General features: G+C 34.6%; 53 protein-coding genes, 1 tRNA gene and 2 pseudogenes (1 of these 56 only partly in view). 28 read left to right on the top strand and 28 right to left on the bottom strand.

The genetic code is table 11. The annotated features are described in order from the left end of the window. Positions 1-986: the start of a Tex family protein gene (locus EKM05_RS00460; RefSeq protein ID WP_126552840.1), read on the bottom strand. It extends 1,138 nt beyond the left edge of the window; 986 of the gene's 2,124 nt are visible here — the first part of the coding sequence; the start codon lies at positions 984-986; the stop codon falls past the left edge of the window. A 64-nt stretch (positions 987-1,050) separates the two neighbouring features. On the opposite strand from EKM05_RS00460, the gene EKM05_RS00455 reads away from it, so the two are divergent. Then, positions 1,051-1,329, top strand: a complete 279-nt coding sequence (locus EKM05_RS00455) for a DUF1294 domain-containing protein (RefSeq protein ID WP_126552838.1) — start codon at positions 1,051-1,053, stop codon at positions 1,327-1,329. Here EKM05_RS00455 and rpiB read toward each other — a convergent pair. Both rpiB and EKM05_RS00445 read right to left on the bottom strand, forming a co-directional pair. Beyond that, entirely contained in the window at positions 1,326-1,754 is a 429-nt protein-coding gene (gene rpiB / locus EKM05_RS00450; protein WP_126454933.1) for a ribose 5-phosphate isomerase B, read from the bottom strand. The two genes, EKM05_RS00455 and rpiB, sit on opposite strands and share 4 nt — an antisense overlap. Positions 1,755-2,472: 718 nt before the next feature. Then, positions 2,473-2,706: a DUF2007 domain-containing protein gene (locus EKM05_RS00445; RefSeq protein ID WP_126454931.1), complete on the bottom strand. Its 234-nt coding sequence runs from the start codon at positions 2,704-2,706 to the stop codon at positions 2,473-2,475. A gap of 108 nt (positions 2,707-2,814) precedes the next feature. Here EKM05_RS00445 and rnr point away from each other — a divergent pair, with 108 nt between their 5' ends. Genes rnr through EKM05_RS00430 form a run of 3 tightly spaced genes read left to right on the top strand, consistent with a single transcriptional unit; the run spans position 2,815 to position 6,472 of the window. After that, a complete protein-coding gene (rnr, locus tag EKM05_RS00440) occupies positions 2,815-5,004 on the top strand; it encodes a ribonuclease R (RefSeq protein ID WP_126552836.1) in 2,190 nt (729 codons plus the stop codon). A gap of 5 nt (positions 5,005-5,009) precedes the next feature. Beyond that, positions 5,010-5,753, top strand: coding sequence for a head GIN domain-containing protein (locus EKM05_RS00435; protein ID WP_126552834.1), 744 nt, complete (start codon positions 5,010-5,012; stop codon positions 5,751-5,753). A gap of 41 nt (positions 5,754-5,794) precedes the next feature. Then, positions 5,795-6,472, top strand: a complete 678-nt coding sequence (locus EKM05_RS00430; RefSeq protein ID WP_126452318.1) for a LysE family translocator — start codon at positions 5,795-5,797, stop codon at positions 6,470-6,472. A 305-nt stretch (positions 6,473-6,777) separates the two neighbouring features. Here EKM05_RS00430 and EKM05_RS00425 read toward each other — a convergent pair. Together EKM05_RS00425 and folB are read right to left on the bottom strand one after the other, a co-directional pair. Continuing rightward, a tRNA-Cys gene (locus tag EKM05_RS00425) sits at positions 6,778-6,848 on the bottom strand. A gap of 82 nt (positions 6,849-6,930) precedes the next feature. Next, positions 6,931-7,290 (bottom strand): dihydroneopterin aldolase, encoded by a 360-nt coding sequence (gene folB / locus EKM05_RS00420; RefSeq protein WP_126452316.1) that lies wholly within the window; start codon positions 7,288-7,290, stop codon positions 6,931-6,933. A gap of 125 nt (positions 7,291-7,415) precedes the next feature. Between folB and EKM05_RS00415 the strand changes: the two genes are divergently transcribed. The 4 genes from EKM05_RS00415 to EKM05_RS00400 all read left to right on the top strand — a co-directional run bounded on the left by EKM05_RS00415 (position 7,416) and on the right by EKM05_RS00400 (position 10,798). Further along, positions 7,416-9,518: a glutamine--tRNA ligase/YqeY domain fusion protein gene (locus tag EKM05_RS00415; protein WP_126552832.1), complete on the top strand. Its 2,103-nt coding sequence runs from the start codon at positions 7,416-7,418 to the stop codon at positions 9,516-9,518. A 305-nt stretch (positions 9,519-9,823) separates the two neighbouring features. Continuing rightward, positions 9,824-10,153, top strand: a complete 330-nt coding sequence (locus EKM05_RS00410) for a YtxH domain-containing protein (protein ID WP_126457756.1) — start codon at positions 9,824-9,826, stop codon at positions 10,151-10,153. Positions 10,154-10,192: 39 nt separating this feature from the next. After that, positions 10,193-10,543, top strand: a complete 351-nt coding sequence (locus EKM05_RS00405; RefSeq protein ID WP_126452310.1) for a competence protein — start codon at positions 10,193-10,195, stop codon at positions 10,541-10,543. 3 nt (positions 10,544-10,546) lie between these two features. After that, positions 10,547-10,798, top strand: a complete 252-nt coding sequence (locus EKM05_RS00400; RefSeq protein WP_126457755.1) for a DUF6327 family protein — start codon at positions 10,547-10,549, stop codon at positions 10,796-10,798. 31 nt (positions 10,799-10,829) lie between these two features. Here the strand turns inward: EKM05_RS00400 and EKM05_RS00395 are convergent, their stop codons facing one another. After that, on the bottom strand, positions 10,830-11,816 hold the full coding sequence (locus EKM05_RS00395) for an SPFH domain-containing protein (RefSeq protein WP_126552830.1): 987 nt from the start codon (positions 11,814-11,816) through the stop codon (positions 10,830-10,832). Positions 11,817-12,096: 280 nt separating this feature from the next. Here EKM05_RS00395 and EKM05_RS14520 point away from each other — a divergent pair, with 280 nt between their 5' ends. After that, on the top strand, positions 12,097-12,276 hold the full coding sequence (locus EKM05_RS14520) for a hypothetical protein (protein ID WP_231507448.1): 180 nt from the start codon (positions 12,097-12,099) through the stop codon (positions 12,274-12,276). Positions 12,277-12,603: 327 nt separating this feature from the next. Here the strand turns inward: EKM05_RS14520 and gltX are convergent, their stop codons facing one another. Then, on the bottom strand, positions 12,604-14,115 hold the full coding sequence (gene gltX, locus EKM05_RS00385; RefSeq protein WP_126552828.1) for a glutamate--tRNA ligase: 1,512 nt from the start codon (positions 14,113-14,115) through the stop codon (positions 12,604-12,606). A gap of 308 nt (positions 14,116-14,423) precedes the next feature. Here gltX and EKM05_RS00380 point away from each other — a divergent pair, with 308 nt between their 5' ends. The 6 genes and pseudogenes from EKM05_RS00380 to EKM05_RS00355 all read left to right on the top strand — a co-directional run bounded on the left by EKM05_RS00380 (position 14,424) and on the right by EKM05_RS00355 (position 24,658). After that, entirely contained in the window at positions 14,424-17,726 is a 3,303-nt protein-coding gene (locus tag EKM05_RS00380) for a hypothetical protein (protein ID WP_126552826.1), read from the top strand. After that, positions 17,723-18,130 carry an rRNA maturation RNase YbeY gene (ybeY, locus tag EKM05_RS00375; RefSeq protein ID WP_126457751.1) on the top strand — a complete coding sequence of 136 codons (408 nt, stop codon included), beginning with the start codon at positions 17,723-17,725 and terminating at the stop codon, positions 18,128-18,130. The genes EKM05_RS00380 and ybeY overlap by 4 nt, the downstream gene beginning before the upstream one ends. Before the next feature lie 152 nt (positions 18,131-18,282). After that, a complete protein-coding gene (gene mnmG / locus EKM05_RS00370; RefSeq protein ID WP_126552824.1) occupies positions 18,283-20,154 on the top strand; it encodes a tRNA uridine-5-carboxymethylaminomethyl(34) synthesis enzyme MnmG in 1,872 nt (623 codons plus the stop codon). A 220-nt stretch (positions 20,155-20,374) separates the two neighbouring features. Continuing rightward, on the top strand, positions 20,375-21,223 hold the full coding sequence (locus EKM05_RS00365) for a bifunctional 2-polyprenyl-6-hydroxyphenol methylase/3-demethylubiquinol 3-O-methyltransferase UbiG (protein WP_126552821.1): 849 nt from the start codon (positions 20,375-20,377) through the stop codon (positions 21,221-21,223). A 316-nt stretch (positions 21,224-21,539) separates the two neighbouring features. Beyond that, a complete protein-coding gene (locus EKM05_RS00360) occupies positions 21,540-22,106 on the top strand; it encodes an OmpH family outer membrane protein (RefSeq protein ID WP_126553165.1) in 567 nt (188 codons plus the stop codon). Between the two features lie 284 nt (positions 22,107-22,390). After that, positions 22,391-24,658 (top strand): annotated as a pseudogene (locus EKM05_RS00355) (helix-turn-helix domain-containing protein). A 57-nt stretch (positions 24,659-24,715) separates the two neighbouring features. Here EKM05_RS00355 and EKM05_RS00350 read toward each other — a convergent pair. Then, positions 24,716-25,660 carry an SPOR domain-containing protein gene (locus EKM05_RS00350; protein WP_126457747.1) on the bottom strand — a complete coding sequence of 315 codons (945 nt, stop codon included), beginning with the start codon at positions 25,658-25,660 and terminating at the stop codon, positions 24,716-24,718. Positions 25,661-25,762: 102 nt separating this feature from the next. Here EKM05_RS00350 and dprA point away from each other — a divergent pair, with 102 nt between their 5' ends. After that, the gene (gene dprA / locus EKM05_RS00345; protein WP_126552819.1) at positions 25,763-26,863 is read left to right on the top strand and encodes a DNA-processing protein DprA; all 1,101 of its coding nucleotides are present in this window, start codon (positions 25,763-25,765) and stop codon (positions 26,861-26,863) included. 47 nt (positions 26,864-26,910) lie between these two features. On the opposite strand, the pseudogene EKM05_RS00340 reads toward dprA, so the two are convergent. The 4 genes and pseudogenes from EKM05_RS00340 to trpS form a co-directional block, all read right to left on the bottom strand. Then, positions 26,911-27,048: pseudogene (locus tag EKM05_RS00340) on the bottom strand (tryptophan--tRNA ligase); the annotation flags it as partial. A 264-nt stretch (positions 27,049-27,312) separates the two neighbouring features. Further along, complete coding sequence (locus EKM05_RS00335; RefSeq protein ID WP_126552817.1) at positions 27,313-27,714, bottom strand: hypothetical protein; 402 nt, start codon at positions 27,712-27,714, stop codon at positions 27,313-27,315. Positions 27,715-27,730: 16 nt separating this feature from the next. After that, a complete protein-coding gene (locus tag EKM05_RS00330) occupies positions 27,731-29,194 on the bottom strand; it encodes a hypothetical protein (protein WP_126552815.1) in 1,464 nt (487 codons plus the stop codon). Between the two features lie 326 nt (positions 29,195-29,520). Next, complete coding sequence (gene trpS, locus EKM05_RS00325; protein ID WP_126552813.1) at positions 29,521-30,495, bottom strand: tryptophan--tRNA ligase; 975 nt, start codon at positions 30,493-30,495, stop codon at positions 29,521-29,523. A 260-nt stretch (positions 30,496-30,755) separates the two neighbouring features. On the opposite strand from trpS, the gene EKM05_RS00320 reads away from it, so the two are divergent. Next, a complete protein-coding gene (locus EKM05_RS00320; RefSeq protein WP_126457744.1) occupies positions 30,756-31,499 on the top strand; it encodes a 1-acyl-sn-glycerol-3-phosphate acyltransferase in 744 nt (247 codons plus the stop codon). 3 nt (positions 31,500-31,502) lie between these two features. Here EKM05_RS00320 and EKM05_RS14330 read toward each other — a convergent pair whose 3' ends face one another. From EKM05_RS14330 to EKM05_RS00290, 6 genes are all read right to left on the bottom strand, one after another. Continuing rightward, positions 31,503-31,703 (bottom strand): hypothetical protein, encoded by a 201-nt coding sequence (locus tag EKM05_RS14330; RefSeq protein ID WP_126552811.1) that lies wholly within the window; start codon positions 31,701-31,703, stop codon positions 31,503-31,505. A gap of 91 nt (positions 31,704-31,794) precedes the next feature. Beyond that, positions 31,795-32,211, bottom strand: a complete 417-nt coding sequence (locus EKM05_RS00310; protein WP_126457743.1) for a membrane lipoprotein lipid attachment site-containing protein — start codon at positions 32,209-32,211, stop codon at positions 31,795-31,797. Between the two features lie 143 nt (positions 32,212-32,354). Beyond that, positions 32,355-33,362, bottom strand: coding sequence for a recombinase RecA (gene recA, locus EKM05_RS00305; RefSeq protein ID WP_126452335.1), 1,008 nt, complete (start codon positions 33,360-33,362; stop codon positions 32,355-32,357). A 202-nt stretch (positions 33,363-33,564) separates the two neighbouring features. Then, the gene (locus tag EKM05_RS00300) at positions 33,565-34,074 is read right to left on the bottom strand and encodes an acyl-CoA thioesterase (protein WP_126452284.1); all 510 of its coding nucleotides are present in this window, start codon (positions 34,072-34,074) and stop codon (positions 33,565-33,567) included. Positions 34,075-34,119: 45 nt separating this feature from the next. Further along, complete coding sequence (locus tag EKM05_RS00295; RefSeq protein WP_126457742.1) at positions 34,120-34,503, bottom strand: DoxX family membrane protein; 384 nt, start codon at positions 34,501-34,503, stop codon at positions 34,120-34,122. Positions 34,504-34,507: 4 nt separating this feature from the next. After that, positions 34,508-35,656, bottom strand: coding sequence for a DNA polymerase III subunit delta' (locus EKM05_RS00290; RefSeq protein ID WP_126552809.1), 1,149 nt, complete (start codon positions 35,654-35,656; stop codon positions 34,508-34,510). A 282-nt stretch (positions 35,657-35,938) separates the two neighbouring features. On the opposite strand from EKM05_RS00290, the gene pgk reads away from it, so the two are divergent. The 4 genes from pgk to EKM05_RS00270 all read left to right on the top strand — a co-directional run bounded on the left by pgk (position 35,939) and on the right by EKM05_RS00270 (position 40,789). Continuing rightward, positions 35,939-37,126 carry a phosphoglycerate kinase gene (gene pgk, locus EKM05_RS00285; RefSeq protein WP_126552807.1) on the top strand — a complete coding sequence of 396 codons (1,188 nt, stop codon included), beginning with the start codon at positions 35,939-35,941 and terminating at the stop codon, positions 37,124-37,126. Positions 37,127-37,424: 298 nt separating this feature from the next. Then, complete coding sequence (locus EKM05_RS00280) at positions 37,425-39,257, top strand: LysM peptidoglycan-binding domain-containing protein (RefSeq protein WP_126552805.1); 1,833 nt, start codon at positions 37,425-37,427, stop codon at positions 39,255-39,257. A gap of 48 nt (positions 39,258-39,305) precedes the next feature. Next, entirely contained in the window at positions 39,306-40,286 is a 981-nt protein-coding gene (locus EKM05_RS00275; RefSeq protein ID WP_126457738.1) for a DUF4837 family protein, read from the top strand. A 47-nt stretch (positions 40,287-40,333) separates the two neighbouring features. After that, positions 40,334-40,789: a GNAT family N-acetyltransferase gene (locus EKM05_RS00270; protein WP_126457737.1), complete on the top strand. Its 456-nt coding sequence runs from the start codon at positions 40,334-40,336 to the stop codon at positions 40,787-40,789. Here the strand turns inward: EKM05_RS00270 and EKM05_RS00265 are convergent. The 3 genes from EKM05_RS00265 to rnpA form a co-directional block, all read right to left on the bottom strand. After that, the gene (locus EKM05_RS00265) at positions 40,778-41,584 is read right to left on the bottom strand and encodes an OmpA family protein (protein WP_126552803.1); all 807 of its coding nucleotides are present in this window, start codon (positions 41,582-41,584) and stop codon (positions 40,778-40,780) included. The two genes, EKM05_RS00270 and EKM05_RS00265, sit on opposite strands and share 12 nt — an antisense overlap. After that, a complete protein-coding gene (locus EKM05_RS00260; RefSeq protein WP_126457735.1) occupies positions 41,581-43,212 on the bottom strand; it encodes a S41 family peptidase in 1,632 nt (543 codons plus the stop codon). Before EKM05_RS00260 ends, EKM05_RS00265 begins: the two co-directional genes overlap by 4 nt. Positions 43,213-43,320: 108 nt before the next feature. After that, positions 43,321-43,755 carry a ribonuclease P protein component gene (gene rnpA / locus EKM05_RS00255; protein ID WP_126457734.1) on the bottom strand — a complete coding sequence of 145 codons (435 nt, stop codon included), beginning with the start codon at positions 43,753-43,755 and terminating at the stop codon, positions 43,321-43,323. Positions 43,756-43,882: 127 nt separating this feature from the next. On the opposite strand from rnpA, the gene EKM05_RS00250 reads away from it, so the two are divergent. The 3 genes from EKM05_RS00250 to EKM05_RS00240 all read left to right on the top strand — a co-directional run bounded on the left by EKM05_RS00250 (position 43,883) and on the right by EKM05_RS00240 (position 46,362). After that, the gene (locus EKM05_RS00250) at positions 43,883-44,617 is read left to right on the top strand and encodes a 1-acyl-sn-glycerol-3-phosphate acyltransferase (RefSeq protein WP_126457733.1); all 735 of its coding nucleotides are present in this window, start codon (positions 43,883-43,885) and stop codon (positions 44,615-44,617) included. Positions 44,618-44,627: 10 nt separating this feature from the next. Then, a complete protein-coding gene (locus EKM05_RS00245) occupies positions 44,628-45,617 on the top strand; it encodes an acyl-ACP desaturase (protein ID WP_126457732.1) in 990 nt (329 codons plus the stop codon). A gap of 91 nt (positions 45,618-45,708) precedes the next feature. After that, positions 45,709-46,362, top strand: a complete 654-nt coding sequence (locus EKM05_RS00240) for an HD domain-containing protein (protein WP_126515313.1) — start codon at positions 45,709-45,711, stop codon at positions 46,360-46,362. Positions 46,363-46,581: 219 nt separating this feature from the next. Here EKM05_RS00240 and EKM05_RS00235 read toward each other — a convergent pair whose 3' ends face one another. The 7 genes from EKM05_RS00235 to EKM05_RS00205 form a co-directional block, all read right to left on the bottom strand. Beyond that, entirely contained in the window at positions 46,582-46,986 is a 405-nt protein-coding gene (locus tag EKM05_RS00235; RefSeq protein WP_126515314.1) for a hypothetical protein, read from the bottom strand. Positions 46,987-47,132: 146 nt separating this feature from the next. Beyond that, positions 47,133-47,915, bottom strand: coding sequence for an enoyl-CoA hydratase/isomerase family protein (locus EKM05_RS00230; RefSeq protein WP_126457729.1), 783 nt, complete (start codon positions 47,913-47,915; stop codon positions 47,133-47,135). A gap of 10 nt (positions 47,916-47,925) precedes the next feature. Further along, positions 47,926-49,398: a PAS domain-containing sensor histidine kinase gene (locus EKM05_RS00225; protein WP_370274107.1), complete on the bottom strand. Its 1,473-nt coding sequence runs from the start codon at positions 49,396-49,398 to the stop codon at positions 47,926-47,928. Between the two features lie 2 nt (positions 49,399-49,400). Continuing rightward, a complete protein-coding gene (locus tag EKM05_RS00220; RefSeq protein ID WP_126552801.1) occupies positions 49,401-49,955 on the bottom strand; it encodes a CopD family protein in 555 nt (184 codons plus the stop codon). Then, on the bottom strand, positions 49,942-51,297 hold the full coding sequence (locus EKM05_RS00215) for an MATE family efflux transporter (protein WP_126552799.1): 1,356 nt from the start codon (positions 51,295-51,297) through the stop codon (positions 49,942-49,944). The genes EKM05_RS00220 and EKM05_RS00215 overlap by 14 nt, the downstream gene beginning before the upstream one ends. After that, positions 51,298-52,353 (bottom strand): ferrochelatase, encoded by a 1,056-nt coding sequence (gene hemH, locus EKM05_RS00210; protein WP_126457726.1) that lies wholly within the window; start codon positions 52,351-52,353, stop codon positions 51,298-51,300. Positions 52,354-52,452: 99 nt separating this feature from the next. Further along, complete coding sequence (locus tag EKM05_RS00205; protein WP_126457725.1) at positions 52,453-53,328, bottom strand: AraC family transcriptional regulator; 876 nt, start codon at positions 53,326-53,328, stop codon at positions 52,453-52,455. Between the two features lie 228 nt (positions 53,329-53,556). Here EKM05_RS00205 and hemA point away from each other — a divergent pair, with 228 nt between their 5' ends. The 4 genes from hemA to hemE all read left to right on the top strand — a co-directional run bounded on the left by hemA (position 53,557) and on the right by hemE (position 57,536). Further along, complete coding sequence (gene hemA, locus EKM05_RS00200) at positions 53,557-54,813, top strand: glutamyl-tRNA reductase (RefSeq protein ID WP_126452248.1); 1,257 nt, start codon at positions 53,557-53,559, stop codon at positions 54,811-54,813. A 71-nt stretch (positions 54,814-54,884) separates the two neighbouring features. Next, a complete protein-coding gene (gene hemC / locus EKM05_RS00195; RefSeq protein WP_126452246.1) occupies positions 54,885-55,805 on the top strand; it encodes a hydroxymethylbilane synthase in 921 nt (306 codons plus the stop codon). Next, complete coding sequence (locus EKM05_RS00190) at positions 55,805-56,488, top strand: uroporphyrinogen-III synthase (protein ID WP_126457723.1); 684 nt, start codon at positions 55,805-55,807, stop codon at positions 56,486-56,488. The genes hemC and EKM05_RS00190 overlap by 1 nt, the downstream gene beginning before the upstream one ends. 22 nt (positions 56,489-56,510) lie before the next feature. Further along, entirely contained in the window at positions 56,511-57,536 is a 1,026-nt protein-coding gene (gene hemE, locus EKM05_RS00185; RefSeq protein WP_126452242.1) for a uroporphyrinogen decarboxylase, read from the top strand. Positions 57,537-57,671 lie beyond the last annotated feature (135 nt).

Genomic DNA, 57,671 nt, shown 5'->3' with positions numbered 1-57,671 from the left:
ATTTTACATCCGCTTCTAAAACCGGGATCAATCGCCAGAATTCGTTTTTCACCCAACGGCGGCGCCAGTAATAACTGTCCAAGATTGTTCGCAAAAACCTGAATAGAATTGGCATCAGCCTTCACTTTAGCTTCTTGCAAAGTTTCATTTGAAATCGCCGGATTCAGCAATCGTTTGTAACTATCTTCGATAGCTAATTGAACGTGCGGCGTGGTTTTATTTTCACTTTTTAAAACTAACGCATCAATAATAACATACGCTTCATCAATATCAACTTCTACTTTAACCTTAATAAAACCTTCATTTTCGGCACGGAGCATGGCTAATAATCTGTGTGAAGGTGTTTTAGTCAACGGCTCAGACCAATCGAAATATTGATTAAATTTTTGTGCTTTTTCATCTTCTTTCTTTGTTTTTACCACTTTAGTCGTAATAATGGCTTTGCGTTCGTACAATCGTCGGAGTTGCTTTCGAACATAACTATTTTCATTAATCCATTCAGCAATAATATCTCTGGCGCCTTGCAGAGCTGCTGCTTCATTGCTTACTTTGTCGTTCAAATATTTTGTCGAAATAAAATTGACATCATCATTATTTTGCGCCATAATGATTTTGGCTAGTGGTTCCAATCCATTTTCTCTAGCCACATTGGCTTTGGTTTTTTTCTTCTTTTTGAATGGGAGATAAAAATCCTCCAATTCCTGTAAATCGAAACTTTGTTGTGTTTTTTTTTCTAATTCTGGACTGAGCGCATTTTGTTCCTGAATCGATTTTAAAATCGCTTCTTTACGTTTTACAATCACTTCGTATTCTTTTTGAAGCTTTGCAATTTGTTCTATTTGTACCTCATCCAGATTTCCTGTTGTATCTTTTCGATAGCGAGAAATGAAAGGAATAGTACAATCTTCTTGTAATAATTGTACTGTTTTTTGAATGTTTATTGCTGCAGTCGCAACGACTTTTGATATGAATTGTATGTTAGTCATTTTAAATTTAAGATTATAAAATCATGTTGCTAAAATAGTATCTTTGAGTCAAAATTTCTTATTTATGTCTTTTTTATTCTGGTATTTTGCACTCATTAATTTGGTTGCTTTTTCAATAATAGCAGTTGACAAACAGCTAGCAGTAAATCAAAAAAGACGCATTTCAGAACTTAATTTGTTGCTGCCAAGCGTTATTGGCGGTGCACTTGGTTCCGGTTTAGCAATGCTTCTATTTAGACATAAAACCTCAAAAGAAAGCTTCCTTTTGAGGTTTTACGGAATTATAGTAATTCAAATTTTAATCTTTTTTGGACTGTATAATTTTGGAATAATTAAATTCTAGCAAGAAATTTTATCTACTCTATTTTGGTGTCTTCCACCTTCAAATTCAGTACTTAAAAATGCTTCAACCATTTCTACTGCTTGTGGAATTGAAGTGTACCGAGCGGGAATACTAATAATATTAGCATCATTATGTTGACGAGCTAAAACTGCTATTTCTTTCATCCAGCATAAAGCCGCACGAACTTTAGATTGTTTATTGACTGTCATAGAAATTCCGTTGCCACTCCCGCAAATAACAATTCCAAAATCAGCTTTTCCCTCTGCAACATCTGTGGCAACAGGATGACCAAAATCTGGATAATCTACACTTGCTGCTGAATCTGTTCCGTAATTAGTTACTTCATGTCCTTTTGCTTGAAGCATTTCCACAATTGCTTTTTTGTATTCCGGACCTGCATGATCGTTTCCTATGGAGATTTTCATATACTATGTATTAAATAATGTTGTGCAAATTTAAATAAAGTAATCTATTCTGATGAATTAAATAAGTCCTATTTATTTGATAAATTCAATTTAAATATACCTTTAAAATTGAATTTAATATTTTATTTTGTAACTATCAGATCCTTATTTAATTAACAGTTATTAACAATTCCTTTTAATCCATAAATAGTTGTAAATCAATATAAATTTTGTATTATAAATGTTAAAATTTTACATTGTTAATAACGAAATGCAATTGCTTGATATTCAGTTAACTTTAAATTAACGTACTATGTTCATAACTTAAGATAGAATCTTAGAACTATTTTTGGGTAATATCTAAAAAATAAGTAATCCAAAACCTAGTTTTTAAATCCTAATTTAGTTTCGTTAATTTTTAGAATAGTTATTAATATTAAAAAGTGGGTTATCAACAAAATAGTGTTGTGTGAGTTATTTACAAAACCACTAGTTTTTATATTATCAACCATTGTTAATTAAAATATAAAAAGACTTTAAAATTAATACTTTATCTTAAAATAAGTATGTTAATAACTCTTAATAACATCTTTAAACTTGATTTCAACCATTTTTAAAATAAATTTATTGCCACTATTAACATGCTATAATAACAACCAAAAAATAATTTAAATTTAATTTTTCTTTTTATTTAAAATAATAGATGTTGACAACTTTCAAAAAAAGTACTGTTTTAGATTTAAACAATAGTCAGTTTTGTATTCAGGTTATCTAATAATTCCTGAACCTTTTCAAAATCATTAATATGAACTTTAAGTTTAATTCCACCATAAGCAAAACTGCCAAACGGATCGATGGAAACCAACGTTTCATTTTCAAAAAAATAGTTGATTTTTTCCTGTTCTAATAAATGCTTTAGTACCACAATTTCATGTGAATAATTAAAGGTTCTAATTATTTTGAAATCTTCCATTTTTTCAATTTTTATAAAGATACGAAAGTTATTTTTTTAATAAATATAATCCGTAAAATCTGTAATATGATATCTTCTTTGTAATTTTAGACTTTTAAGAACCGATTTATGAGTAAAAGATTAAGAAAGCCGATAAAAAAAGAGAAAGATTTCTCTGAAAAAATAATAAAAATATTATCGCAAAGTGCTAATAAAGCATTCAATTATAAACAGATAGGAGCAAAACTTGAGCTTGATGATACCGAAAGCAGAAATCAAATTATAAAAGATTTGAAGATTCTGGCTTCGCAAAACAAAATCATAGAATCAGAGCCGGGTAAATACTTAGTAAAAGCAGAAAGTAAGGAGTATTACGAGGGTAAAATTGATATGACAAGCCGTAAAACAGCTTATTTTGTTTGTGCTGAAATGGAAGAAGATGTTTTTATCCCGACCAATAACTTGAACCACGCCTTAGATAAAGACATTGTCAAAGTGTATGTATACAACCGCAGAAAAGGAAAAAGACCCGAAGGTGAAGTAATTGAAGTACTTGAAAGAAATAAAACAGATTTTGTGGGTGTAATTGACATTCAAGCTAATTTTGCTTTTGTTTCTACTGCAAATCCAAAAATGTATACCGATATTTTTATTCCAAAGGATAAAATAGGCGAGGCCGAACAAGGTGATGTCGTTTTGGTACACATTGAAGATTGGCCGGCCAGAGCTGATAGTCCTTTTGGTTCCGTAATAAAAGTTTTAGGAAAACCAGGGGAACACGATACAGAAATTCATGCCATTCTTGCAGAATATGGTTTGCCGTCAGAGTTTCCTATTGAAGTAGAAATGTTTGCACAAAAAATTGATACTTCAATAGAAGAAAATGAAATTGCTAAACGTCGCGATATGCGAGATACGTTGACTTTTACGATTGATCCAAAAGATGCGAAGGATTTTGATGATGCACTTTCATTTAAAAAACTAGAAAATGGTAATTACGAAATTGGTATTCACATTGCTGATGTTTCGCATTATTTACAAGAAGGAACAATCCTGGATGATGAAGCGTATCAAAGAGCAACATCTGTTTATTTAGTAGATAGAGTAGTGCCAATGTTACCCGAAGTATTATCAAACTTTGCGTGTTCGTTGCGACCAAATGAAGAAAAATATACGTTTTCGGCTATATTTGAAATTAACGAAACATCCGAGGTTATCAACCAATGGTTTGGTCGAACGGTAATTTACTCTGATCAACGTTTTGCGTATGAAGAAGCGCAGTATATCATAGAGACCAAAGACGATGTGATTCCATCAGAAATTTCGATCACGGCAAGTTCGTATCAAGTTTCGAAAGAAATTGTCGCTGCGACGCTAAAAATGGATGAATTAGCTAAAATTCTTAGAAAAAGAAGAATGGCTGAAGGAGCTATTACTTTTGATAAAGTGGAAGTGAAATTTAATTTAGACGAAGCCGGTGAACCGCAAGGCGTTTATTTTAAAGTTTCGAAAGATGCCAATCATCTGATTGAAGAATTCATGCTTTTAGCCAACAGAAAAGTAGCGGAATACATTGGAAAACAAAAGAAAACGTTTATTTACAGAATTCACGATGAACCCAATGAGGATAAACTTTTTGCGATGCAAGCTGTTATTGCTAAGTTTGGACATAAAATTGATTTTAAACAAGGTTCTATTTCACAAGCTTTAAATAAATTAATGGAAGATGTAAATGGTAAAAAAGAACAAAATTTAATTGATACCCTTGCGATTAGAAGTATGAGTAAAGCCAAATATTCAACGGATAACATAGGACATTATGGTTTAGCTTTTGATTATTATTCGCATTTTACATCACCAATTCGTCGTTATCCGGATGTGATGGTGCATCGTTTGTTGCAACATTATCTGGACGGAGGTAAATCAGTAGATGAAGAAACGTATGAAACAAAATGCGTTCATTCGTCCACAATGGAAGGTTTAGCAACTAATGCTGAACGTGATTCTATTAAGTACATGCAGGTCAAATACATGCAAGATCATCAGGACGAGGAATTTTTGGGTGTAATTTCCGGTGTGACAGAATGGGGAATTTATGTAGAAATTATCGAAAATAAATGTGAAGGAATGTGTAGAATCAGGGATATAAAAGACGATTATTACACCTTTGATGAAAAACAATACGCACTTACTGGTGCAACTTCTGGAAAATTATTACAATTAGGAGATGAAATTTACGTTAAAGTAAAAAATGCTGATTTAGTTAAAAAACAACTGGATTTTAATTTTTTAAGAAGAATTGGAGAACCATTAAAATAAAAAAAATGAAATCAAATATTCACGACACGAGTGCTAACGAACTGGCGAAGCAATACCAAAAAATAAATATTAGAAATAGGAGTAAAAAATTAGTGATTATTGCTTTTATATTTTTAAGTCAAATAACAAATGCTCAGATAACCAGAAATTTAGGAGATTTTGATGAAGTAAAAGTATTTGATAAAATCAGTGTTAAATTAATTGCAGCCTCAGAAAACAAAATTATTATAACCGGTGCTCGTGCAGATGAAGTGGAAACGGTGAATAAGAACGGTGAATTAAAAATCAGAATGCCTTTCCCTAAATTATTATCTGGAGATGATATTAAAGTTAAGTTATATTTTAAAACCTTGCAAAGTATTGCTGTAAGCGAGGGAAGTTATGTATCAAGTGACTCTGATTTTAAACAAACAGTATTAGATTTAAATGCAAAATCTGGAGGCGAAATAAAGTTAGAAATTGATGTTGATAAAGTAGAAGTGAAAGCGAATGCAGGAGGAATAGTTTCAGTATCCGGTAGAGCCAAAAATCAAGATGTTGTAATTACCTCGGGCGGAATTCTTAATGCTAAGGATTTAGAGACTTCTCAAACAACCATAAGTGTTACTGCAGGAGGACAATCAGAAATTCATGCCACAATATTAGTGGATGCAAAAGTAAAAGCTGGAGGCTCAATTTTTATCTATGGAAAACCAAAACAGATTAACCAAAATATTTTTATTGGTGGAACTATCTTAGAGAAAAATTAGTATTTTAGTTTATTTTTCATACCAATAAATTTAGATATTTAATGATAAACGATATTCTAGCTGGTATTCCTTGGGGAATTTTCTTAAGTTTTATGATTGGCCCTGTTTTTTTTATTTTACTGGAAACAAGTATTATAAAAGGATTTAGAGCGGCTTTAATATTTGATTTAGGCGTAATTTTAGGAGATATTGTTTTCATCGGAATTGCTTATTTAGGCAGTTACCGGTTAATTCAAAGTTTAAAAGACCAACCAGCACTTTTTATTTTTGGAGGTGTGTTGATGCTCGCTTATGGTGTAATTTCTTTCCTGCAATTAAAAAAAGAAGAGAAAATAAATACAGACATTATCGATAAGGAAATAGTTAAAAAAAATTATTTAAGCCTTTTTATAAAAGGTTTTTTGTTAAATATTATCAATATAGGTGTACTTGGTTTTTGGTTGGCTATTATTATTTCAGTAGGACCAAAACTAGAAATGCAAACATTTAGAATGGTCACTTTTTTTATTGCAGTTATTGGAACCTATTTATTTATAGATTGTATCAAAATTGGATTAGCTAAACAATTAAAAACAAAACTTACCCCTAATAACATCCTTAAAATTAAAAAAGGAATCAGTATTGTAATGATGGTTTTTGGGATGGTTTTGATCACCCAAGGTTGGTTTCCGGAAGAAAAAGAATTGGTAAAAAAAGCATTTGATAAAATAGATAATTAAAGTCTATTACGTTTTTTTAAACCATTAAGAAATTAAGAAAAATTAAGTCTTAAGTCTTAATAAAATGTAGTTTCTTAATGGTAAAAATTTGAGTCAAAAAAAACTAAAGTGTTTTAAAGGTTTTATATTTTATCCGGATTCGAACCCTAATTTTCCTAAAAATTAGACATAAAAAAACCTCCAAATTACTTTGAAGGTTTTAGAGGCATCTCTCGAAGCTTCAGGACGGATTCGAACCTATATTTATTTAATTTTTCCTAAAAATTAGACATAAATAAACCTCCAAATTGCTTTGAAGGTTTTAGAGGCATCGTCCGGATTCGAACCGGAGTAGGAGCTTTTGCAGAGCCCAGCCTAGCCACTCGGCCACGACGCCCTGTTGAATGGACGGCAAAAGTACTCAAAAAGTTTAAAGTTTAAAAGTTTAAAGTTTAAAAGTTTTAAAAAATATTTTTAATTTAGCTTCTATATTCTTCCAATTCAATAGTAACTGCTTCAACATCACCACCAATAGGGGGGTTTAGTTTAGAAACCGCCACAATAATTCTGGAAATTTCCGGAATTTCTTCAAAGATTCGCGTTAAGATTCGGTGTGCCACATGTTCTAATAGGTCTGAACGAATCGCCATTTCTTCTACAACGATATGATTTAAGAGCACATAATCCACCGTGTCTTTCAAATCATCCGTGACACTGGATTTTCTCAAATCAGTCTTAACTTCTAAATTTACAATATAGTCTGACCCAATTTTTCCTTCCTCGATCAAGCAACCGTGGTAGGAGTAGGTGCGGATATTTTTAAGTTTTATAATTCCCATTATTTTATTTTTGTGTGTAAAGCGTATAATGTAAAGAGGAATTGCTAATTTTTCAAAGGTTTCTATGGAAACTTTAAACCTTTAACCTCAAACTTTTTTTATCTTTGCTAAAATAAAACAAAAAAATGTCAACTGAAGAAAAATCGCTCCATTTTATAGAACAAATCATTGAAGACAGTTTATCTAACGGTTTTCCTAAAGATAAATTACGTTTTCGTTTTCCGCCGGAGCCTAATGGCTATTTACATATTGGTCATGCTAAATCAATTTGCTTGAATTTTGGTTTAGGATTAAAGTACAATGCACCGGTTAACTTGCGTTTTGATGATACCAATCCTGCTAAAGAAGAACAGGAATATGTAGACGCCATCAAAGAAGATTTAAAATGGTTGGGATTTAACTGGACCGAGGAATTGTATTCTTCTGATTATTTTCAGCAATTGTATGACTGGGCAATTTTGATGATTAAAAAGGGAAAAGCATATATAGACAGCCAATCCTCGGAAAAGATGGCATTGCAAAAAGGAACGCCAACACAAGCAGGTGTAGATGGGCCTTTCAGAAACCGTACTATAGAAGAAAATCTCATTTTATTTGAAGGAATGAAAAATGGAGATTTTCCGGAAGGAAGTCATGTTTTACGTGCGAAAATTGATATGGCATCTACTAATATGTTGATGCGTGATCCATTGATGTATCGTATTTTACACCGTCACCATCACAGGACAGGCAATCAATGGAATATTTATCCAATGTATGACTATGCGCATGGAGAAAGTGATTATATAGAACAAATTTCGCATTCGATTTGTACGTTAGAATTTGTAATGCACCGAGAACTATACAACTGGTTTTTAGCCCAAATTTATGATGATTCAAAAGTACGACCACAACAATATGAATTTGCCCGTTTGAACTTGAACTACACGGTAATGAGCAAACGAAAACTGTTGCAATTAGTACAGGAAAATATTGTAAACGGTTGGGATGATCCTAGAATGCCAACAATTTCAGGATTGCGAAGAAGAGGATATACCGCAGCTTCTATTCGTAAGTTTTGTGATAGTATTGGTGTTGCCAAAAGAGAAAATATAATTGATTTTTCACTTTTGGAATTTTGCCTGCGTGAAGATTTGAATAAAACGGCTCCAAGAGTTATGGCGGTTTTAGATCCTATAAAATTAGTCATCACAAATTATCCGGATGACAAAGAAGAATGGCTTGAAGCCGAAAACAATCAGGAAGATGAAAGAGCAGGATTTAGGAAAGTTCCTTTTTCAAGAGAATTATTTATTGAAAAAGAAGACTTTCTAGAAGAGGCTCCTGCCAAATTTTTCCGATTGAGTTTAGGCAGAGAAGTACGTCTTAAAAACGCCTATATTATTAAAGGAGAGCGTGTTGTAAAAGATGCTGCGGGTAATATTACTGAAATTCATGTAACGTATGATGAAGACAGCAGGAGCGGGAGCGGGAGCGAAGCCAGTCAACGAAAAGTGGCCGGAACCCTGCATTGGGTTTCTATACAACACGCTCTAGAGACGGAAGTTCGGCTCTACGATCGCTTGTTTATCGATGAAGCGCCAGACAGTCACAAAGAGAAAAATTTCTTGGAATTTATGAATCCTGGTTCGTTACAAATTGTAAAAGGATTTGTAGAACCAAGTTTGGCAACGGTACAATCCGGAGATAAATTTCAGTTTCAACGATTGGGTTACTTCAATGTGGATAAAGATTCAACTGAAGGCAAAATTGTCTTCAATAAAACCGTTGGATTAAAAGATGCTTGGGAAGAAAAGGGCAAAAAAGAAGAAAATTTATTGATGAACACGCAAAAAGAAATCAATAAATATGTAAAAGAAAAGGATGAAAACAATGCCAATTTGATTTTAAACAACATTGTGACTAATATAAAAAGTATAGATAATTACAGTTTAATTATTCAGACTATTGTCAAAAATATTAAGAATGATAATAACTCGTTATTGTTTTCTAATTTGATTTTACTGCATTCTGATAAGGTTAATATAAAAGATATTGACGAAGAGTCTTTAACAAAATTATATTCGATGTCATTGAAAAGCCAATTGGCAGCGGTTCGAATTTTAGTTATCGAAAACTTACAAAAGGACGGCGGTAATTTTAGTCTTTTTCAATCACAACTTTCAGAAATGAAAAATAATGAAAAAAACGATAAAGTGCTACAGGTATTAAATGATCTTACATTTTAAGAACATATTGCTAAAATAGATTTTACCAATCAAAAATCCTCTTTTTAGAGGATTTTTGATTGGTATAGTAATTTTTTATAGAAATACTTTTTTTAATATTTTTATCTAATCGAAAACAACATCCATATATTGATTTTAAACGTCTTTTATAGCATAAACAACATCTTTTATAGAATTTAAAAAAACACACAAGAGCTTGCTTTTATTTGCTTTTGGTCTTGTATAATTACACTTTAACGAGTTGTTAACGGGTTGTTGTTTATAAATATGTATCTTTATAAAACGAACGTATAAAAGTAAGAATCATGTCGAATAATACAGGAAATACAGTATTGGCTCTTTTAACAGGTGTAGCTATAGGTGCAGGAGTAGGAATTTTATTCGCTCCGGATAAAGGCTCTAGAACTAGAGAAAAATTTAAAGATGGTTTTGAGGATGCTAAAAATGAATTAAAAAACAGATTTGATAGTGTATCTTTAGAATTGAAAGATAAGTTTTCGCTTGCTAAATACGATCTGGAAGGAACTTATGAGGAGCTAGTGTCTAATATGAGTCACAAGACGGATGATGTCATTTCTTTCTTAGAAGAAAAATTGGCGGAATTAAAATCTCAAAACGCCAAACTTCAAAAGTAATTTTGATTTAATTTAGTATTAAAATCTAAAAATAAGTACATGGCTTTTGAAGAACTAAAAGAAAACACAGAAAACATTCAAGAACAGGCTAAAGAATATTTGGAAGCTACCGCTGCTTATTATAAATTAAGAGGCTTTAAGCTTGCAATGAAATCAACGACAATGATCATAAAAATGTCTTTGATTTTACTTTGCTTTAGTATGGTTTTATTGTTTTGTTCTGTTGCGGCAGCATTTGCTATTGGAATAGCTTTAGATAGTTATGCTTATGGGTTTTTAATAGTTGGTGGAATTTATCTTGTACTGACAATGCTTTTATTTACTATTAAAGATAGAATTATTGAAGGACCTATTTTAGAGAAATTTTCAGAAATCTTTTTTAACGACTAATTTATGGAAACCAAAAAATATTCATCCTATGCTCAAATTGAAAGAGAACTGGAAATTTTAAGGATTGAAAAAGAAATCAGTTATCAAAAATTAGCGTATGGTTTTCAAAAAACAAAAGAGAGTTTAACCCCCTCAAATATTGTGAGTGGTGTCATAGGATCATCCTTAAATGCATTTTCAGGTTCGTACGGATCGCTATTGACCATTGCATTACCATTTGTGATCAAGTGGATAAAAAAAATAAAAAGAGGCTGATGAGCCTCTTTTTTTATGATTTGAATTTAAATTATTCTTCCGTTTCCGGAGCTTCTGGTTTTTCAGGTAATTGATAATCCGTTTTATTTTCTTTTTTAGGATTTGGTTTTCTATTACCTTTTTTCATCATTTCACCCACTTGATTGGAAGCGCTGAAAGAGGCAATCATGTTATTCAGCATGTCACTTCCTGCTTGAGGTGAATTGGGTAATAAAATTAAATTAGAATTAGAATCTGCTCCAATAGCTTGTAGCGTATCATAATGTTGTGTAACCACTATCAATGCTGAAGCTTCTTGGGAGTTGATACCAACTCTGTTCAAAACATCTACACTCTCTACTAAACCTTTAGCAATTTCTCTTCTTTGGTTCGCAATACCTTGTCCTTGTAATCGTTTACTTTCTGCTTCGGCTTCGGCTTTAGCTACAATTCTAATTCTGGAGGCTTCGGCTTCAAATCCCGCAACAGTTTTTTCTCTATCAGCTGCATTAATTCTGTTCATCGCATTTTTCACTTGAATATCCGGATCGATATCTGTTACCAATGTATTGATAATCGTATAACCATACGTAGTCATGGCTTCATTTAATTCTCTTTTTACAGCAATGGCGATATCGTCTTTTCTTTCAAAAACATCATCCAGTTTTAGCTTTGGAACTTCGGCACGAACCACATCAAACACATAAGATGTTATTTGATCGTGTGGATATTCCAGTTTATAAAAAGCATCATAAACGGTTTCTTTGATAACCATAAATTGAACCGAAACTTTTAGTTTCACAAAAACATTGTCTTTGGTTTTTGTTTCAATTATAACGTCTAATTGCTGTATTTTAAGATTAACGCGACCGGCAATTCGGTCTATTAAAGGAATTTTTAGATGTAAACCTGATTGTCTAATGTTTAAAAACCTTCCAAATCGTTCTACTACTGCAGCTGTTTGCTGTATGACAGTAAAAAAAGAGGAAAGTAAAATAAAAAATCCAACTACTAAGAGTACTATTAATGGAATGTTCATAATGTTTTTTTTAGTTAAATAAATATCCGACAATTTACAAAAAATCTTTAGGTTTGTTCTTGTAAATTTTAAATAATATGAGAAAGATTTTGTTTGCTTTAGCTTGTGTTTTTATTTCAATAAGCACTTTAACCCAATACAAATACCGGGATTCCAATAGAGTAGGTATTATTTTTGGAGAGAATCAATTTACCTTTAACACAAATAATTTTAAACTAAATAAGGACTGGGTTGGAATGCAGAATTTTCTATTCGAGGAAATTTTTATAATAATTGGGATATGGTGTATGTAATTCAGTTTAGCGAAAATAATTTTTCTGTAGCAACAAACAGTTTGTCTTCAGTTAATGAAGATGTAAATTATAAATTAGCATCAGCTCAAGTGTCTTTACAAATGTGTTACAGGCTTATTGAAAATCATTTGAGTATTGAGTTTGGACCCGTGTTACACGGTAAATAGAAAATTAAATACAAATAACACGGAGAAAAACAATGTTATTTGCGGAATAACTTTATTAGCTAAAGATATTAGGGAAATTTCAAATTTTAATTGTTATCCAACTGTTAGAATCACTTTTGGCGTTCGTCATTTTAGTGCTAATGTTTCCTATCAATATGGAGTCAATAATATGCTTTAAAAATGGAACAACAAGAATTTAGGAGTCAACTTCAAAGGAAATCCTGGAATACTAAACGGAAATATGATAATTTATTTGTAAAATTTTACTTGTGAATTGTATAAAATATAAAGCTTCTAGCCTACAAGAGACTAGAAGCTTTATTAGTTTTAAAGAGTAGCAATTGCTTTTTGAATTCTGTTAATCGTTTCGTCTTTTCCTATTACTTCAACGATATCAAATAGGTGAGGACCTTTCAGTGCGCCAACCAAGCTCAATCGAAACGGTTGCATTACTTTTCCCATTCCAATTTCATTTTTTGTCATCCAATCTTTGACAATTGTTTCTGTGTTCATCGAAGTGAAATCGGTGATTTCTTCTATAACAGAAATTAATTCTTGCATCAATGCCGGAGTTTCTGCTTTCCAATTTTTGCTTGCTTTTTCATCATAGGCTGTTGGAGCCACAAAAAAGAAATCGCTCATTTCCCAAAATTCTGAAACGAAATCCGCACGTTCTTTGATTAAAGAAACTATTTTGGTCAACTTTGTCATTTCGAGCGCAGTCGAGAAACCTTTTTCAGCTAAAATAGGAGTATAGGCTTTCGCCAAAGTTGCATCTTCCTGCTTGATTAAATACTGGTGATTGAACCATTTGTTTTTTTCTGGATCAAATTTAGCTCCAGCTTTATGAACTCTGTTCAAGTCAAATGCTTCCACTAATTCTTCCAGCGAGAATAATTCTTTTTCGGTTCCATCGTTCCAACCTAATAATGCTAAAAAGTTGATTACGGCTTCCGGGAAAAATCCTTTTTCTCTGTAACCCGATGAAATGCCTTCTGTAGTTTTCCAATCTAATGGAAATACAGGAAATCCCATTTTGTCACCGTCACGTTTGGATAATTTTCCGTTCCCAACAGGTTTCATAATCAATGGTAAATGTGCAAATTCCGGTGCTTCCCAACCAAATGCTCTGTACAACAAAACGTGCAAAGGCATTGATGGTAACCATTCTTCACCGCGAATTACATGTGATGTTTCCATTAAATGATCATCCACAATATTAGCCAAATGGTACGTTGGCATTCCGTCGCTTTTGAACAATACTTTATCGTCTAAAAGATTCGTTTCAAATTTCACATCGCCACGAATTATGTCATGCAGATGCAAGGTTTCATTCACTGGAGTTTTAAAACGGATGACATAATGTTCTCCATCAGCAATTCTTTTAGCAGTTTCATCTGCAGAAATCACTAAGGAGGTATCTAGTTTCTCTCTGTTAGTATGATTGTAAATAAAAGTTTTCCCTTGATCTTCTTCTAATTTTCTTGCTGAATCCAATGCTTCGGCTGTATCAAAAGCATAATACGCATTTTCAGAATTGATTAATTCAGCAGCATATTGTTGGTACAATTCTTTTCTTTCGCTTTGACGGTATGGACCAAATTTTTCGTTTTTACCAATAGTCTCATCGGGTGCAATTCCTAACCATTCTAGCGCTTCCATGATATATTCTTCGGCTCCGGGAACAAAACGATTTTGGTCCGTATCTTCAATTCTCAGGAAGAAGACACCATTGTTTTTTTTGGCAAACAAATAATTGAATAATGCGGTACGAACTCCGCCAATATGTAAAGGTCCCGTTGGACTTGGTGCAAAACGCACCCGAACTTGTCTAGACATTGCTGTATTTTTTTTGCAAAGATACAAATTCAAGTAGGCAAACACATCAGTTTTTAAAAGAACCGCAAATCCGCAAATTTATTTTTAGAAAAACTAAATTTTGTATTTTAGGATGTTAATTAGTGCAATTCTACATCAAGTGGTTTATTTAATATAGATTTTTTTATAAAAATTAGCGAATTAGCGGTAAAAACGTTGATTCTGTTTGCCAAGAGACTTCAATCTTTGATTCAGATATTTTGGAATTTGGATAATTGCCAGCATATAAATTATTACTTTTATTGGTTACAACAAACAAAGCATAAATTTTGGAAACTCAGGAATTTATTTATCTAAAATTAAAAGCTTTCATCAGGAAGTTTTATACCAACGAATTGATACGGGGAACTATTTTCTTTGTCGGTTTAGGATTGTTGTATTTCTTTTTTACGCTTTTTGTAGAATATTTTCTTTGGCTCAAGCCAATAGGAAGAACCATTTTATTTTCGACTTTCATTGGAGTAGAAGTCTATTTGTTGTTCCGTTTTATTTTGTTTCCCATTTTTAAATTATTCAAACTTCAAAAAGGAATCGATTACAATCAGGCTTCGGAAATTATTGGAAATCATTTTACGGAAGTGAGTGATAAGTTGACAAATTTCTTACAATTGGCAGATTCGGATATTCATCAAAGTAAATCGGAGTTATTAGCTGCTTCGATTGAACAAAAAGCCAATGCATTGCAACCAATTCCTTTTGGTAACGCCATAAATTATAATGTTAACAGAAAGTATTTTCCTTTGGCTTTAATTCCAATTTTGTTATATGCTTTCTTTTATTTTTCTGGAAACAGCAGCATGATTTCTCAAAGTTTGAATAGAGTAGTACATTTCAATTCGGCTTTTTTGCCACCGGCTCCTTTTAAATTCGTTGTTTTAAATTCGAATTTACAAACCGAGCAAGGAAAGGATTTTATCCTTCGCATTAAAACCGAAGGAAAGATAGCTCCGGAGAATGCAATGATTTTCATTGGCGATGAAAGTTATTTCATGGAATCATTGAAAGCTGGAGAATTTCAATTTAAGATGGCAAAGCCTTCAGGAAATATTTTGTTTCACGTGGAGGGAAATGCTATTTCTTCTCCGGATTATGAATTGAAAGTGATAACCGTTCCTTTGATTGCTAATTTCGAAATGCAATTGAACTTTCCTTCATATTTGAATAAAAAAGCAGAAACTATAAATGGAACTGGAAATGCTGTTATTCCTGAAGGAACGCGTGTAACTTGGAAAATAGAAACTCAAGCGACCCAAAATATTGCGTGGATGAGCGGAATTTCCAAATCTTCTTTTTCGAAAACAGAAAACTCCTTTATTTTATCTAAAAATATACTTCAAAATACAGATTATCAAATATTTACTTCAAATGATAAGGTAAAAAACCACGAAAAACTCAATTATCAGCTTACAGTTATCAAAGATCAGTTCCCAACGATCAATGTGAACAATACACCGGACAGTTTGAAGATTGCTAAGAACTATGTTTTAGGCCAAATCACGGATGATTATGGTTTGTCTAAACTTCAGATTGTTTATTACGAAATAGAGAAACCGCAAACTGCCAAACGTGGAACAATTGCTATTAAGAAAAGTTCTTTTGACCAATTCGTATTTTCGTTTCCAAGTAATCTTCCGGTGGAGCAAGGGGTTTCTTATGAGTATTATTTTGAAGTTTTTGATAATGATGCGATTCACAATTTTAAAAGTACGAAGTCTATGGTCTTCACTAATCGTGTTTCGACAGATGAAGAAAAGGAAGATCAAATTTTGCAGCAGCAAAACGACAACATTAACAGTTTAGAGAAGTCTTTAAAAAACCAGGACAAGCAAATGGCCGATATAGAAAAGTTGCAAAAAACCGGAAAAGAGAAAGAAAATTTGGATTTCAAAGATCAGCAAAAAGTAAATGATTTTATCAAGCGTCAAATGAAACAGGATGAGATGATGAAAGAATTTACAAAAAAAATGAATGACAACTTGGAGCAATTCAAAACGGATAAAAAAGATGAATTAAAAGAAGTGCTTCAAAACCGAATGGACAAATCGGAAAAAGAATTGGAAAAAAACCAAAAGCTTTTAGACGAGTTGAAAGAACTGAACGATAAAATCCAGAATGAAGAGTTGTTGACCAAGTTGGATAATTTTAAACAAAACAGTAAAAACCAAACTAAGAATTTAGAACAGTTGGTAGAGTTGACTAAGAGATTTTATGTTGAAAAGAAAGCGGAACAGTTAGGTGAAAAACTGGACAAGCTTTCTAAAAAACTAGACAAATTATCTGATGATGAAAATGAAAATAAACTGGATAAACAGGAAGATATTAATGCGGAGTTTGATAAAATTCAATTAGATTTAAATGATTTGGAAAAAGAAAATAAGGAATTAAAATCACCATTGGATTTACCAAATGACGAAGCTAAAGAAAAAAGCATTGTTGATGATTTAAAGAAAGCTTCTGAGGAATTGAAGAAAGATAAAAAGGATAAAGCCAAACCAAACCAAAAAAGTGCTTCTAAAAAGATGAAAGAGATGGCGCAAAAAATGGCGCAAACTTTGGATAAAGGAGATATGGAACAGTTGCAGGAAGATGTTGTCATGTTGCGACAAATCGCAGACAATTTATTAGCTTTTTCTTTGTCACAGGAAGATTTGATGAATCAGTTCAAAAGGCATAAATCAGGGTCTCCAGCGTTCAATAAAAACATAAAAATTCAACAGGATTTAAAGCAACAGTTCAAGCATGTTGACGATAGTTTATTTGCGATGTCCTTGCGTAATCCTAAAATTGCGGAGGATATTACCAAAGAAATTGGTAATGTAGTTTACAACGTCGACAAATCGTTATCCAGTTTAACCGACGCTCAAGTTCCAAAAGGTTTGTCTCACCAACAATATTCGATTTCATCGGCTAACAAACTAGCAGATTTTCTCAGTGACATGCTTTACAATATGCAAATGCAAATGTCAGGAATGGGTTCTGGGAAACCGAAGCTAGGTCAAGGACAAGGAATGCAATTGCCGGATATTATTAAAAAACAAGAAGGTCTTGGCGAGAAAATGAAAGACGGAATTAAGAAAGTAGATAAGTATGGGGACGGTCCAAAAGGACAAAATGGTAAACAAGGAAATCAAGGAAAACCGGGACAAAAGGGTGAGGGCGGAGAAGGTGATGCACAAGCTATAATGGAAATTTACAAAGAACAAAAGCAATTAAGGGAAGCATTGCAAAACGAATTAAATAAACAAGGATTGGTTGGTAATGGACAAAGCGCTTTGGAACAAATGAAGCAAATTGAAAAGCAATTATTAAACAAAGGTTTTAAGAACGAAACGCTTCAAAAGATATTGAATGTGAAACAGGAATTGTTGAAATTAAATTCCGCTATTCAGCAACAAGGTGAAGAAAAGAAACGCCAATCCGAAACCAATAAAAAGGAGTTTAAAAACCCATCTAATGTGCTTCCGGCAGCTTTATTAGATTATTTGAATAGCATAGAAATATTAAATAGACAATCCTTACCTTTACGCTCGAATTTTAATCAAAAAGTTCAAGAATATTTTAATAAAAAATGATCAATTTTAATTACGAAACCGACTTTAATTTAGACAACGAAGAAGCTGTTGTAGCTTGGTTGGAAAATGTTATTACTTCAGAAAACAAGAAAGAAGGAGAGATTAATTACATCTTTTGTGATGATGAGTATCTACATAAAATCAATGTAGAATATTTGAATCATGATACGCTAACAGATATAATTAGTTTTGATTATTCTATGGGTAATGAGTTGCACGGTGATATTTTTGTTTCTGTCGAAAGAGTGAAAGACAATGCCGCTGATTTCAATGTCTCTTTTGAGCAAGAATTAAAACGCGTTTTAGTTCACGGAATTTTACATTACTGTGGCTACAAAGACAAAGGAGAGTCGGAGGAGCTTTTAATGCGTAGTAAAGAAGATGAAAAAATCGCTATGTTTTAGGTGAAACAATAGTGTTTTCTTTATTTTAATCTAAAGTGTTTCACGTGGAACATTTAGTTTAGATTTGAAAATTGAGTATATAATGTTTCACGTGGAACAATAAAATAGATTTCAAAATCACAATCCTTAATACGGATTAAATTATAAAGAAGATGTTTTTAAATGAATATGATGTGATAGTTGTGGGCGCAGGACACGCCGGTTCTGAGGCTGCTGCCGCTGCTGCAAATCTTGGTTCTAAAACCTTACTGGTAACAATGAGTTTGCAGAATATTGCCCAAATGTCATGCAACCCAGCTATGGGTGGAATTGCTAAAGGACAAATTGTACGCGAGATTGATGCGCTTGGGGGGTACTCTGGAATTGTTTCGGATAGAACTGCAATCCAGTTCAAGATGCTGAACAAATCCAAAGGTCCTGCAATGTGGTCTCCGCGTGTTCAAAGTGATCGAATGCGTTTTGCCGAGGAGTGGAGAATGATGCTTGAAGGAACTCCAAATCTTGACTTTTATCAGGAAATGGTGAAAGGTTTGATTATTGAAAACGGAAAAATAAAAGGAATCCGAACTTCGCTAGGAGTAGAGATTCGGTCTAAGTCGGTTGTGTTGACTAATGGAACTTTCCTGAATGGATTGATTCATATTGGCGAAAAACAATTTGGTGGTGGAAGAGCAGGCGAGAGTGCTGCACATGGAATTACTGAAGATTTAGTTGCTGCTGGGTTTCAATCAGGACGAATGAAAACAGGAACGCCTCCAAGAGTTGATGGACGATCTTTGGATTATTCAAAAATGAATGAAGAAAAAGGAGATGCGAAGCCGGATAAATTTTCCTATTCAGATGTGACCTCACCGTTGATTCATCAAAAATCGTGTCATATGACCTATACCTCTCTTGAAGTTCACGATATCTTGAGAGAAGGTTTTGATCGTTCGCCAATGTTTAACGGTAGAATAAAAAGTCTTGGGCCAAGATATTGTCCGTCGATTGAAGATAAAATTAATCGTTTTGCGGATAAAGAAAGACATCAACTGTTTGTAGAACCAGAAGGATGGAATACTTGTGAAGTTTATGTGAATGGATTTTCAACGTCGCTTCCTGAGGATATTCAATTCAAGGCATTGAGTTCTGTTGTAGGATTTGAAAAAGTAAAATTCTTTCGTCCGGGATATGCAATTGAATATGATTATTTCCCGCCGACGCAATTGAAGCATACTTTGGAAACAAAACTTATTGAAGGATTGTATTTCGCTGGTCAAATAAACGGAACTACAGGATATGAAGAAGCAGCTTCTCAAGGACTGATGGCCGGAATAAATGCGCATTTGAAAGTGCATGAAAAAGCACCCTTAATTTTAAAAAGAGACGAAGCCTATATCGGAGTTTTAATTGATGATTTAATTACGAAAGGAACTGAAGAACCATACAGAATGTTTACGTCTCGAGCAGAATATAGAACGCTGTTGCGTCAGGACAATGCCGATTTTAGGTTAACTCCCATGTCACATGAAATAGGTTTAGCCTCAGAAGCACGTTTGCGCAGAATGGAACACAAACTAAATGAATCCGAAAAAATGGTGGCTTTCTTCAAAGAAACGAGTGTTTCGGTTGCGGAAGCAAATCCTGTTTTAGAAGCAAAAGAGACGGCGCTGATTTCGCAAGGTGATAAGATGTTCAAAGTGTTTTCTCGTCCGCAAATTGATTTAGAGGACATGATGAAATTCGAGAAAGTAGTAGCTTATGTTGCCGCCAATGATGTGGATCAAGAAATTTTAGAACAAGCCGAAATCCAAGTGAAATATTCTGGTTACATAGAAAAAGAAAGAAATAATGCTGATAAGTTACTTCGTTTAGAAGATGTTAAAATCCCTGAAAATTTTGATTATGATAAAATTAAGTCCATGTCAATTGAGGCGAAACAAAAACTAGGCAAGATTCGTCCTGTTACCATTTCGCAAGCATCAAGAATCAGCGGTGTGTCACCAAGTGATGTTTCGGTGTTGTTGATTTATATGGGACGTTAGGAAGTGATCAGTATTCAGTTTATAGTGATCAGTTTAATTGTCGATTTATACTGAATACCGCCTCTGAACACGGAACACTAAAATTTGTTCCACGTGAAACTACGCTGTGAAGCCTTGGAATTATTAAAGAATCATAAAAATAAATAATTCAGCCCTGAAAGCATTCGTATGTGTTTTCAGGGTTTTGTTTAAAATTAAAAATATAAAAGACTATTAATTAATGAACATTTCAAACCAACAGCCTTTTTTAACCGTTAAAGATTATTCTGTTTCTCAGGAGGTTTTTAACTTGTATCATGACGCCAAATTAGATATGCTGATTACGTCTCCACAACCCAGTTTAGAAAATTTAGGGAAGTATTATGAAAGTGTGGATTACATTTCCCATACAGACAGTAAGCGATCCTTGTTTGAAAAAGCGTATCATTTTGTAAAAAGCATCGCGCTAAAAAACAAACTGAATTTAATCAATTCATTGCAATCCAACAAAGGGAGTATTTTAGATATAGGTGCCGGAACAGGGGATTTTTTATATGTTGCCAAAGAAAACGGTTGGCATACCATAGGAGTAGAGCCAAGTGAAAAAGCAAAAGCAATTGCCAAAAAGAAAGGCGTTTCATTTGTTGGCGAAACCAGTGAATTAGACAATCATTCTTTTGAAGTCATTTCGATGTGGCATGTTTTGGAGCACGTTCCTAATTTGGAAAACCAAATCAAAGAACTCAAACGATTATTAAAACCTAATGGAACTTTAATTATTGCTGTTCCAAATTTTAAATCCTTCGATGCAAAACATTACGGAACGTTTTGGGCCGCTTATGATGTGCCAATTCATTTTTGGCATTTTTCTAAAACGGCTATAAAAATGCTTTTCGAGAAAGAAGAAATGAAATTGGTACAAGTGCTTCCCATGAAATTTGATTCGTTTTATGTTGCTTTGCTTTCGGAAAAATACAAAACCGGAAAAATGAATTATATAAAAGCCTTTTTTGTTGGATTGCAATCAAATTGGGAAGCGAAGAAGAATTCTGAGTATTCCTCACACATTTACATCCTAAAAAACATCTAAAAATCATTTTAAGTGTATTTAAGCGTGTTTTTTAATGAAATCGAAGGTGATCATCGGATTTTTAAACTAATTCGTTTATTTAGAAGATATGAAGCTCGGTTTTAATAGTCATAGATTATGCATTTGTGAATCACAATAATAAAATCTTATATCATAAAAAAGTAGCATTTTTCAAACTTTATGTCAATACTATCTATTTTTTTATATTTTTGTCACCAATACTCAAAACTAGAAATTCATCAAAATGAAATCAAAGATTCACGACACGAGCGTTAGCGAACTGGCAACGCAATACCAAAAAATAAATATTAAAAACATGAGTAAAAAAGCATTAGTAATTATCGCATTATCAATTTCAATTGTTGCTTGTAACAAACCAGCAGAAGTTAAGGAAGTGAAAACTGCTTACGTAGATACTTCTGAATTAATGAAGGAATATACAGAGGCCAAAGATCTTGAAGCAAAATACAAGACAAAAGCAGAAGAAAAAGGAAGACAGCTAGAGGCTGAAATTAATCGATTCAAGCAAGAAGCAGCAGGTTTCCAAGCTCAGGCACAAGCTAACGGGCAGGCTTGGGCACAACAAAAAGGAGCTGAACTGCAAAAAAAAGAACAACAATTGAGCTACGCACAACAAGCGTTGTCTCAGGAATTGCAGCAAGAAAGCGGAAAAGAAATGGATTCTCTGGTGAGTGGTGTGAAAAAATTTATTAAATCCTACGGTAAGGAAAAAGGATATGCCTACATCTATGGAACCGGTGACGCTGCCTCAATTTTATACGCAGAAGATAAATTTGATATCACAAAAGAAATTATCAAAGCCTTGAACGATAAATATAAAGCTCCTGCAAAAACGGAAGAAACAGCAGCGGCTAAAAAATAAATTTTTACTATTAATTCAAAAGATTGCCTTCGTCTATAGTTAGATTGAAGGCTTTTTTTTTGAAGCCATACCCGGTTATCCGCTATAAACGTAGTTCACTGAACTCCAATTGAAATAAAAGTATAGTGAAGTAATCTCTCGTGTAGCAAGTGTTTTTTCTAAATTTCGAGGATTTTCGCTGCTATCCGGGCTAAAAAACAGTCGAATTATAATCGTAAATATTTTCCAATTATTCCAATAGTGTTTTTAATTTTCAATACTTTAGCTTTATATATACACGCCTAATGCAAACCATTTCAGAAGCCGCCGCTTATACAATACGATTCATCAATCAAACTCATCGATCCATTTTCCTGACCGGTAAAGCAGGAACGGGAAAAACCACACTTTTACGGGAAATTATCCAAACCACGCACAAAAATACCGTTGTGGTGGCGCCAACAGGAATTGCCGCGTTAAATGCAGGAGGCGTTACGATTCACTCCATGTTTCAGTTGCCGTTTGGAGGATTTATTCCAGATAATTCATCACCTCAATTTTCCGAAAGTACTAAATTTGAAACCAAAGCTACCTTGCGCAGGCATTTCAAAATGAGTGGTTTGAAGAAATCGGTGATTCGCAATATGGAATTATTGATTATCGATGAAGTCAGTATGCTTCGTGCGGATTTGCTGGATGCGATGGATTATATGATGCAAACAGTACGCAAGCGCAACACTGCTTTTGGAGGTGTTCAAGTCTTATATATTGGTGATTTGTTGCAGTTGCCGCCGGTCATTCGGGACGAAGAATGGCGTACGCTGAAAACCTATTACAAAGGAAAATTCTTTTTTCATTCGCACGTCGTGCAACAAAATCCGCCTTTATACATTGAATTGTCCAAGATTTTTCGCCAGACTGACGATACATTTATTTCGGTTTTGAATAACCTGCGCAACAATGAGATTTCACAGCAGGACATTCAAACCTTAAACCAATATGTAAAACCCGATTTCGATTTAAAAGCAAATAAAGGATACATCACATTAACCACGCACAACAACAAAGCCGATACGATGAACGCGCAGGCTTTACAAGATCTGGAGGGAAAGCTGGTGGTTTATAAACCGGAGATTACCGGAGATTTTCCGGATAAGATATTTCCCGTGGAACAACAATTGCAGTTAAAAGTGGGCGCGCAAATCATGTTTGTAAAAAATGATTTATCCTTTGATAAACACTATTTCAACGGAAAAATGGGCGTTATCAAATCCCTTTCGAGTAAAGAAATTCTGGTTCATTTTCCGGAAGAAAATAAAACTATAGAAGTTGAAAGATATGAATGGCAAAACATTCGATACAAAGTAGACGAAACCACTAAAGAAATTGATGAAGAGGTTTTGGGAACTTTTGTGCACTATCCCATCAAATTAGCATGGGCGATTACGGTGCATAAAAGCCAGGGACTAACCTTTGATAAAGCAGCACTTGATGTTTCGCAAGTTTTTCTACCCGGATAGGCTTATGTGGCATTATCTCGTTTGCGCTCACTAGAAGGGCTTATTTTACTATCTCCGTTGCGTATGAATGGCATTTCAAACGATCAGGATGTCATGGATTACTCATTAAACAAAGCTTCGGATTCGTTTTTAGAGAATGCCTTGCATTTTGAAACCAAAAATTTCATCCATAACTATCTGACAAACACCTTTGATTGGAACGATTTGGCTCAGGAATGGCGCAATCATAAATTCAGTTATAACGAAAAATCAGAAATTTCAGAGAAATCCAAACACGCTGTTTGGGCCAAAAAGCAAACAGAAATCATTGAACAGCTTTTAGATCCATCCAAAAAATTCATTTCGCAGTTGAATACCCTTTTTGGTCAGGAAACGGTCGATTTGAATCACGTATCGGAACGCATTCAAGCCGCTTTCAGTTATTTCCTAAAACCAATGGACGAGCTGGTTTTTGAAATTCTTTGGAAAATTGAAGAAGTAAAGCGCATCAAAAAAGTAAAAACGTTTTATGATGAATTAATCGTGCTAGAAGAATTGCAAACCAAAGCCGTTTTACGCTTAATGAAGGCCAAATTATTGATAGAAACCGTTGTGGCAGGAGAAGCCATTTCGAAAGAAAAATTGACCTCTTCAGAAATAAAAAATTACATCATCCGCAAGACAGAAGCCATACAAAATCAATTCAAGGAATTAAATATAACCTTGATTGTCGATGATAAAGACATAGAGCGTTATACTTCGAAAAAAGCAAAAACAACGGTACCTAAAAAAACAACGGTGCAGGAAACCTATGAATTGTGGGTCGAAAAGAAATCAATTGCGGATATTGCAACTATCAGAGTGCTGACCAAACAAACGATTTACACCCATTTTGTAAAGCTGATACAAACCAAAGCAGTTTCAATTTCAGAGGTTTTATCGGAGGATAAAATACAGGATTTAGCAGCTGCTTTTGCAGGATATAAAGAAGAATCACTGAATGCGTTGATGGAGAAATACGGTCATAAATTTTCTTGGGAAGAAGCGAGAATGTACAAAGCGAGTTTGAATTAAATAATAAGAAAGTATTAAAACTAAAAAACCCTATTCGGTACGAATAGGGTTTTTGTTTTATAGTGACTGAATTAATATCCAAGCTTCTGGATTGTGCTTTTCATTGATTTCTTTTTTTGCTTTTTCTGCTTCAGCAAATGTGGCGTAACTGCCATACAAAACCGGAAAATAACCGTTTCGGTTAGGAGCGATTCGCTTGGCATCATATCCTAAGCGATTTAAAATCCGCAGTGTTTTATCCGCATTTTTTTCTTCCCTGTACACTCCGGCCATAATGTGATACGGCATTTTTGCTTCGATAGTCGATTTTACGGATAGTGTAACAGCAGGAACCGGACTTTCGATGAAGAATGTGGCTTGCTGAATTTTATTTTGAACTTGTTTTTGAACGGCAGTTTCTACAAGAATCGTTTCTGAGGCAATTTGATTTTGATACATTGGATAACCAACACTTCCCGCAAGTCCTAATCCTAACACAAAAATAGCGGCGTATTTTAAATATGGATTCGCTGTTCTGGTTTCAGGAACCATAGTGATGGTTGCTTTTTCTTCAATTGCTTCTACTTCTTTTTCGAAGATTGCTCTTTTTACAAGTGGTGAAACAAAGGGAGCCAACCCAAAAGAGCTGGTTAAGTAATTCGTTTGGTCGTATGGAGTGAAAACTATATTTTTATCCGCGTTCAAATGAAGATCACCTACATTTTTGATAGAAAAAAGTTCGTTTTCTTCTAATGTTTTTTTCCAAGTAAAAACTTCATATTGAATGGCACTAACGGCATATTCATAAGACGTTTTCTCTGCTAAAGCGATATGATTGGCTAATAAACCATCATTGTTTTTCAAATTAGCATTGAAAGCGATCATTTTTTTGGGAGGAGAAAACGAGTTCGTGCTTTCGTTCCGTTTAGCCGATTGAATTTCGGTCAAAAAAGCTCCGAAACCCGGAACGGTTACACATTGATAACGGTATAAAAGCTGCGCGATGTATAGTTCGATTTTCATACTCACAAAGTTATACAACGAAAACAGGTATCAAAATTTTATTTACAATTTTTATTAACAATCCGCATAAAAATTTATACATTTCACCCTCAAATAATTAGCATGAAAGAGCAGGATTTATTTTATTTATTGGCATTGCAAAGAATAGAGGGCGTGGGCGACATCATAGCCAAAAAACTGCTTACCCATTTTGGAACAGCAGAAGCGGTTTTTAATACAAAAGCATCGCAACTCGCTGCTATTGATGGAGTAGGATCTGTTTTGCTGAAAAATTTAAAAGATAAATCAGTTTTCGAAAAAGCGACTCAGGAACTGGAGTTTATAAAAGCAAATGAAATCAATGCGGTTTATTTTCAGGACGAAGAATATCCAGATCGGTTGAAACATTGTATTGACGGACCACTTTTATTATTCACATCTGGAAATATCAATTTAAAAAACAGAAGAATAATCAGCATTGTAGGAACGCGCCAAATTACCTCGTACGGTACTGAATTTTGTAGAAAACTGATCGAAGATTTGGCTCCACTCGATCCTATAATCGTAAGTGGATTTGCCTACGGTGTCGATATTGTGGCGCATCAATTGGCAATGGAAAATAACCTACAAACCATTGGTGTTGTTGCTCATGGTTTAAACCAAATTTACCCGAAAACCCATAAAAAATATGTTGCTAAAGTCGAGCAAAACGGTGGTTTTATGACTGAGTTTTGGAGTTCCTCCAATCCGGATAAAGAAAATTTCGTGCGAAGAAACAGGATCGTTGCAGGAATGTCTGAAGCGACCATTGTAATTGAATCTGCCGATAGAGGCGGATCGTTAATCACTGCAAACATGGCGAATGATTACAATCGTGATGTTTTTGCGGTTCCGGGGCGTGTTACAGATAAGTATAGCCAAGGCTGCAACAACCTCATAAAGACTCAAAAAGCAAATGTCTTGACTAGTGCCGCCGATTTGGTTTATATTTTGAATTGGGATATTCAGAAGGAATCCAAACCCGTACAAAAACAATTATTTGTAAGCTTAGAGGAAGACGAGCAAAAAGTTTACGATTACCTGGTAAAAACTGGAAAAGAATTAATGGATATCATTGCTCTGCGTTGTGATTTTCCTATTTATAAAATTTCGGGAATGCTGTTGAATATGGAATTGAAAGGCGTGATACGACCTTTGCCGGGGAAATTGTTTGAGGCGATTTGATTTAATCCTATCAGGGTTCCAAACCCTGATAGGATTGTAATTATTTTTTACACTTCAAATCCTAGTTTTTCTCTTACTCTTGCCAAAACAATATTGGTAACTACTGCTGCTTTTTGAGCACCAATTTTCAATAAAGCATCTACTTCATTAAGATTATTGATGTAGTAATTGTATTTTTCTCTCTTATGTTGTCTACATACTTTGTGGGCACGGATTGCAAATCCGCCTATCGGGTTTATTGAGGTAGTAATTGTATTTTTCTCTCTCACGTTGTCTACATACTTTGTGGGCACGGATTGCAAATCCGCGCTATCGGGGTTAAATAGCGTGATGCAGTTAGCAAGATCCAGAGCAAGAGGTTATAGAAATCCAGATAATTTTATAAAAATGGTGTATTATTTAGGCAATGCCTAAAAATACAATTCCACTAATTTAGGCGAAGAGCCATATTAATTTAGTGAGATTAAAATTGTATTAGATTTACGTTGATTAAAATTTCCAGATGTAATATCAATTTTAATGTTTTTTTTATCCTCGTATACTTTTACAATATTTATATTGATAAAATTCTCCAATAAATATAATTTGCAAATTGGCAGTTCTCCAAATTCGCATTTTGATAAATACAAATTATTGGAAACTTCACCTGATTCTGCATTTTTTGCGCTTCCTACCTCGTTTTTAGTGATAACGATATTGATTAAATTATCAGTTAAAGCGTAAGATTTAAAATAACTTATATTTCCAATTAAATTATTTAATTCTAAATTGTTTACTTCTTTAGCTTCAAAGTTTTGAGATTTACAACTTAAAGCTGTTATAATAAATAATAGTAAAATAATGTTTTTCATAATTATATTTTAAGGATTAATAACTTTGAACTGATACATGAATGTGGTCTTGGTGACCGCCAATAGGCCAATTCAGATTTACAGATCCGTTAGGAAATGTCTTGTGTTTAAAAGAAGGCCCGAAATTCTCTCTGATTGATGGATAGTTATCAAAAGCATCTTGCAGGGCTTTAACTTGAATATTATTACCTATATTTATCATTTTTGTGCCATTTATTCTACTTATGTCAACCGCAGTGCCTCTTGTATGATTACTTGTAGAGGAATGAGTGCCATTTGTTGTGGCAGCAATATATATTGAGGTTATTTTATTAGAATTTTCTAGGTTGCTATTTGCTAAATTTATTGCAAATTTTATACTATTAACTAAATCTACAGCAACCTCATTGTTTGAATTTTTATTGTCGCTTTGAGTGGTTCCAAAGGTTATTATTAGTGTAGAACCATCGTTCAGAATAATACTCTTTGGAATCAACTGTTTAGGGCCAGAATAATCAATGTTATCGTAATCAGTGTCCCCCATAAATCCGTCAGAAGAATAGCCATAATTATTTACCATTGAATTAATCATTTCTTTAACAAATTGATTAATTGCAGGAACAATAATCCCGTTAAAATTATTTTCAGATAAATAATTAAACATTTCTTGCGCAAAAACACAACTTTCGTCCGACCAATTTTCATCGATTTGATATTGAATTATTTGATTAAAAGCATTCATATTATCTTGATTACTGGCAAAAAAACCTTGTCCTGCATCTCCTAAATTAGTCCAAACATACGACCTCTTTACTGCATTAATATAGTTTGGGTCGTCATATACAGGATTGTCATAAAAATTAGGTGCGTAAGCATAAGGATCCGCAGTGCCTCCGCCACCAGAAGTATTGCCTGGGTCAGATGAACCTCCGCCGCCACTACCTCCTCCGCTAGAGCAAGATTCATAAGACACGGATGTGCTAACACACAAATTACATAAATCACATTTACCTGAACCGTCACAAATTCCTGGGTCAGTACAATGATAACTCGTAGTTTCATAACTACACATTTCTAAACTTGATGTTTTTGATGTCAAAGAATTAGCAACGGTTCCTTCATATATCCGTTTTATTTTTTCAAATAATTTTTGTTTAGTATCGCTTTTCGGGAATTTCTTTAAGTAAAAAATGGAGGTTTCCCATGAATTGTTGACTTTATGATATACCAGATTATATATTTCATTTGGTTGCGCTACTGTTGTCAATGGGTAAATACGAAAAGTATAAGTCGTTTTATTAGTTTGACTAACGTGTTTTTTTATTGCCAGCGTATCAATTATAAAATCAGAAAAGCGCCTGGTTTCTTTAGCTGTATTGTTTTTTTTAGCTGCTGTATTGGATAGCATTTGCTTGGGATTGAGCTTTGTTTCGTTTTTGAATTGAAGCAGCGAAATTTTGTCTTTATCAATTCCATTGTGTTGCAATTTATTTTCAAGCATTTCTTCCTCTACTGGGCAATTGCTAAACGTTATTGCTAAAATAAAAAGAAGTATAAATTTGCTAATGTAGCTTTGTGCTTTGTTTCATAGTTTTAAGATTTAAATTTAATGCTATTTTTTTAAACAAGATTAATCAAAACTATAAAATGAAAATAGTAAAAACAATACCCACTTTTAGTGATATTTAAAAAAAAACCTTTTTAGTCATTAAACTAAAAAAGGAATGCTATAAACGCGATATAATTGTAACATATATGTCATTTAAGCAATAGCAAAGTATTAAACTTAAAAAAACTTACATGACTTATATGGTTTAAAAAAGATTGTTACATCTCAAATCCTAATTTTTCTCTAACTCTTGCCAAAACTCCATTGGCAACAGCCGAAGCTTTTTGAGCACCAATTTTTAGTAAAGCATCTACTTCAGGAAGGTTGTTCATGTAATACTTGTATTTTTCTCTTTCGGTTTTGAAAGTTTCTATAATCAACTCAAACAACGCTTGTTTGGCGTGACCGTAACCGTAATTTCCATTTAAGTAATTGGCGGTCATTGTGGCTATTTGTTGTTGATTTGCCAATAATTTATAAATGGCAAACGCATTGCACGTATCCGGATTTTTAGGATCTTCCAGCGGCGTGCTGTCGGTTTCAATACTCATCACCTGTTTGCGTAAGGACTTATCATCCAAGAATATATTGATAATATTATTAGCTGATTTACTCATTTTTCCGCCGTTAGTTCCGGGAATCAGCATACTGTCTTCCTGAATTTTTGCTACGGGAAGTACGAAAGTCTCTCCCATTTGGTGGTTGAAACGGGACGCTACATCACGAGTGATTTCAACATGCTGCAATTGGTCTTTTCCTACGGGTACAAACTCGGCGTCGTATAATAAAATATCTGCCGCCATCAGCATTGGATACGAAAATAAACCAGCATTGACATCTTCCAGTCTATCCGCTTTGTCTTTGAAAGAATGCGCTAATGTCAAGCGTTGAAAAGGAAAAAAACAACTCAAATACCACGATAATTCTGCTGTTTTCGGCACATCTGATTGTCTGTAGAAAACGACTTTATCTACATTCAAACCACAGGCAAGCCAAGCAGCAGCAGTACTGTAAGTATTTGTTCTTAAAGTTTCGCCGTTTTTTATTTGCGTGATTGAATGCAAATCAGCAATGAAAAGAAACGATTCGTTTTCCGGTTTATTTGATAGTGCTATTGCGGGAATGATTGCACCAAGTAAGTTTCCTAAATGCGGAGTTCCGGTACTTTGAACGCCTGTAAGTATTTTTGCCATTATGATTTTTAACTATTACCGCAAAGTTCGCAAAGTTTTTTATTTTTTACCGCAAATTTGCAAATTATAAAAATCAAGTTACTTTAAATCGTGTTAGTAATTTCTTTTAACCATATCAGACATTTAAGTCAATAAAACCTTGATGGTTAAACGAAGATATTATAATTGAGCAGTAAATTAGAACTTATAATACTTATATGTTGAAAAACGCAAGAATATTTTTTGAGTATCATAACATCCGATTTCTTACTTTTGAACTTATGAGAGCATTAAAAATTATTTTCTGGGCGCTATGGCGTATATGGTTTTATATTTTGATGACCATTCCTATATTGGTGATGTTTCCTTTTCTGGTGCTGTCTATTTTGACGGAAAACGGGTATCCTTATTTTTTTAAGATGGCTCGTATTTGGGCAAAATTCATTCTTTTTGGCATGGGTTTTCATTATAAAATAGATAGAACACAAGCAATGGAGTGCCAAAAAAGTTACATGATTGTTGCGAATCATACCTCCATGGCTGATATTATGCTGATGCTTGTCCTGACAAGAAATCCGTTTGTTTTTGTAGGTAAAAAAGAACTTTCAAAAATTCCGTTGTTTGGCTTTTTCTATAAAAGAACCTGTATTTTGGTGGATAGAAATTCTTCAAAAAGTAAAATGGAAGTCTTTAATCGCGCTCAAAAAAGAATTAATCAAGGACTGAGTATCTGTATTTTTCCAGAAGGTGGTGTTCCATGTGATGAATCAGTCTTGCTGGACACTTTCAAAGATGGTGCTTTCCGATTGGCAATTGAGCATCAAATACCCATTGTTCCCATTACTTTTGGAGACAATAAAAAAAGATTTCCATATGCTTTTTGGGGAGGAAGTCCAGGATTTATGCGGGTAAAAATACATTCTCATGTGGAAACTTTTGGAAAAACAGGGGCAGACAGGAAACAAATTCGCGAAGAAGTACGCGAAATCATTTACGAGCAATTAGTTGCTTTCGACTCTAAATAAATTTTAAAAACTGTAACTGATCCCGGAATACAATCCAATAAATAGCGGTTTAAAGTCACCAGAGTTGTTTGAAAAAGTATTTATTTGATACTTTACCATAGGTTCAAAATTAATCTGAAATGATTTTACAATTCGGTATTTAAAGCCGGTACTCACATTAGTGCTAAAATGGATTTGCTTCAAATCTGTAAATTTCTTCGGCATCCGGATAACTACTCGAATGTATCAAGTAAACTCCTAATAGCTTTTTACAGTCAATAATTTATTGGTCTAACCGCACAATTTTATTCAAGAATTAATTAATAACGACTGGAACTTCTACTTCTTCAAAGATATTTTCTCCATTAGCATTCTCCCCTTTATAAAATTTAAAAATATAAGAACCGGTATTGGTTACATAAAAATTAAAAGAAACCTCTGATGGTGAAGGTATTTGTTGCGTACAAACTTGACTAGTATTCACTGCCGTTTGAATGCCTATGGTTCTTACATTCAAATTTTTGTCATAATAAATCCCTTGAAATAAATGACATTCGGTTGGTCTTGTATATTTTAATTTTATCTCATAGGTATTTCCCAATATGAATTTTTCGGGTAATGTATAGCTATCTATAGGCAGCACTTCAAAGCTATAAGAATCTTGATTGTCATTATCAATGGAACATCCGGTCAAGGTTGTAATGAACAGAATAAAAAGCACAATTTTTTTCATTTATTAATTTTTTAAATTTATACAATTCAGTTTCTTAATTGAATTCTAAGCTGTTTTGCAAAAGATCAAAATTTCAACAAAAGGTTGCGTGTAAAAATAAAAAAATCCGTCTCGTTTTTTAGGTACGAGACGGGTTTTACTTTTTATGCTTCTGCCAATTCTTTTATTCTGGCTTTAATCTTTTCTTCTAATTCATCCGCTAATTCCGGATTGTCTTTAATCAAAGACTTAACAGCATCCCGACCTTGTCCTAATTTAGTTTCACCGTAACTGAACCAAGATCCTGCTTTTTTGATGATTTCAAACTCAACAGCAAGATCAAGAATCTCTCCTGTTTTTGAAATTCCTTCCCCATACATGATGTCAAATTCCGCGATTTTAAATGGCGGAGCGACTTTGTTTTTCACCACTTTTACTTTGGTTCTGTTCCCAAGGACGTTATCTCCATCTTTAATTTGAGTAGAACGACGAATATCCAAACGAATCGAAGCATAAAACTTCAATGCATTTCCTCCCGTTGTAGTTTCTGGATTTCCAAACATCACACCAATTTTCTCTCTTAATTGATTAATAAAGAAAACTGTACAATTTGTTTTACTGATGGTTCCTGTTAATTTACGCAGTGCTTGAGACATTAAACGAGCGTGTAATCCCATTTTAGAATCTCCCATTTCGCCTTCAATTTCACTTTTTGGAGTCAAAGCTGCAACCGAGTCAATGACAACAATGTCAATTGCTCCGGAACGAATCAAGTTCTCCGCAATTTCTAACGCTTGTTCTCCATTATCAGGTTGTGATATGATTAAGTTTTCAATATCTACGCCTAATTTCTCCGCATAGTTTCTGTCGAAAGCATGTTCTGCATCAATAAAAGCTGCAATTCCACCTGCTTTTTGAGCTTCAGCAATAGCATGAAGCGTCAATGTGGTTTTTCCAGAAGATTCCGGACCGTATATTTCAATAATTCTACCTCTTGGATAGCCTCCAACTCCTAATGCCAAATCGATTCCTAAAGACCCGGAAGAAATAGTTTCTACTTCTTCAATGGCTTTGTCGCCCATTTTCATTACTGTCCCTTTTCCGTAGGTTTTGTCTAATTTATCAAGCGTAAGTTGTAGCGCTTTTAATTTAGATTCTTTCTCTGAACTCATCTTCTCTTTTACCTTTTCTTTCATCTATTTGTATTGGTTTATAACTGTAAGAAACTGACAGGATGATTACTTATCCCATAATTTCATTTGTATATTGAATATATGTTTTGTAAAAATACTTCTTTTTTGATTTAAAATTTTCTCTTTCAAGAATATTTTAAATCTATTTATCAATTAAAAATAGTCAGTTGTATTTTGCTTCTTACACGAACAACGCTTTTAATTCGGTTGCATCATGGGGGTTCATTTTTCCGGCTAAAACTAAACTCAGCTGTTTGCGTCGCAATGCAGCTTCAAAACGTTGTTTTTCTATTTCGGTTTCCGGAACAATTTGGGGTACTTCAACGGGTCTTCCCGTATCGTCTACTGCTACAAAAGTATAGATCGCTTCATTGGCTTTGGTTTTATTACCGGATTCTCTGTCTTCAACCCAAATGTCAATGAATATTTCCATTGAACTTTTGAAAGCTCTGGAAACTTTAGCTTCAACAGTAACGACACTTCCCAACGGAATGGCTCTGTTGAATGCAACGTGATTTACGGATGCTGTAACTACAATTCTTCGGGAATGTCTGCGTGCCGCTATACTTGCTGCGCGATCCATACGGGCTAATAATTCGCCACCAAAAAGATTGTTCAAAGGATTGGTCTCGCTTGGTAAAACCAAATCAGTTAATATCGTCAGGGATTCTGAAGGGTGTTTTGGTGTCATTTTTTTATTTAAAAAGGAGTTGTTCAAAATAATAAGTTGTAGAGTCTAGTTTAACCAATAAACGGCCAATATTGCAGGGATAAAATAAATAACAATTGTTCTGGCTCCATCATAATCTTTGGCCAATCGCTGTCCGAAAAGCAACATCAACAACGTGATACAAGAGAAAACGGCTCCGTAAAAACCAAAAATTCTTCCGTTGTTTACGAATAATTCGATGCAACCCACCACACATAAAATACCGGAAATTAATTCTAAAATCAAGATATTTAGTAGTGCTAAAGGTACATGGTTTTTTAATGGTGTTTTAGCGAAATGACCTTTTAACCATTCGACATTATCTTTCCAATAAAACAATTTGTCGTATCCGGACTGTAGGAAAGTGATGGCCAGGAAAATTAAAATTAAAATAGAAGTAATATTGTTCATTTTTTTATTTTTTGTGAATTAAACGAGTAAGTTTTATTGATAAATCGGTTAAAATAATTTTAGCGTTTCCGTTGCGTTCAATGTGATACATTGCCTCTGAAAGTTCTTTAAAAATATCATTTATGTTGTTGCCATTTACAAAAGGTGCAAAATTCTCCAGTTTGAATTTTTCCACTTGTGGTTCCATGTAGACTAAACTTGGCGTTTGGTAATTGAGCAACAAGGCCTGACGAAACATATCAACACAAAAATGTAAAAACTTTTTTTGGGTTTCTCTTCCCAAACCAGAAATTTGCTCGCTCCACTGGATCAAATCCTGAATGGCAGCGGCGTTTCCTTTTGCTCTAAAAGCCGCACGAACCCAATCGACAAACCATTTTTCAAAAAAAACAGATTCGCTGTCCGGTTGTATTAATTGCAATGCTTTATTGAAATTTCCTTGTGCCTGATGCGCTATTTTTAAAGCTATTTTAGAATCCGTATTTTCTTTTGAAACCAAAGCCTCCGCAATGACAGTTTCACTCAAACCATTAAAATGTAGTACTTGGCAACGGGAACGAATCGTTTGAATAATATCTTCTTCATTTTCTGAAATCAGGATAAAAACCGTTCTGTCTGTAGGTTCTTCCAATAATTTCAGTAATTTATTAGAAGCAGCGATATTCAATTTATCAGCCATCCAAATAATCATTATTTTGTATCCGCCTTCATAAGATTTTAAAGCCAGCGATTTCAAGATTTCCTGCGCATCATCGACCCTAATTTCTCCTTGCTTGTTTTTAACACCTAGCATTTGGTACCAATCAAACAAACTTCCGTACGGATTTTGTTCTATAAACTGTCGCCATTCCGTTATGAAATCAATGCTTTTGGGTTTTGTTTTTACTTCTTCAGTACTGACAGTCGGGTAAATAAAATGCAAATCAGGATGGGAAGTTTTCTGAAATTTCAGGTTGCACGCTTCATTTGAACCGGAATTCTCTCCGTTTTGATTGCTGCAAATGATGTATTGTGCATACGCAATCGCCATGGGTAAAGTGCCACTGCCCTCCGGACCTACGAACAGTTGTGCGTGGGGAACTCTGCCCAAATCAGCACTTTTTGTCAAATGACTTTTGATGTGTTCTTGTCCTAAAATTTCTGAAAATTGCATGAAGCAAAGATAGCAGAAAATGGTGTAGTCTAAAATTTTAGCAGGCAAAGTTTCAGCAGAAGCTAGTTTATAGAAGTGTCAATTTATGTTTTATTTTTAAAATTCAACAGGCCTTTATCTAAAATAATATCTAGACAAATTGATAAATAAAAGCATTATTTATTAATTTACATCGATTTCGTTGCTAAAAATTGATTTTATATGATTTTCTCTAATTTATTAATAATTTAAAAGTTCTATATTTGTTACTCTTTCAAAAAAAATAAACTAAAAAACAGACTGATGAAAACCATAAGTGATTTCAATTTTGCAAATAAAAAAGCCATAATTCGGGTTGATTTTAATGTGCCTTTGGACGAAAAGTTCAATGTAACGGATGCCACGCGTATTGAAGCTGCAAAACCTACTATTGACGCGATTCTTGCGCAAGGCGGAAGCGTGATTTTGATGTCGCATTTAGGTCGGCCAAAAGGAGTGGAAGAAAAATACTCTTTGAAACACATTTTGAAAACAACTGCTGAAATTCTTGGAGTTTCGGTTCAGTTCGCTTCAAACTGTATTGGTTCAGAGGCGAAAGCTGCAGCTGAAAAATTGCAGGCTGGAGAAGTTTTATTGTTAGAAAATTTACGTTTTCACAGCAAAGAAGAAGCGGGTGATGTTGCTTTTGCAAAAGAACTGGCGTCACTTGGTGATATTTTTGTAAACGACGCTTTTGGTACAGCGCATAGAGCGCACGCATCGACTACAATTATTGCGCAGTTTTTTCCAAGCGAAAAATGTTTTGGATTATTATTGGCCAAAGAAATAGAAAGCTTGAACAAAGTTTTAAAAAACAGCGAAAAACCAGTAACAGCAGTCCTTGGTGGATCAAAAGTATCTTCTAAAATTACCGTAATCGAGAATATTCTGGATAAAGTAGACCACATGATTATTGGTGGCGGAATGACTTTTACTTTTGTGAAAGCATTAGGCGGTAAAATTGGAGATTCAATTTGTGAAGATGACAAACAAGAATTGGCTTTGGAAATCTTGAGATTAGCCAAAGAAAAAGGAGTTCAAATCCATATTCCGGTTGATGTTGTAGCGGCAAATGCTTTTTCAAATGATGCTCAAACCCAGATTGTGGATGTCAAAGCAATTCCTGACGGGTGGCAAGGATTGGATGCTGGACCAAAATCATTGGAAAACTTCAAAAAAGTAATCATGGATTCTAAAACGATTCTTTGGAACGGTCCATTGGGTGTTTTTGAAATGGAAAATTTTGCTAACGGAACAATTACATTGGGCAACTTTATTGCAGAATCTACTGCAAACGGAGCATTCTCTCTTGTAGGTGGAGGGGATTCAGTGGCAGCTGTAAAACAATTTGGGCTGGAAGATAAAGTGAGTTATGTTTCTACAGGCGGAGGAGCAATGCTGGAAATGCTCGAAGGCAGAGTGTTACCCGGAATTGCAGCTATTTTAGACTAATAAATGCAGTAAAATTAAAATAAAAGCCGTTTGATATCTAAATAGCATTCAAATCAAACAGCTGTTTTATCACATGTATAAAAACCTTAGCGATACCTTATGTATCGCTGAGGTTTTTTTTAAGTTTCACAATTGGATCTTTAAAGTAATTTTACCCACAAACGATTAGAAATTCAGTGCCAAGGACTGAAAAATTATATTTTTAACAATATTTAAAGAAAATTTTAGTTTTAACCTCTTAAGTTTGTAAAAATAAGACTTCTAATCATTTGGATTATAGGTCTTTGATCTTTTAAATATGACTATAAAAAATACCACATTATCGTTTTTTCTGTTGTTATCAATTCATTTATTTTCGCAGAAAGCAACTGAAAACAAAGCATTTGAAAAAATTGATGCAAAATTATCCTATTTAGATTCCATTAAGAATTCCTTTGTTGAATATGATCTGGCATCTTGTGTAGACAGTTTATGGATGAATGAAATGACCAACTTAGATTTATATAATGATCTTACAGAAGACATCGAAAATATAAATATAGATGAAAAAGTAGATTATGAGTTACCAACAGCACTGCTGAAAGAAAGATTGGCGGCAATGAATGCAAAATCGCCGTTTAATATTGCGTACAATCAAGGTCTGGAAAACATTATTAAATCATTTTTAAAATACCGAAAAAAATCTTTTGAACGATTAATGGCCACTTCGGAATATTATTTTCCCATGTTTGAGGAGGCTTTGGCCAAACAAAATATTCCCTTGGAGATAAAATATTTAGCCGTTGTGGAATCTGCTTTAAATCCAAAAGCAGTTTCAAAAATGGGAGCAACTGGACTGTGGCAATTTATGTATCAAACCGGAAAACAATATGGGTTGAAAATTGATTCGTATGTGGATGAACGCAGCGATCCCTTAAAAGCTACCGAGGCAGCAGCGCAATATATGACCAATATGTACAAAATATTTGGAGATTGGGATTTGGTTTTGGCCTCTTATAACTCTGGTCCGGGAAATGTTTCCAAAGCTATCAGACGTTCCGGTGGTCAGCAAAATTATTGGAATATCAGGAAAAATCTTCCCAGAGAAACCCAAGGATATGTACCTGCTTTCTTAGCAACCATGTATCTTTATGAATACCATAAGGAACACGGAATCGTGCCCCAGCGGGCTACCATAAAGCATTTTACTACGGATACTATCCTGATCAAGAAGCAAATTACATTCAAGCAAATATCAGATTTACTTGATGTTCCAGTAGTTCAATTGCAGGTTTTAAATCCCTCCTACAAGCTTGATATAATTCCTTTTTATCATGATCAAAATCATTATTTGAGATTGCCACAAGAAAAAATTGCTGTTTTTGCCTCTAATGAAGGTCCGATTTATGCCTATACAGAATACGAATCCAGCAAACGAGAGAAGCCCTATTTTGCCACAAAAACAACACCCAAAAAAGAACGTGAAGATACTGGCAATCAAAGAATAGCGCAATCCCAGACAACCCAGTATTACAAGGTAAAAAAAGGAGATAATCTGGGAGCTATTGCCAGTAAATACAATGTTAGCATTGCTGATTTAAGACAATGGAATGCGCTAAGCAGCAATGTTATCGCGTATGGTAAAAACCTAAAAATTAGTAGCAACGAAGCGGTTGTTTCTAATGAAGTAATAAAGAATTCAGATCCAATACAAGCCCTTTCTGAGAAGCAAGTTGCCGCCTCATTAGAGGCAAACGCAGCTGTAGCATCTACTGAAAGCAAGGCGTATTATATAGTTCAAAAAGGAGATAATTTAGAGCGCATTGCTAAGAAATTTGGCACCTCTCCGTCTACTCTGAAACAATGGAATAAAATTTCCGGGCAGACAATTATTTTAGGGAGTTCTTTGATTGTCGCCAAAGAGGAACCTGTAATAAATACAAATAAAGCAACGATAAGTTACTTTAATAAAAAAATAAATGGTTCCGGATTATCCCAGAAAGAAACCGTTGATTACTATGTAAAAAAAGGGGATTCGTTGTATAGTATATCAAAAAAATATCCAGGCGTAACCATTTCTGACCTGAAAAAATGGAACGGTATTCGCGGGGAAGTACTCAAACCAGGAATGAAACTTAAAATTAACGGATAATAGAATAATCTTATCTAAATTTGGGTTTTATTTTATAATTGAAATACAATGAATAAAGCCCTTCTTTTATTGCTTCTTACTGCCATTTTGCTGGGTTCTTGCAACCAAAAAAAGGATCCCCAACCGCGTGCTACAACAGGAAAAATTAATACTATTTCAGTTATCATAGACGACCAGTTGTGGAATGGTGAGATTGGCGACAGTATTCGAAATAAATTTGCCTCCGCCGTTATAGGATTGCCTGAGGAGGAACCTCTTTTTACGATAAATCAATATCCTACTAAAATTTTAGAAGGATTTATGACGGACAGCCGTACGATTATCGTAGTCAAAAAAGAAGAGCAAAATAAATTTGAAATTAAAAAAAATCAATACGCATCACCCCAAAATGTGTTTCATATTTCCGGAAAAACAAGTGTAGATATTCTAGAAATAATAGCGAAAAATTCGCCAAAAATAATTGAAATTATTAAGGAAACTGAAATTTCTGAAAACCAACGCATTATAAAACAGTCTATTCTTAATCCAAAAATCATCAAGAATAAATTTCAAATTTCGATTAATATTCCTTCTTCATATCAATACGTCCTTCATAAACCGCATTTTATATGGTTAAAAAATGAAATTATAAGCGGCAACACGAGTTTGTTGATTTATCAAGTTCCTATAAATGTCATCACTAAAAAGGATACAGATCTGATCACGAATATTATTAAAATGAGGGATTCTATTGGCAATCTTTACATTAGCGGAAAAGAGAATAATACTGTAATGATTACCGGAGAAAGCTATTCGCCTTATTTTTTTAAGATCAGTCTGGACGGAAAGGAAACGTATGAAACAAAAGGAACTTGGGAATTGAAAAACGATTTTATGTCAGGCCCTTTTATTAATTATGCTATTCTGGATACAGAGCACAACAGGATTTTAGTTTTGGAAGGCTTTTGTTATGCGCCCTCCAAAGAAAAAAGAGACTTAATGCATGAGTTAGAAGCCATCATAAAATCAGTTGAGGTTTTGAAAAAATAGTTTTATTTTCTTTTATTTGCAGTCTAATAAAAACTAAAAAAAATAAAATGTTAAAATGGAGTATAAAGTCGTTTAAGGAACTTTCTGTGGATGAGTTATACGATCTGCTGAGATTGAGAAGCGAGATTTTCGTGGTGGAGCAAAACTGTGTATATCTCGATCTAGATGGAAAGGACAAACTAGCTCTGCATCTTATTGGGGAATTTGAAGGTAAAATTGTAGCGCATTCCAGACTTTTCAAACCAGGAATCAGTTTTGACAATGCCTCAATTGGCCGAGTAACAGTTGATTCAAATTACCGTGACAGAAAATGGGGTCATGACTTAATGCGGGAATCTATTGCAGGAATAGCGCATCATTTTGGCGAAAGCCACATCACTATTGGAGCGCAATTGTACCTAAAGAAATTCTATGAGAGTCATGGTTTTGTGCAAACCAGTGAAATGTATCTCGAAGACGATATTCCGCATATTGAGATGAAAAGTGGGGAACTAAATTTTTAGAATCAGAAACTCAACTCTGCGGTCTAATGCTTCTCCTTGACCTAAGGGAAATTTGTTTCCGCTTCCTATATAATGCATCCTAAGGCTGTTTACGCCTTTATTTATCAAGTATTTATAGACGTTTTTTGCACGGTTCAAGGAAAGCTTGCGTTCTCGGGTTCCCTTATCTATGGCATCCAGGTAATAACTGGGCGTGCAACAAACGTGGCCTCTGATTTCGAATTCCAACGTTTTTTGTTGCTGCAAAAGAACCACAATCTTGTCTAATTCTTTCTTAGATTTCTCCGTTAATGTGCTGCTGCCAAGTGGAAAAAGGATATTTTCCAGATAAATACGGTCGCCTACTTTATGCTTCTTCTGAAACGAATTGTAAATGCCGTTTCCAAAACTGTTTTTCTTGACAAGAAACAAGTCGACTCGCCTGTTTTTAGAACGGGTTTCGGATAGGTTTTCTATCATATCTTTTTTCAGAATCACGCGGCCTTTGCCTTCAATAATGACAATTTTGTTTTTACTGAAACCATTTTGGATAAGTATATTTTGTACCGTAATTACTCTGTTTTTTGATAATTCATAATTATAATCGTTAGCACCCCGGTCATCACAATACCCATAAATTTGTATCGATTCTACTTTTGAGGTATCTGTGTTTTTTATAAAATCGACTATCGTTTGTATTTGGTCGTTATAAAGTGTGAATTTGTCAAATTCAAAATAAACCGTTTCTATAGGTTGCCACTGAGCTGATACGTAGCTCGAAAAAAGTAATAGCACTATGGAGAACGATTTTTTCATTTTAAGATAGACTGATACTCCATATTGGAATTCAAAATAGTAATGGCCCGTTTGATTTCAGAATTATTTTTGATGTAATACTGATACAGCCCTTCCTGATATTGATAGCGTTTAATGATTTCATCGACCATCAGGTTTTTGATTTCTTTTTGGTTTTTGTCCAATAAGGCATTTTCGCTTTTTTGAAGCGCAACACTTAATTGTTGATACTCTACCAGAATAGATTCCTCTAGTTTTTCTTTTTTGGCCATAGCCAAAGTGTTTTTCAAGGCCAATTCCGTTTCCGTGTCAAAGGAGAATTTTTGTGTTTTTAGGAACTGTTTGAACTCTAAATACTCCACATCAGAAATAACAGGAATGCGATTTCCTAAATTTGGATTTTTATAATAATACGTCGTGGCATAGTTAAAAATCCCGTCGTTGTGAAGCAAAGCATTTGCTATCGGACTTAATTTAGTTTCTTCCAGTTCTACATCCGGCTGAATTCCTCCGCCGTCATAAACGGTTCTGCCTTTTCTGGTTTTAAAGGCATTATAGTTTTTCTCCTCTGTTTTTAGAACCATTCCGTTTTTGTTTTTTCGTGAATAATCTAAAGCTTGAATGCATCTTCCGGATGGCGTGTAATAACGGGAAATGGTTACTTTTAGTTGTGTACCATACGTTAAATCTACCGGTCTTTGCACGAGTCCTTTCCCAAAACTGCGGCTACCCACCACTACAGCACGATCTAAATCTTGAAGTGCGCCAGCCACGATTTCGGATGCTGAAGCGCTGTGACCGTTAACAAGTATTATCAAAGGAATGTCAGTATCTACAGGGTCTTTGGTTGTTTTATATGTGCTGTTGTGTTGCTCTATTTTTGATTTTGTAGTAACAATAATTTCGTTTTTTGGAACAAATAAATTACAAATATTCACGGCTTCATTCAAGAGTCCGCCCGGATTGTCTCGGACATCCAGTATAATGCGTTCGGCACCTTCTTTTTTGAGTTGTTCTAAGGCTTCTTTGGTTTCCAAGGACGCTTTTTTATTAAAATGCGATAATACGATATAGCCGGTCTTGTCGTCTATTTTTGCAAAAAAGGGCACCGATTTGATTTCGACTTCGTCCAGGATAATCTGGGTACTTTGTACTTTTCCTTGTCGGATGTATTTGAGGTCTATTTTGGTGTTTTTGGTACCTTTGAAAAGCTGAGAGGCCTCGTCTTTAAAATCAGACAAAAGGACATCTCCCACTTGAATAATTTCGTCACCGGCTTTAAGGCCAGCTTTGTCGGCGGGAAAATTTTTATAGGGCTCTTTAACGATCAATTTATCTTCTTTTCGAGTCAGTAAAGCGCCTATTCCGGTATATTCTCCAGTGTTGTTTATCTTGAATCGCACTACATCTTGCTCGTTGAAATATACGGTGTATGGGTCTAAATTAACCAGCATTCCTTTGATGGCCTTGTCCATTAATTCTCCAGGATTCGTTTCATCGACATAATTTCGGTTTAATTCCTTGAAAAGGGTCGTGAATATCTCGATTTGCTTGGCGATTTCAAAAAAATCATCTTTGAAGCTGGTTCCAATAAACAGAAATACCGAAGCGACAAGGGGAATTAAGAATTTTTTTTTGAGGAAGCTCATAGGTTTAATTAACTAAATTTGAGACCACTAAAATAACAATAAATCACGAAATAATGATGCAGGACTGAATCTAAAGGCGATTTTGTTTAATTGGGATAGGTGAATTGTTTATATTTCAGAAATAGAATCGCTTTCGGATACTGGTTTTTTAATGTTTTGAGCAACAAATTTCTCAAACAATTGAATGGTTTTGGTATTAATTTCGGCGTACGTCAATCTGTCTTTAGTTTGATAAAAAAACATAAAGGAATAGGGTTGGTCCAGATGGTCAATCAAAAGGTGTTTGTTCAGCCGGTAGGTTTCGCGCAGGACGCGTTTGAAATAATTGCGGTCTACGGCTTTCTTGAAATTCTTTTTGGAAACCGAAACTCCCATTTTTATTTTTTCTCCCGTCCCGAAGTTTCGGGATTCGGGATCGCCAAAAGAGCTGGCTTTATACACCAATCGCAACGGATATTTTGATACTGATTTCCCTTCGGTAAACAATAATCCAATAGTGGTCTTGCTTTTTAGTTTTTCGTTTTTTGAGTAAGTAAAATTCATTTTAATAGAAAAAAGGACATGGATTTTGACTGGCAAAGTTACGATTAAAGGTTGAGTCCATATATTGTTTGGGATTTAAAATCGGGCTAAAAATATATTTCTTACTTTTACGGCAAATTTTTAAAGCATGGAAAAACTAATTTCGTATCCCATATCCGTAATCTATTATTTATGTTTTGGTCTTACCTTGGTTATTTTTCACCCAATTCAATGGGTTTGCTTTCACGTTTTTGGGTATCAAGCCCATAAAATAAGTGTCGATTATTTAAATTTTTTTCTGATTTTGTGCACAAGACTGTTAGGAACATCGTACCGGTTTGAAAATGTGGAAAGCATCCCAAAAAATGTTCCGTTAATTTTCGTGTCCAATCATCAAAGTATGTACGATATTATTGCTATGATTTGGTTTTTTCGCCGATTTCATTGTAAATTTGTCAGTAAAAAAGAATTGGGAAGTGGGATTCCCAGTGTGTCGTTTAATTTACGACATGGCGGTTCTGCTCTTATTGATCGTAGAGATCCCAAGCAAGCCATTCCTGCGATCAAAAATTTGTCTGAATATATTGAAAAACACAATCGTTGCGCAGTTATTTTTCCGGAAGGAACACGAAGCAAGACTGGGAAGCCAAAGGAATTTGCGCAAAGCGGATTCAAAATTTTATGCAAATACGCGCCTTCAGCTTATGTAGTTCCGATAAGCATAAACAATTCTTGGATAATTGTTAAATATGGGTTTTTCCCTTTAGGTTTAGGAAATCGCCTTACCTTTGTAGTTCATAAGCCATTAGCGGTTAAAGATTATAATTTTTCTGATTTGATCGAAAAAACAGAAAAAGCAGTTGTTCAAGGAATAAAAATTTAATTTATATATAATGTCAATAAAAAACATTCGATTAGAAGTAATGCAGTTTTTGGAAAAAAACGTAGATAGCTTTGTCGATCAGTATCTGATACCAGTAGAAAAAATATGGCAACCAACGGATTTTTTGCCTAATTCTCAAAGTGATACTTTTTTTGATGAGGTCAAAGAATTGCGTGAAATTGCAAAAGAATTACCCTATGATTTTTGGGTAACTTTAGTAGGTGACACGATTACTGAAGAAGCCTTACCGACCTACGAATCTTGGTTAATGGACGTAGACGGAATAGATAATGTAGAGCGAAACGGTTGGTCCAAATGGATCCGACAATGGACTGGAGAGGAAAATCGTCATGGCGACATGCTCAACAAATATCTGTATTTATCAGGTCGCGTGAATATGCGTGAAGTAGAAATGACTACCCAACACCTCATCAACGATGGTTTTGACATAGGAACCGGAAGAGACCCTTATAAAAACTTTGTTTATACTAGTTTTCAAGAGTTGGCAACCTATGTTTCCCATAACCGAGTAGCGCAAATGGCTAAGAAATATGGGGATAACAAATTGTCTAAAATGTGCAAAATGATTGCGGGTGATGAGATGCGCCACCATCATGCTTACAGTGAGTTTGTAACTCGTATTTTTCAGGTGGATCCTAGCGAAATGATGCTTGCGTTTCAATATATGATGAAAGCAAAAATCGTTATGCCAGCACATTTCTTAAGAGAATCCGGTGAAAAAATAAGTACTGCTTTCGAACAGTTTTCGGATTCGGCACAACGAATCGGGGTGTACACTGCAGCGGATTATGTAGACATTATGCAAAAATTAATTGACAAATGGGAAATTGATAAAATTACAGGCTTAACTGATGAAGCAGAAAAAGCCCGGGATTATTTGATGAAATTACCCGGAAGAATGGCACGAATTTCTGAGCGATTGGTCATTCCGAAAGAATCCCATATTTTCAAATGGGTAGAACCCGCTTTAGTACGATAGCTTTTTGAATGCAAAAATAAAGAATAAAAAAGTTGAATTTTGAAGTTACAGAACTTTGAAATTCAACTTTTTTTTTAAAAGTATATAAAGAATGATAAATGCAGATTTAATTCGAAAAACGATTCTTTTTGTAAAGGAAAAACTAAAAAATGCCGAAGGCGGACACGATTGGTTTCATATTGAAAGAGTGTTTAAAAATTCCGTTTTGATTGCTAGAAAAGAAGCTTGTGATCCCACGGTGGTTCAATTGGGTGCTTTGCTGCATGATATTGCCGATAGTAAGTTTCATGACGGTGACGAAACTGTAGGGCCAAAACTAGCGAGATCATTTTTAGAATCAGAAAATGTTGACGCAGATACCATTATACATGTGGTCAAGATCATTGAAAACATCTCATACAAAGGCGGTAATTTCGAAAAGAAATTCTCCTCCATAGAATTAGATGTGGTTCAGGATGCGGACCGATTAGATGCGATTGGCGCCATTGGAATTGCCAGAACATTCAATTATGGCGGATTTAAAAACAGAGCGATCTACGACCCTAAAATTGCTCCAAATTTCAACATGACCAAGGAAGAATACAAGAAGAACGATTCTCCAACGCTCAATCATTTTTACGAAAAATTATTGCTTTTGAAAGATAAGATGAATACCGAGACGGGAAAACAAATTGCACAAGAAAGACACCAGTATATGGAAGGATTTCTAGCGCAGTTTTATGCGGAATGGGAAGGGGAGAAGTAAGTAAACAGTGTTCAGTTTTTAGTATTCAGTTTGTTGACGTCCAAATACTGCAACTTTAATTAAAAAAGATCGATTTCAGTCTTGCTTTACACCCAAGCCATGAACTGATTACTAAATTCTGGTCCCTAACCACTATTTTTAAATTTCAGATATTTTTTGGATTGCTGGTTTTTTAAATCAAAAATCAGTCCCGATAGTTATCGGGATTAATCAAAAATCTTAAATCGAAATCCCTTTTGCTTTCATTTCCAAAATCACATCCGAAGCATTTTTAAAAGTGGGCGCTTGCTCAATAATAGTTCCTACTCTTTTTTTATTGAGTTTAAAAGTGATGTCGTTCTCCGTTGTAAACAGTAAGGCAGTTAAAAATGGATTGTTCATAAAAGGCGCTAATACCATAAAAGTTTCGTCAAGAGTATGAAAACTTTCTATTTCTTCGGTTTTATAACGCGCCGTAACGGAAAGGCTGAACACGTCACTTTCTGACAAAACGGGACGAACGTAGATATTTTTCAGTTCGGTGTCACCAATGGTTTTGGCAAGTGTTAGTTTGGCGTAAGTGCCATTTTGGATGCTTTCTTTTACATTTTCCCAGAAAAGTGCAAATACAGGTTGGAAGGACATTGGTTTAATTTTAGATGGTTATATTCCGAAAGAGGATTGCAAAATTAAGTCTTGTCAAGCAGATAATCTGTTTTTTGAGCAAAGATTATTTTAAAGAAACATCATTTATAAACTAAAAAGAGAACCAACGTGGTTCTCTTTTGTTATTATTTCCCCGTAAACACTGCTTTTCTTTTCTCTAAAAATGCAGCTGTTCCTTCTTTAAAATCTTCGGTTCCAAAACATTTTCCAAAAGCTTTTATTTCGGTTTCATAGCCATTTTTTCCTTCTTTAAAATTAGCATTGACCGCTTTTATGGCTTTGCCGATAGCATAAGGAGAGTTCTTGATTATTTTATGGGCTACACTCACACAGTAATCTAAAAGTTCAGCTTCAGGGACTACGTGATTCACCAGTCCCGTTCTGTAAGCATCTTGCGCTGTTACCATTCCTGCGGTCATAATCATTTCCATTGCGCGTCCTTTTCCTATCAATTGTGGCAAACGTTGCGTTCCTCCGTAACCCGGAATTACACCCAGCGAAACTTCAGGTAATCCCATTTTTGCATTTTCTGAAGCTACTCTGAAATGACACGCCATGGCTAATTCTAATCCGCCGCCCAATGCAAAACCATTAACGGCTGCGATTACGGGTTTTTTTAAATTTTCTATGAAATCAAATAATTTTTCTTGTCCTTCAGCGGCCAATTGCGTTCCTTCTTCAACTGAAAAAGCAGCAAATTCAGAGATATCCGCTCCCGCCACAAAAGCTTTTTCACCGCTTCCCGTTAAAATAATAACACGAATTTCATCATTTTTCCCTAATGTTTTGAAAGCTTTATTCAAATCAGAAATCGTGGCAACATTCAACGCATTTAGTTTTGTAGCACGATTAATGGTAATCGTTGCAATGTTATTTTCGGTTGCAATTAAAAGATTTTCGTAGTTCATAATTGTATTTTTAGGTGTTAATTATTGGAAGCGAAACCGTAAAAGTAGTTCCTTTTCCATATTCAGTTTCAAAGGTAATCGTTCCTTTATAATTTTCGATAATGTTTTTTATAATTCCAAGACCAAGACCCATTCCGCTGCTTTTAGTGGTAAATTTTGGTTCGAATATACGGTCAATATCTTTGAGTTGAATTCCAATTCCATTATCGGTAACAGTAATTAATACGTTGTTTGCTGCTTTATGGATACGGAGAACTACTGATTTTTTTTCTTGTTGTTCCGGAATAGACTGAATAGCATTTTTAGCCAGGTTCGTGATAATCCGGATCAGTTGGGTACGGTCAATTTTCGAAATAATTTCAGGAGAATCGCTTTGAAATTCAATGTAGTCTTCATTGAAAATGTCCATCGCAAGTTCTACTACAGCAACAACATTCAAGGTTTCGTTTTGCTGTGCCGGCATTGATGCAAAATTTGAAAATGCAGAGGCAACGGCACTCATGGTGTCAATTTGTTGAATTAAAGTTTCGGAGTAATCGTTCATTTTTTGTTTTACATTGGCATCGTTTGGATCAAATTTTCGTTGAAAACTCTGTACCGTTAATCGCATTGGCGTAAGCGGATTTTTGATTTCATGGGCGACCTGTTTGGCCATTTCGCGCCACGCTTCTTCTCGTTCGCTTTGGGCCAGTTTAATGGCGCTTTTCTCCAGTTTGTCCACCATTCCGTTGTAGGCATTGATCAATAAGTTGATTTCCTTACTGTTTGCTTCCAGAACAATTTTTTCATTTTTTTGATTTAAACTCGTTCCACTTAACTTATCTGATATTGTTTTTAATGATTTTGTAATGTAAGAGGAAAGGAAATAAGCGACAGCAAAAGCAATAATAAGCATAAAAGCATACACCTGTCCCAGACGAATTAGGAAACTTTTTAATTCGTTTTCATAATATCCATCATCTTCTACATAAGGTAAGTTCAATATCCCCAGTGGTTTGAATTTATGATCTTTGATTTGGCTGAAAGCGGAACGGTTCTTTTTGCCATCTATAGTTTTAATATCAACGTATCTTTTTTCGATAGAAGAACGAACTAGTTTTAAAATGTATTTTGGAATAGGAGGCGCCACTATATCCACAGAAAAAGACTCTTTAGAAGACTTTAGTAATTTTCCGTCCAGACCATAGATGTTTATTTCCGCATTATGAATGTGGGCTAATTCATGGATTTTATCTTTAAAAATCAAACTTAAATTGGCAGAATTTAAAGGATATGTAGTGGTAGAGAGTACATAATTGATGTGCTCTTTTACAGAATTCTCATTGCGTTCTAAGCGTTCTTGGTGGTATTCTTTGGCTTCGTTTTTAAATTGAATGATGGATATAGAAGCTAATAAAACAGACGCTATTAATATCAACACAATCATCGAAAGGAAGATTCTGATTCGTAACGAGAGCATTGCTATTTTGAAGCTTTTGAACATAATTAAGATTGATTTCTTTCTCTTATTTTTTTATAAAATTTAAAGCCAAGCATAATTAAGACACCAAAGAGAAAGATTCCAATTACACCATAAATCCAGTTGAAAGCATTTTTTAAAATAACTAAAAAAACGACTGCAAAAAGGATTATCGTTGCGCCTTCGTTCCATAAGCGCATGAAATTCGTGGAGTATTTCACATCGTCATTTTGCAATTGCTTGAATATTTGCTGGCATTTTGCATGGTATAAATACAACACAAATACGAAGCCAAGTTTTACATGCATCCAAGGCATTTGCAACCACGCCTTTCCTAAATCTGTAAAAAACAACATCCAAAAAGCAAAAATACTCGCTAAAACAGCCGAAGGCCAAGTGATAATATACCACAAGCGATAGGTCATTATTTTGTATTGTTTTTGCAGAATTTCTTTCTCTGGCGAGGGTTTATCTGCCGCTTCAATTTGGTACACGAACAAGCGTACAATATAAAACAATCCTGCAAACCATGTAATTACAAATATGAGGTGCAGAGATTTAAGGTAATTATAGTATTCCATCGTTAGTTTGAATCAGTTTTGTATTCATTTCTTTTTTTAGAAAATAGCCAGTTAGTATTGTTGATAAGATATCTGCAATTGGGAATGCAAACCACACTCCAAAAATACCTAAAAAATTTGGTAGAATGAGCACTAAAGGAATCAGGAAAAATCCTTGTTTACTTAACGTCAAAAGCAGTGCTTTTTTTGCCTTTCCTGCAGCTTGAAAATAAGCCGCACCAATGAGCTGTACAGCAATAATTGGCGAAGCCGCAAAAACCCAACGCAACGCTTCCGGAGTTTGGTCAATCACGAGTGGGTCTGTAGTAAAAATAGCAACGATAGGCTTTGCAAAGATTAGAATAACCACAAAAATTAGCGAGGCGAGAAATGCGGCATATTTTATGGATAGTTGCACACTTTCTTTCACTCTTTCATAATTTCCTGCACCGTAATTGAAACCGGCAATTGGCAGAAATCCTTGTGTAATTCCCAGGATAGGAAACAAGGAAAACATCAGCATTCGACTGATAATTCCATAAATAGCAACAGAATGTTCGCCGCCATACGTATATAAAGTATGATTCAGGATGATGGCTAAAATGCTCACAACTCCTTGTCTTGAAAAAGTCACAAAACTCAACTCAGCGATTTCTTTGACAATGGGCATTTTAAATTTAAAATGCTTCATTTTCAGTTGAAGTTCACTTTTGAAAACAAAAAACCAAAGTACAAACAAGAAACAGGTAAAATAGGATATGGCAGTAGCCAAAGCAGCGCCAAACATACCTAAATCTAAGTATTTGATAAAAATAATATCCAATGCAATATTGACAAATGCAGGAATAATCATGGAGACCATCGCAAACTTGGCCTTGCCTTCGGCGCGAATCACGTTGTTTCCCATCATGCAAAGTGCCAAAAACGGAACGCTTATAATTATGGGGATAAAAAATTCTTTTGCGGGTTCCATTATGGCTCCTTTCGCGCCAAAAAGCATCAGCATTTCGTCACTAAAAAAAAGACCAAATACCACAAAAACAGAAGCCAATAAAAAAGTCATCATGATTTGGTTGCCAAATGTTTGAAGTGCTTTTTCCTTGTGACTGGCTCCCAATGCTCTGGAAAGTACAGATCCTCCGCCCACACCAATCGCCATTCCCAGAGAAGAAATCAAAAAGGTGATGGGCAGAACTACGGTTACCGCAGCAATGGCCAAAGAACCAATCCATTGTCCAACAAATATGGTATCAATCAAGATATTAACCGACATGAATAAAATCCCAATAGAAGACGGAACTGCCTGTTTTATCAAGAGTTTTTTAATGTCTTGTGTTCCTAGTTCATCGGCGGTAACAGTCATTTAAGCGTTAATTTTTTCGGAGTCAAGTTTAAGTGATGATGAAGCATTGGACCAGCTTGAAATCCAATTACTTACGGTTTTACACCAGTCGTCACCATCATTTAAACAGGGAATTGCTTTAAAATTTTCTCCTCCGTGAGCCTTAAATTCATGATTGGCTTCCATGGCAATTTCTTCCAAAGTTTCCAAGCAATCCGATACAAAAGCAGGCGTTACAACAGCCAGGTTTTTGATTCCTTTCTCGGGCATTTTGTTTACTTCAACGTCTGTATATGGTGTCAACCATTTGTCTCCCGCTAAGCGCGATTGAAAAGTCTGGCTGTATTTTCCTTCTGGAATTCCCAGCAATTTTACAACTTGTTTGGTCGTTTCATAACATTGATGGCGGTAACAAAACTCATGTGCCGGCGACGGGGTGTTGCAGCATGAACCGTCAATTTTACAATGTGATTTTGTGATATCCGTTTTGCGAATATGACGCTCCGGAATTCCATGGTAGGAGAATAATAAATGATCATAGTCAAAACCTTCTAGATGACCTTTAATGGAATCAGCCAAGTTTTTGAGATAATCTGGTTTGTTGTAAAACGCAGGAACTATCGTGAATTTCATACCCGGAAAATACTTTTTACGGTACTCTTCGGCCAGTTCTATTATTGTGGTGGTAGATGCCATTGCATGTTGCGGGTACAAAGGAAAAAACAACACCTCGGTCACGCCTTTATCATGTAACTCTTGTAAGCCGGACAATAAGGATGGATTTCCGTAACGCATTGCTAGGGAAACGGGTACATCAACTAATTTTTGTACTTTTTCGTGCATTCTTTTGGAAATAACCACAAGTGGAGACCCTTCGTCCCACCATATTTTTGCGTAAGCGGCAGCAGATTTTTTAGGTCTTGTTTGCAAAATTATACCACGAACTAATAATGCTCGTAACAAAAACGGAACGTCAATTACGTATTTGTCCATTAAAAATTCATCTAAATACGATTTTACATCCTTTGGAGTTGGACTTTCCGGAGAACCTAAATTAACTAATAATACACCTTTCATGTTATCTTTTTTTGTTGGTACAAAAGTAAATAAACTTACTTTTTTATAAATTGCGATTAACTATTTTTTATTTATTGTTTAATATATGAAATCAATTGTTTATGACATATTTGGATTGATCGACATCAAGTATTTTTTGGGCGTAGTGGCAAATTTTTTCTTAAATGCCGCTATGAAATGGCTTCCGGTGCTGTAGCCAATTTTCAATCCTACTTCGTTTACATTATAGGAGCCGCTATCGAGTAATTTTCGAGCAAAATCCATTTTGTAGTCAAACAGAAAACCATAAACGGTATCGCCATAAATTTGTTTGAAACCCATTTTTAGTTTCTTTAGATTCAGCCCTATTTCATCCGCCAATTCCTGTAATCCGGGTGGTTCAGCCATATTGGCTATGATGATTTCTTTGGCTTTTTTAATTTTCATGACATTGTCCTCATCAATTAGAAACGGACATTGTTCTGCGTTTGGATCTTCAGTTCTATTGAAATACAAACTCAATAATTCGTATCCTTTGCCTTTGTAATACAAGTTTTTTATGGAGGGATGCAAGTTATAATGAAACAATTGCGATAAAACAATCGCCATCGAGGGACTGATATTACCTTCGTTATAATATTTTTTGTCCTTATTATCTGCGCTTAAAAAAGTAATATAATCGGCTTCGGTCGAAAATAAAGCATGGAATTTTTTGATAGAAATAATCACAGAGATTACCCAAGAATTAGGTGCTAACTCCAGATTTAAAGGCAGTTCTTTTTGTGGGTTGTACAGCAACAATGATTTTTCCTCTTTCAGTTCCAAAGCATAATTGCCTTGGTTGAAAATGAATTTCGCTTTTCCTTTGATTCCAAAATGAAACTGAATCAAACCGCTGCCCACTTCCCGTTGCGCATTAAAAGAATCGTTGCTGTCATTCTGAAAGCGAATGAGTGTGAAATCATCCTCAATTTTTATAATTTCCTGAGAACCCATAGCGATATTTTTTTTAAGTAAAAATGATATTCATCAAGTTATTTTATTTAGAACCACTTTAAATAAAGCAATTCAAACAACTTGAATTCATTACAAAAGTAGCCTTTTTTGCAGTATTCTGACCATTTGGAATTAAAAAATCACTGAGCGATACAAAAAGAACTTCTAGCGTTACTTTTATAAATACTATAGTGATAATTTTGCCTCACTTTTAGGAAAAGTGCAAATATGGAAAACAATAACACATCAAAGCATCATTATTTTTACTCCGTAGGATTAAGCTATAAAAAAGCAGATGCTGAGATTAGAGGAAAGTTTAGTTTAGATGCCGCAGCAAAAACGCGGGTTTTGGAACAAGCTAAGAATGAAGGAATAGAGAGTTTAATAGTTACTTCTACCTGCAACCGTACAGAGATTTACGGTTATGCGGAACATCCGTTTCAATTGATCAAATTAATCTGCGAGAACAGTCAAGGCTCAGTTGAAGCTTTTCAAAAAGTGGGTTTTGTCTATAAAAATCAAGAAGCCGTCAGCCACATGTTTCGTGTGGGAACGGGTTTAGACAGTCAGATTCTGGGTGATTTTGAAATTATTGCCCAAATAAGAAACTCATTTTCACAATCAAAATCATTGGGCTTAGCCAATGCTTTTATGGAACGATTGGTGAATGCGGTGATTCAAGCCAGTAAAAAAATAAAAACCGATACCGAAATTAGTTCTGGAGCTACTTCGGTTTCTTTTGCTGCGGTTCGTTATATTATTAACAATGTGCAAGACATTGGGAACAAAAATATTCTATTGTTTGGTACTGGAAAAATTGGTAGAAATACGTGTGAAAATTTAGTAAAACATACTAAAAACGAACACATTACACTTATCAATAGAACCAAAGAAAAAGCAGAGAAACTAGCCGGAAAACTGAATCTAATTGTGAAAGATTATTCGGAACTGCATTTGGAACTACAAAAAGCAGATGTTGTTGTGGTAGCTACCGGCGCACAGAATCCTACTATTGACAAAGCGATTCTGAATTTGAAAAAACCAATATTGATTTTGGATCTATCAATTCCTAAAAATGTAAATGAAAATGTCGAGGAATTAGAAGGTGTTACGCTGATTCACATGGATTATTTGTCACAATTAACAGATGAAACTTTAGAAAATAGAAAAAAACACATTCCCGCTGCTGAAGCCATCATTGAAGAAATCAAAGAAGAATTTACTACGTGGACCAAAGGCAGAAAATTTGCCCCTACTATCAATGCTTTGAAAGCAAAATTGAATGCGATAAAAACATCCGAATTGGATTTTCAAAGCAAGAAAATTTCAAATTTCAACGAAGAACAAGCAGAGATTATCAGCAACAGAATTATCCAAAAAATAACTACACATTTTGCCAACCATTTGAAAGATGATGATACGATGGTGGATGAAAGCATCGATTGGATTGAGAAAGTTTTCAAAATAGGAGCGACTACAAAATAAAATTTACACCATTAAGGAATTAAATTTCATTAAAATAAACCTTTAATTCCTCTTGGTTTGAAAAAATAAAAATGGCAAACAAAACAATACGCATAGGAACCCGAGACAGTGAACTCGCACTCTGGCAAGCCCATACCGTCGAAAAAAAACTAAATGATTTAGGCTATAAAACCGAAATTATAGCGGTAAAATCGCAAGGAGATATTATCCTTGACAAACCACTTTACGAATTAGGAATCACAGGCATTTTTACTAAAACACTTGATATTGCCATGATCAACGGTCAGGTTGATATTGCAGTGCATTCCATGAAAGATGTTCCTACGGCTTTGCCAATAGGAATTGTACAGGCGGCAGTTTTGGAAAGAGCCAATACGTTAGATATCCTAGTGTACAAAGGAACCCTTGATTTTCGTAATGGAGCAGGAACAATTGCCACAGGCAGTTTGCGTCGTCAGGCACAATGGCTCAATAAATACCCCAACCATAAAGTAGTTGATTTACGTGGAAACGTCAATACGAGAATGCAGAAATTGCAGGAAAGCGATTGGAACGGAGCCGTTTTTGCGGCAGCAGGTTTGGAAAGAATCAACTTGAAACCTTCTAATTATATCGACTTGGATTGGATGATTCCGGCGCCAGCTCAAGGCGCAATGGTGGTTGTTGCGATGGCAAAAGATGAATTTTGCAGAGAGGCCGTTTCTGAGTTAAATGATATTGATGCCGAGGTATGTACACACATTGAAAGACAGTTTCTGAAAACACTCGAAGGCGGTTGTACGGCACCAATTGGCGCTTTGGCAGTATTTACAGATGAGGAAATAGTATTCAAAGGCGTTTTGTTTTCAATTGATGGGAAACAAAAAATCGAAATAGAAAAAACCGTTCCGATGCAGGAATGGAAGAAATTAGGCTTTTATTGTGCCAAAGAAATTTTAGAAAATGGCGGAGCGGAATTGATGACAGCAATTAAAATTAATTTGAAGAAATAATGAGCCAAACAAGCATTTTATCCACCAAAACATTATCGGCAGAACAAAGGCAAGTATTTATTGATGCTAATTTTGATCTTTTGGAACAAGATTTCATCGAAATAAAAAACAACCTTTTCGAACTCAGTACCATCAACAACAACTTAATTTTTAGCAGCCAAAATGCGGTTTTAAGTTTGATAGAACAAAACGGTTGGGAAGTTTTAAAGACGAAACCTGTTTTTTGTGTAGGTATTAAAACCAAAGAATTACTGGAATTGCATGGCTTTACAGTCGATGTTTATTTAGATTATGCCTCTGAATTAGCTGAAATAATCACTTTAATTTACAATAAAGAAAGCTATACTTTTTTGAGCGGAAATTTGCGTAAAGAAACGTTGCCTGAAGCATTAAAAAGTGCCGGAATAATTTTTAATGAAATCGAAGTGTATCAAACAACACTAGCGCCTTTTAAAATATCAGACCAAGAAAATTTTGACGGAATTCTGTTTTTTAGCCCATCTGCCGTTGAAAGTTATTTGACAAATAATAAAATCAAGAATGAAGTTTGTTTTTGCGTAGGCACTACTACAGCAGCAGCATTAGAAACAAAGAAAATTAAAAACATAGTAATTCCCGAAACACCAACTATCGAAGCCGTGATTTTGGAAGTTATTGAATATTATACACCGGAAAGCATCTAGCAATCCGCTAAAATTTAAATACATGATCAAAAACGACCTATTTTTAAGAGCACTAAAAGGAGAAACAGTACAACGTCCGCCAGTTTGGATGATGCGTCAAGCCGGACGGTTTTTGCCGGAATTTATCGCTTTGCGTGACAAATATGATTTTTTTACCCGTTGTCAGACTCCGGAATTAGCAGCCGAAATAACGATGATGCCGATTCGCAGAATTGCTCCGGATGCGGCCATTTTGTTTTCAGATATCTTGGTAATTCCGCAAGCCATGGGAATTGAAGTGTTGATGAAAGAAAATTTCGGGCCGTTTTTACCAAATCCAATTCGTACGATTCAAGATGTGGAGAAAGTAATTGTTCCAGATGTACATGAAACATTAGGGTACGTTTTTGATGCTATTAAATTGACCAAAGAAATGTTGAATGATGAGGTGCCATTAATTGGTTTTGCAGGTTCACCTTGGACAATTATGTGTTACGCGGTGGAAGGGAAAGGTTCTAAAAGCTTTGATATGGCCAAAGGATTTTGTTTCGAACATCCAGAAGCTGCTCATGTTTTATTGCAAAAAATCACTGATACCACGATTTTATATTTGAAAGAAAAAGTGAAATCAGGAGTGGATGCTGTTCAAATTTTTGACTCTTGGGGCGGAATGTTATCTCCAGTTGATTATCAGGAATTCTCTTGGAAATATATCAATCAAATCATTGAAGCTTTGGCTGATGATGCACCGGTTATCGTTTTCGGAAAAGGATGTTGGTTTGCATTGAATGAAATGGGAAAAAGTAGGGCTTCGGCACTTGGTGTAGATTGGACGTGTTCTCCAAGAAATGCAAGATACTTGTCTGGCGGAAACATCACATTACAAGGAAATTTTGATCCTTCCAGATTGTTATCTCCAATTCCGGTTATCAAGAAAATGGTACATGAAATGATTGACGAATTCGGAAAAGACAAATACATCGTGAATTTAGGTCACGGAATTTTACCAAATATTCCTGTGGATCACGCAAAAGCGTTTATTGATGCGGTGAAGGAGTACGGGAAATAGTATACAGTAATTAGTGTTCAGTTTGCAGTCTTTACTACAAGGTTTTTTGGAAGATAATTACCAAATATTCCTGTGGATCACGCAAAAGCGTTTATTGATGCGGTGAAGGAGTACGGGAAATAGTATACAGTAATT

This window comes from Flavobacterium sp. GSP27 (assembly GCF_003970395.1).
GTDB lineage: Bacteria > Bacteroidota > Bacteroidia > Flavobacteriales > Flavobacteriaceae > Flavobacterium.
The sequence above is the reverse complement of the archived record's forward strand: the minus strand, read 5'-3'. Positions and strand labels throughout refer to the sequence as shown.

Excerpts from the sequence above, each read along its gene's own strand:
- EKM05_RS00455 (WP_126552838.1), top strand. The coding sequence starts at position 1,051 with ATGTCTTTTTTATTCTGGTATTTTGCACTCATTAATTTGGTTGCTTTT.
- rpiB (WP_126454933.1), bottom strand. The coding sequence starts at position 1,754 with ATGAAAATCTCCATAGGAAACGATCATGCAGGTCCGGAATACAAAAAA.
- EKM05_RS00445 (WP_126454931.1), bottom strand. The coding sequence starts at position 2,706 with ATGGAAGATTTCAAAATAATTAGAACCTTTAATTATTCACATGAAATT.
- rnr (WP_126552836.1), top strand. The coding sequence starts at position 2,815 with ATGAGTAAAAGATTAAGAAAGCCGATAAAAAAAGAGAAAGATTTCTCT.
- EKM05_RS00435 (WP_126552834.1), top strand. The coding sequence starts at position 5,010 with ATGAAATCAAATATTCACGACACGAGTGCTAACGAACTGGCGAAGCAA.
- EKM05_RS00430 (WP_126452318.1), top strand. The coding sequence starts at position 5,795 with ATGATAAACGATATTCTAGCTGGTATTCCTTGGGGAATTTTCTTAAGT.
- folB (WP_126452316.1), bottom strand. The coding sequence starts at position 7,290 with ATGGGAATTATAAAACTTAAAAATATCCGCACCTACTCCTACCACGGT.
- EKM05_RS00415 (WP_126552832.1), top strand. The coding sequence starts at position 7,416 with ATGTCAACTGAAGAAAAATCGCTCCATTTTATAGAACAAATCATTGAA.
- EKM05_RS00410 (WP_126457756.1), top strand. The coding sequence starts at position 9,824 with ATGTCGAATAATACAGGAAATACAGTATTGGCTCTTTTAACAGGTGTA.
- EKM05_RS00405 (WP_126452310.1), top strand. The coding sequence starts at position 10,193 with ATGGCTTTTGAAGAACTAAAAGAAAACACAGAAAACATTCAAGAACAG.
- EKM05_RS00400 (WP_126457755.1), top strand. The coding sequence starts at position 10,547 with ATGGAAACCAAAAAATATTCATCCTATGCTCAAATTGAAAGAGAACTG.
- EKM05_RS00395 (WP_126552830.1), bottom strand. The coding sequence starts at position 11,816 with ATGAACATTCCATTAATAGTACTCTTAGTAGTTGGATTTTTTATTTTA.
- EKM05_RS14520 (WP_231507448.1), top strand. The coding sequence starts at position 12,097 with ATGGTGTATGTAATTCAGTTTAGCGAAAATAATTTTTCTGTAGCAACA.
- gltX (WP_126552828.1), bottom strand. The coding sequence starts at position 14,115 with ATGTCTAGACAAGTTCGGGTGCGTTTTGCACCAAGTCCAACGGGACCT.
- ybeY (WP_126457751.1), top strand. The coding sequence starts at position 17,723 with ATGATCAATTTTAATTACGAAACCGACTTTAATTTAGACAACGAAGAA.
- mnmG (WP_126552824.1), top strand. The coding sequence starts at position 18,283 with ATGTTTTTAAATGAATATGATGTGATAGTTGTGGGCGCAGGACACGCC.
- EKM05_RS00365 (WP_126552821.1), top strand. The coding sequence starts at position 20,375 with ATGAACATTTCAAACCAACAGCCTTTTTTAACCGTTAAAGATTATTCT.
- EKM05_RS00360 (WP_126553165.1), top strand. The coding sequence starts at position 21,540 with ATGAGTAAAAAAGCATTAGTAATTATCGCATTATCAATTTCAATTGTT.
- EKM05_RS00350 (WP_126457747.1), bottom strand. The coding sequence starts at position 25,660 with ATGAAAATCGAACTATACATCGCGCAGCTTTTATACCGTTATCAATGT.
- dprA (WP_126552819.1), top strand. The coding sequence starts at position 25,763 with ATGAAAGAGCAGGATTTATTTTATTTATTGGCATTGCAAAGAATAGAG.
- EKM05_RS00335 (WP_126552817.1), bottom strand. The coding sequence starts at position 27,714 with ATGAAAAACATTATTTTACTATTATTTATTATAACAGCTTTAAGTTGT.
- EKM05_RS00330 (WP_126552815.1), bottom strand. The coding sequence starts at position 29,194 with ATGCTTGAAAATAAATTGCAACACAATGGAATTGATAAAGACAAAATT.
- trpS (WP_126552813.1), bottom strand. The coding sequence starts at position 30,495 with ATGGCAAAAATACTTACAGGCGTTCAAAGTACCGGAACTCCGCATTTA.
- EKM05_RS00320 (WP_126457744.1), top strand. The coding sequence starts at position 30,756 with ATGAGAGCATTAAAAATTATTTTCTGGGCGCTATGGCGTATATGGTTT.
- EKM05_RS14330 (WP_126552811.1), bottom strand. The coding sequence starts at position 31,703 with ATGCCGAAGAAATTTACAGATTTGAAGCAAATCCATTTTAGCACTAAT.
- EKM05_RS00310 (WP_126457743.1), bottom strand. The coding sequence starts at position 32,211 with ATGAAAAAAATTGTGCTTTTTATTCTGTTCATTACAACCTTGACCGGA.
- recA (WP_126452335.1), bottom strand. The coding sequence starts at position 33,362 with ATGAGTTCAGAGAAAGAATCTAAATTAAAAGCGCTACAACTTACGCTT.
- EKM05_RS00300 (WP_126452284.1), bottom strand. The coding sequence starts at position 34,074 with ATGACACCAAAACACCCTTCAGAATCCCTGACGATATTAACTGATTTG.
- EKM05_RS00295 (WP_126457742.1), bottom strand. The coding sequence starts at position 34,503 with ATGAACAATATTACTTCTATTTTAATTTTAATTTTCCTGGCCATCACT.
- EKM05_RS00290 (WP_126552809.1), bottom strand. The coding sequence starts at position 35,656 with ATGCAATTTTCAGAAATTTTAGGACAAGAACACATCAAAAGTCATTTG.
- pgk (WP_126552807.1), top strand. The coding sequence starts at position 35,939 with ATGAAAACCATAAGTGATTTCAATTTTGCAAATAAAAAAGCCATAATT.
- EKM05_RS00280 (WP_126552805.1), top strand. The coding sequence starts at position 37,425 with ATGACTATAAAAAATACCACATTATCGTTTTTTCTGTTGTTATCAATT.
- EKM05_RS00275 (WP_126457738.1), top strand. The coding sequence starts at position 39,306 with ATGAATAAAGCCCTTCTTTTATTGCTTCTTACTGCCATTTTGCTGGGT.
- EKM05_RS00270 (WP_126457737.1), top strand. The coding sequence starts at position 40,334 with ATGTTAAAATGGAGTATAAAGTCGTTTAAGGAACTTTCTGTGGATGAG.
- EKM05_RS00265 (WP_126552803.1), bottom strand. The coding sequence starts at position 41,584 with ATGAAAAAATCGTTCTCCATAGTGCTATTACTTTTTTCGAGCTACGTA.
- EKM05_RS00260 (WP_126457735.1), bottom strand. The coding sequence starts at position 43,212 with ATGAGCTTCCTCAAAAAAAAATTCTTAATTCCCCTTGTCGCTTCGGTA.
- rnpA (WP_126457734.1), bottom strand. The coding sequence starts at position 43,755 with ATGAATTTTACTTACTCAAAAAACGAAAAACTAAAAAGCAAGACCACT.
- EKM05_RS00250 (WP_126457733.1), top strand. The coding sequence starts at position 43,883 with ATGGAAAAACTAATTTCGTATCCCATATCCGTAATCTATTATTTATGT.
- EKM05_RS00245 (WP_126457732.1), top strand. The coding sequence starts at position 44,628 with ATGTCAATAAAAAACATTCGATTAGAAGTAATGCAGTTTTTGGAAAAA.
- EKM05_RS00240 (WP_126515313.1), top strand. The coding sequence starts at position 45,709 with ATGATAAATGCAGATTTAATTCGAAAAACGATTCTTTTTGTAAAGGAA.
- EKM05_RS00235 (WP_126515314.1), bottom strand. The coding sequence starts at position 46,986 with ATGTCCTTCCAACCTGTATTTGCACTTTTCTGGGAAAATGTAAAAGAA.
- EKM05_RS00230 (WP_126457729.1), bottom strand. The coding sequence starts at position 47,915 with ATGAACTACGAAAATCTTTTAATTGCAACCGAAAATAACATTGCAACG.
- EKM05_RS00225 (WP_370274107.1), bottom strand. The coding sequence starts at position 49,398 with ATGTTCAAAAGCTTCAAAATAGCAATGCTCTCGTTACGAATCAGAATC.
- EKM05_RS00220 (WP_126552801.1), bottom strand. The coding sequence starts at position 49,955 with ATGGAATACTATAATTACCTTAAATCTCTGCACCTCATATTTGTAATT.
- EKM05_RS00215 (WP_126552799.1), bottom strand. The coding sequence starts at position 51,297 with ATGACTGTTACCGCCGATGAACTAGGAACACAAGACATTAAAAAACTC.
- hemH (WP_126457726.1), bottom strand. The coding sequence starts at position 52,353 with ATGAAAGGTGTATTATTAGTTAATTTAGGTTCTCCGGAAAGTCCAACT.
- EKM05_RS00205 (WP_126457725.1), bottom strand. The coding sequence starts at position 53,328 with ATGGGTTCTCAGGAAATTATAAAAATTGAGGATGATTTCACACTCATT.
- hemA (WP_126452248.1), top strand. The coding sequence starts at position 53,557 with ATGGAAAACAATAACACATCAAAGCATCATTATTTTTACTCCGTAGGA.
- hemC (WP_126452246.1), top strand. The coding sequence starts at position 54,885 with ATGGCAAACAAAACAATACGCATAGGAACCCGAGACAGTGAACTCGCA.
- EKM05_RS00190 (WP_126457723.1), top strand. The coding sequence starts at position 55,805 with ATGAGCCAAACAAGCATTTTATCCACCAAAACATTATCGGCAGAACAA.
- hemE (WP_126452242.1), top strand. The coding sequence starts at position 56,511 with ATGATCAAAAACGACCTATTTTTAAGAGCACTAAAAGGAGAAACAGTA.